The following is a 56,960-nucleotide window of genomic DNA, read 5'->3' as shown; positions in this document are numbered from 1 at the left end:
AGTCTACTTTATGTCGACGGAAGTATCCAGTGCGATTACCGGTGAGAACATCCCCGTGACGGCTGGTTTTGAGATTGGTACCGGCCAGCCAAAACAGGCTTGATCAAGACTGAGCCTAGGCGGTTGATTATCATTATTCGCCTGAGGTATTTAGACGTAAAAAGATCATGAACCAGTTCGGCCCATGATCTTTTAATTTTATTGATTTGACGAAGCTTGTGCCATCAGAGCCTACTTTTGCGCGGACTGTTGAGCAGCCATCTTCTTTTTGAGCTGCTTTAATTCTGATAAAATAGATGGCAATTAAACGATCGAAGTTGCTGAAAAAATCCTAACCAAGGGTGCCCTAACCTATATCCGTAGGCTTGCTCAGCATAATCAGCAGTTTTAATCGTTAATCTGATTGGGGGATGAATAAATGTATCAAAATGTGCTTTTTGATCTGGACGACACTCTGCTTGATTTTCAAGCTGGTCAGCAGGCCGGTATTACCAAGATTCTGCAGTCACAAGGCGTACAAGACATCGAACGAGGACTGGCAGCTTTCAAGCAGATCAATCAGCATGTTTGGCAGCAGATTGAACAGGGCGCTGATCGTCAGCCATTGTTTGATCAACGATTTAATGATTTATTTGCTCAGTTTGACAAGCAGGTTGACGGCCTGGCGCTGCAGCAATGGTATGCCAAAATGGAGGCTGCCAACTATCATACGATGCCAGACGCTCATGATATCTTGCAGCAGCTATCTAATAACGGTGTTCATATCTATGCCGCCAGCAACGGTGAGACTGGTATGCAACAACAACGTTTAAGAGGGGCCGGTCTCTTGAATTATTTTGATGCAGTGTTCATCTCAGAGGAGATAGGGGTCGCCAAACCAGATCCACGATTTTTTGAGCAGATTATAACCACTTGCCCAGCGTTGACTTGCAAAAATACCGTCATGGTTGGCGATAGCTGGCAATCTGACGTTAGAGGAGCGCAAAGTGCTGGCCTGGATTGTATCTGGATAACCCCAAACGATCAGGTCCCTTCAGCTAAATTCGATCATCAAATCAAGATCGCACACGACCTAAAGCAAGCTGTTCAGCTGATTCTTAAATAATCTCAATCAAAAAAGGCTCGCCGTTTCAGACGCGCCTTTTTTAGGTACTTTAGGTTGAAGAGTTATTTTGCCAACTGATCGACAAACTTGGCATGCGGCAGTCGTGCCAAAATTTGAGGCGTGGTCTTGAACTTGGCATCGACGCGGTCACCGCCAATGATGACCGCATCCAGTTCCTTGACGCTGCTGCCAATCAAGACCTGCCAATCATCGGGCAATCCAACGGGAGTAATGCTGCCAAATTCCATACAGGTCATGGCAATAACATCGTCCAAATTGGCAAATGATGGCTTGGTGGCATCCATGGCGTACTTGAGAACTGCTCCAGAATTAACCCGCTTGCCATAAGGAACCACGACAGCTGCATATCTAATCTGACCATCACGCTTGCCAACAAAGGCCAGACAGTTTAACTTCTGATTAATGTCGACGCCGTAAGCCTCACTGAGTTTTTTACCATCAGCATACTGGGGATCGATTTGGGCAACCTGGATTTTATCGGTCAGCTCATGGGACTTTAAAAATGAAAGCATTTTTGGTGCCACATATTCGGGATGACTTGCAACAGAAACAAATTCAAGCATAAAAATTCTCTTAAGCTAACTTGGCAATCAATTCACACAACTGATCGACATCGGCTTTTTTTGAGGCCCAGCTGGTAGCAAAACGGATAATGGTATGATTTTCATCATATTTTTCCCAGAAGCTGAACTCGGCATGCTGGGCCAGCTCCTGCATCTTTTGATTTTCAATCACAAAAAACGTCTGATTGGTTGGTGATGAGTAGTAAAGCTGATAGCCATTTTCTTTTAGGCATTGACGAATCTGATTGGCATAGTCGATAGCTTCTTTGGCAATCTTGACGTACAGATCGTCTTTAAACAGCTCATCGAATTGAATTCCTAAGAGTCGTCCCTTGGCCAGTAATGCACCATGCTGCTTGATAATGGTAAACAGATGCGGAATCAGCTTCGCATCCGGTATCACAACGGCTTCGCCAATCAAAGCTCCGCATTTGGTACCGCCAATGTAGAAGGCATCACACAGCTTAGCCAGATCAGCCATGGTTACATCGTTTTCTGGACAAGCCAGGGCGTAGGAAAGGCGCGCGCCATCGACATAAAGCTTCATGTCATATTGACGACAGACATCATGAATGGCTTGCAGTTCAGCTTTGGAATACAGCGTCCCGAATTCGGTTGGCTGCGACAGGTAAACCATCCCTGGCATAACCATGTGATCGTGGTTGGCATCGTTATGATAGTCAGCTGTATAGGCCACAATCTGATCAGCAGCAATCTTGCCTTCTTTGGCAGGAACCGTCAATATCTTGTGGCCACCAAATTCAATGGCACCAGCCTCATGCACGCTGATATGTCCCGTATCGGCGGCAATCACGCCTTGATAAGAAGCCAGCAATGCATCGATCATCACGGCATTGGTCTGCGTGCCGCCAATTAAGAACTCGACTTCAGCATTGGGTGCCTCACAAGCTTTGCAAATCCGTTCTTTAGCTGATAAGGAGATTTCGTCGAAACCATAGCCGGGCATCTTTTGCCAATTGGTATCAGCCAGTCGTTTTAAAATGTTAGGGTGAGCACCTTCCATATAATCAGAAGCAAATGAAATTTTTTCAGTCATTGAAGATTACCTCGCTTGGAATTTGATTTATGGATATCTTACGCTAAAATTAGCTATGACACAAACGACTGTTTAGCATGTTAAGTGTTGCAAATTGTCATATTAAATGAAGTGAAAAACGACTGATATCAATGATTGATCAAAAGAGAGGTCTATATTCATCATGGAAGCAATTAAGTGTGAAGCAGTAATCATGGCCGCCGAAAGAGGCAGTTTGACCGCGGCGGCCAGCGCGCTCGGATACACTCAATCGGGGATTACGCGCATGATCAACAGTTTGGAAAATGAATTGGGTTTTGCACTGTTCATACGTCAAAAAAGAGGCGTAAAACTCACTGAAAATGGCAAGATCATGCTGCCAAAACTGCGTAGTATCGTGCAGGCACAAAAACAGGCCAATGAATTGAGTGCCTCGATCCGTGGCGTTGTGCAGGGGACATTGACGATTGGCAGCTACTTCAGTGTTTCGGCAATCTGGATGCCAGCCATCTTAAAACAGTTTGAAGAACGTTTTCCAAAAATCAAAGTCAAGATGCTGGAGGGCGGTAATCAAGAAATTGCCCGCTGACTAAACGAAAAGGCGGTCGATCTTTGCTTTTGTGCGGCCCCAGATCCGAAGACTTCCTGTGACTGGCTGCCACTTTATCAAGATGAGATGGTAGTCTGGCTGCCCAAGGATCATCCAATGGCAAATCAGACAAGCTATCCGGTTGCAATGCTTAGTCAGGAAAAATTCATTCATACATTGCCCAATGAGGATACCGATCAGGATCGCTTGATTGTGGCTGAAAAGCTCCAACTCAATGAGCGCTACACGACGCGTGATGGCTTTACCACTTATAATATGGTTGAAGCGGGACTAGGCGTGAGCGTCAATCAACGGCTGATTTCGCAAAAGTGGCAAGGTGCAGTTGCAGAAGTGCCATTGCGACCGGCTCATTATGTGTCACTTGGTCTGGCTGCGCCAAGCTTTAAGGAATGCTCACCGTCTGCCCAGCGCTTTATTGATTGTGTGCAGGAGATGATGCCAGAACTGACAGTGGCTGATTCAAAAACGACTGGCAATTGATTGTCTGGTTTGTTAAAATATAAATAGTTTATTAAAGAAAAATTAAAAACCGCCATTAAATGCTGAATGGCGGTTTTATATGTGGAGGAATAGGATGCCAGGATTAGGAACCATCGTCAACGTAATTGCCATTGCACTTGCGGGAATCATTGGCTGTGTAGCAGGAGAAAGAATCTCGCCACGCTTTCAGGATATGCTGATGAAATCGGCCGCAATTGCCGTTTTGTTTTTAGGGCTGGGCGGCACCATGGCACAGATGCTGCAGTTTAAGAATGGCTCTTTTTCAACGCAAGGGACCATGATGATGATCGGCAGCCTGGCAATCGGTAGTCTGATCGGTGAGTGGCTGCGTATTGAGGATCGGTTTACCGAATTTGGCAACTGGCTCAAGCAAAAGACCGGCAACGCTAACGACCAGGGATTTATTGAAGCCTTCGTAACCGCGTCGCTGACCGTCTGCATTGGCGCGATGGCAATCGTAGGCGCGATTGAGGACGGCATTTTTGGCGACCACTCAATCCTTTTCGCTAAGGCAATTCTGGATTTTGTCATCGTCTTGATCATGGCCGCCTCGCTGGGCAAGGGTTGCGGATTTGCGGCAATTCCAGTCGGGATTTTGCAAGGGACCGTCACGTTGTTTAGCGAATTGCTCAAGCCCGTGATGACGACTGCAGTTATGAATAACATCTCATATGTTGGCTCGATTCTGATTTTCTGCGTCGGGGTCAACCTGTTTTGGGGCAATAAGATCCGAGTGGCCAATCTCTTGCCAGCGCTGATCGTTGGTGCCGTTTGGGTGATATTTTAACTTTAAACCGGCTTGATGAGCTGCTCATCAGTCGGTTTTTTTTGACTGTTGAGCATGTCTGATCAATTGCTTTAATGCCGGATTGAGATTATCGTTTCGATACAGTAAAAAAATTACCGGTTCAATTAAAACTTGGGCAGGAATCCAACGATTTTAATCGGGGGAGGAATGACCCCTTTATTAGTGCAGTAAGGCGCTATTTTCTTTTTAGAGGTGGTTTCCTCTGGCTGGCAATATAACGCTCTACAACCTCTTTACTCATGTTTCCCAGTTTCCCATGTAATAGCTACGTGACCACAAATGGCCGCCCCAGTACTGCCTTTGCTTGATTTCTGGATGATTACGCAGGAATATTCGCGCGCTGCCACCCTTCAGTGCCGTAACGATATTCGTTGCTGAATACTTGGGCTTAAAACTGATCAACATATGAATATGATCTGGCATCACTTCCATTTTTTTATCGTAATATCATGAAGATCGGCAATGTGCTTAGAATATCTTTCGTCTCGTTGACTAGTGCTGGCGTTGTAAATGTGGCATTCCGATATTTAGTAGTACAATGGAAAGTAGTAAAGGGGGTGAAATGACATGCCAAAAAAAGAAGATTTGCCATATATGATGGGACTAAAGCTACGCTTATACCCAAATTGGAAACAAGAAAAGATTTTGTGGAAGAATCTGAATGCTTCACGGTTCATTTATAACCAATTGTTAGCTAATAGTTGGACTGATAGTAAAATTATCAAAAACAAACTTGATAAGCGATACCCAATTCCAGAAGCATATTGGCGTTATGGCAAGAACGGTAAGGTAATTAAGAAGAGCCAAAAACGGCCGACTGGTCTAGCTCGTATTACTGCTCAACGATATCCTTGGCTTGGTGATGATGATCTTGATAGTGATATGTTCACCAATACCGAAGTTAATTACAAAGCTGCTTGGAATATGTTTCGGAAAGTACACACTGCCGGAAAACCAAAGTTTAAGCGAAAAAGCCGTCCTGTTCAGTCATATTCGACTTCCAATCATTATTCGAGTGTAACCGTAAAGAAACATGGGGGAACTCCCTCGCTTTATAATGGGTCAATCAAATTTTTAGATCATAACCATATCCAGCTACCGAAGTTAGGTTCTATTAAGGTGAAATTACACCGTTCATTACCAACTAATCGGTTGGTACGGATTGCCACTGTTACAATTAAGCACTACGCGACCGGGCAATGGACCGTTTCATTACTGCTTAAAAGTGATGAGTCGTTCCACCAAGCTTTACCCGATACCAATCAAGCAGTTGGTATTGATCTAAACACCGAAAACTTTCTTACTACCAGTGATCAAAAGCAGGTTGCAAATCCCCACTATTATCGTGCCATTAAAAAGCACTTGGCAAAACACCAACGGATTCTTTCCCGCCGGGCACGGCGTGCAAAAAAAGAGCATCGTCCTTTGTGGGCAAGCAAGAATTACCAGCAGGAGAAGCTGGTCGTTGCCAAAATCCATCAACGGATTCGTAATCGGCGCCTAAACTTTCTTCATGAAACCTCGACTGCACTAATCAAGAACCACGATTTGGTAGTTGCGGAAAACTTGAAGAGTAAAAATATGCTTAAAAATCATGCCCTGGCAATGAGTATCTCCGATGTTGGTTGGCGGACTTTTTTGGGTATGCTGGAATATAAGGCCCCGCTGTATGGGCGCACGTTTGTCGAAGCTAATCCAGCTTACACAACCCAAACTTGTTATGATTGCGGCTTCGTGATGGGCAGCAAAGGTACCAAACGATTGACTCTTCATGATCGTGAATGGACTTGTCCTAACTGCCATGTTCATCACATTCGTGATCACAATGCTGCTTTGAATATCTTAGCGAAGGGTCAACGCTTGCTAACCAGACCCGACCAAAATCTAGAAGTAATTTATTAGTTTTAGAAAGGGACGTTTGGAAACTTGCGCCCCTAGATTAAGCGTTAGCTTGATCTTAAATGGCCTAGTTATTGGCTGTAAGACATAGTGCCATCCGAAGATAATTTATTATCTGAGATGTTGCTACGCTGGCTTTATCTAGGCAAATTGTAGCTAGTAACTCATTCAGCGATGAACTGATGGGTGAAGTCTACAAGCCCCCGAATTTTATTCGGGGGTAGCTTGACGTCGCTTCATCTGCTGTGAAGGGGACGCTAATCCCAAGATCTTTATCCCACGCTTGGTTCAGCTCTACAAGGAAGAGCGTTTCCCAGTCGATAAGATCATTACGAAGTATCCATTCGAACAACTGGAGCAAGCTTGCGAAGACTCCAATGCGGGTAAGGTTATCAAGGCCGTTGTAACAATGGAGAAGTCATTTAGTTAACCCTCTAAAGAAAAAAAGCGTTCTGATTTGGCACGAAAATTCGGTTATGGCAGAACGCTTTATTTTTGGGGGATAATCAATAGTTCCATTGGGGCGGTCAATCTGCTTGCAGTTAGAATTTTGGCAAACGTTTCAGGGCTTTCTAGATGAGGGTTGCTGATCCATGAATTTATGCGATCAAATAACAGTCCAACCATGATTTCTTTAACATACCGAGTTGGAATTTGGTTGGTCGTGTATGCATGATAAAGGCGGGCGCGAAAAATGATCTCATCGCCCATAAGTGAACGCAGCCGTCTGCTAAAATGCGGGTCGCCATTTGGTGATAAGAGGACTTTGAAAAGAGCTCGTTCTTGATCAATAAAAGACAATACTTCATTAAATGCTTCATTAGTGAGGAGGTATTGATCGTTGCGAGGGACGCTGCTGCGATCAAACAGTGCATGATTTTTTTGTAGCCGTTCTTGAAGCTGTTTGATTAACTGACCTTCTAGTTTGTTCAGCAGATCGTACTTGTCTTCATAATGAAGATAAAAGGCTCGACGACTGATTAATGCTCTGTTAATCAGATCGACGACGCGAAGCTGGGCAAATGACTTTTGCTGCAGTTCGGCAATTAGGGCATGCTTAATTTTCTGCTCCGTTCTTAGCCATCGTAAATCATTCTTATTCATTGATATAACAGCTCCTAAAAGACTTTAATATACATTTAGTTTAATAATAGTAATTGTTTTAGTCGACAGTAATCTTAAAATAAGTTTATTGATAAGTCATAAAGGAGCCGATTAAAATGAAAACAAAGCCGAATCAAATTAAAATACACGTCTTGCATACTGGCCAGGTAATCGTTGATGAGGCCTTGCCATTTCATCATAAAGGCGATCTTCCCTGGGCATTTACGGGGATGTTTCGTTTAAAGAGTCATCGCATCACAGTTCCGGTTTCTGTCTATCTAATTGAACATCCCCATGGTTTGGTTTTAATTGATACTGGTTGGAATAAAGCGAACCGCGATCATCAATTAAAAAATCTTAGCTTTCAATGGCCAGTCAACAAGGCAGTGCTTCCATACGGTCAGTCAGTAGATGAACGGTTGAACAAGATGGGAATCCAACCCAGTGATCTGGACTATGTGTTGTTTAGTCATCTGCATTATCTCCCTCATGAATGGAAAAACGTGCCTTTAAAGACGTTTGAGCTGGCTGACAGTAATGATGGTGCTTGGAATCGTTCATTTGATCTTTTTGGCGATGGGACGATTAAAATGATTTGGGAACCAGGACACAGTGCCGGGCTATGTGCTGCCAAGCTTCAAGCTCCTGGACGTAAGGAATATGTAATGCTTGCTTCCGATGGCGGATATGCTGCCAAATCATGGATTGAGAATCTGACGCCAGGGGTAGTGATTGATCGAAAGGCGGCTCAGCGATCATTGAACTACCTGGCTGAAGTAGCTAAAGATCAATACTGTATTGAATGTATTGCCAATCACGATCCGGCTGTGCAACCTCACGAAATAGTTTTGCCGTATTGAGAAAATCCGGATAGCCAATAAATTTTTTATTAGTCAACACTTCAGCTTTTAATGGCGCCATTGATTAGAAAACTGATGTCCAGTGGTTCAACGGCATTGGTTAACGTCCCCAGTGAAACAAAGTCAACGCCGCAGCCCTGGTATTGGGCAATATTTGCTAGATCAATGCCGCCTGAAGCTTCAGTAAGAATTCCGGCTGGCACCAGTTTTTGCCATTGCTTGATGGTTGCTGGCTTTTGATTATCAAACATAATCACATCGGCATGGTGTTTGATAGCTTCCTGTAATTCACTGAGTGTTTCAACTTCAACCTCCACGCGTGTCATAGGTCCCACGCTCTGCTTGGCTAGATCGATTGCCTTGCCAACGCTGCCCGCCAATGCCAGATGATTGTCTTTTAACATAATCCCGTGCGTCAGTCCCATGCGATGATTAAAACCGCCACCAGCACGGACAGCTGCTTTTTCAAACATTCTTAGCCCAGGCATCGTCTTGCGCGTATCCACGATTTTGATGGTTGGATCAGCCAGCAGCTGGACGGCTTGAGCAGTTTTAGTGGCAATCCCGCTCATGTGCTGCAGCAGATTCAAAATAACCCGTTCACCGCTTAGTAAAACGGCAGCTGATCCTTTAACTCGTGCTAGCTCGGTCTTTTTAGCGACTTTTTCACCATCGCTGACCAACAACTCAACTTCAGCACCACCTAAAAGGTCATAGACGGCACTGATAACCTGTAGGCCGCAGACAATACCATCAGCTTTGGCAATAAACGTTCCTTCAATGACATGATCTGGTAGGGGAGCAAGACTGGCATCCCCAAATTCCAGATCTTCTTTTAAAAAAGCGGTCAGTTTTTGTTTTAGAAGAAAATCATTCAGCATGAGCGCCCTCATTCTTTCCTGGTTCTGGCAATGCCAAGACAGCCACCGAACCAATAATCAAAGAAATCATGAAAATCAAAAAGATCATATTGATGCTGACATGCTGATCGATCCAAATCCCAACCAGCAGCGGACCAACGACGGCACCAATCCGGCCCATTCCTTGCGCCATCCCCGTCATCGTACCACGAACGTCAGTCTCATACAGGGTTGGCGTCAAAGCGATGATGGCACCGTAAGCGCCGAGGTTGAAGAACGATAGGATGCAGCCGGCAATAACCGTCAAAGCGCTGCTCGAAACATTGCCAAACATGATCGCGCCTAGTGCCGTCCCCAACATGTAGATTGCGAAGACGTACTTAGTTTTGATTTTACCAGCCAGCCAAGCCGCCAGATAGTATCCTGGTAACTGGGCCACCACAATGATCGTTGTATAACCGAAACTTTCAATCACGCTGTTGCCTCGTGCCAGCATAATGCTTGGCAACCACATAAACATTCCATAATAGCTAAACATGACCATTAACCAGGCAATCCAAAGCAGAATGGTCTTGCCATGAAACGATTTCTTTAAGGCTTGGCCCAAACCAACCTGTTTTGTTTGAACATGACTGATTTCTTGAATATTACGACGCATCATAATAGCAAAGAATCCAGTCAGCGCGGTAACTAAAAGCAGACCCCGCCAGCCAATTTGCGTGCTGAACAAAAATGACAGGAATGAGGCAATCAACCAGCCAATTGCCCAAAAGCTGTCAGCCATAATCAGCATTTGTGAGCGCTTGTTGCCCTGGTACAAGTCAGAAATGTAAGTAGCAGCTACTGGCAGTTCGCCACCGAGTCCCATGCCAACAAAGAAACGAATTACCAAAAAGCTTTTAAAGCCAACCGCGGCCGCTAAGACCACATTTCCCAGTGAAAACATCAGCAGGGTAATGATCAGCGTGTTCTTGCGGCCAATTCGATCAGCCAGGTGACCAAAATAAAAGCCACCGCAGATCATCCCAATAGTGCTGACCGAACTGATCAATCCGGTCTGTGAATTGGCCAGCCCCCACGCTTTACGCACGATCGGCATGATAAATGACAGCAGACCTACGTCCAACGCGTCAAACATCCATGCCGTTGCAATGATTAAAAACGAAGCCAAGGCCGTTTTCTTGGCTGTTAAACTTTGATCCATTTTTCTGCTCCCTTAACCAAATTTTGTAAAAGTAAGAATTACCTTTATTTCGGTCAAGTTTAGTCCTTTATCGGTCAAATGCAAGCTAGAATTAATTATTTACTAACTAGGTAAACGTAACAGTTAGCGTTTACAAAACTGGTTTAATAATACTTTATAAAAGTAAAAACTACCTAAAATAATTTTGGTAATGGATACTCAGAAAACGATTTCGATGCCAAAAAATGACCATCAAACTAGAATTAAGATCAAAAAATGAGCATTTCAAAATTGGAAATGCTCGTTGGCGAATGATTATCAATTTAGTAAGATTAGATTAGTTAAGAAAGGGTGATGAAAATGAATCAATGGCAAGATGGCAAAATACGCTGTCCATGGGCCAATCCACAAAATCCACGTTATGTTCAGTACCATGATCAAAAGTGGGGCCGTCCAGTCAAAGATGACCATGAACTGTTTAAAATGCTGATTTTAGAGATCTTTCAAGCGGGACTTTCCTGGGAGATTGTTTTAAACAAAGAAGAAGGTTTTGCACATGCTTTTGCTGATTTTGACGTTAAAAAAATAGCGCAATTTACGCAAGCTGATCAGCAGCGGCTGCAAAACGATCCCAGCATCATTCGCCACCGCTTGAAGATCAATGCTGCCGTCAATAATGCGCAGGTTTTTATGCAGATTCAAAAAGAATGGGGCTCATTTGCTAAGTACTTATGGCACTGGACAGTTGGCAAGACGATTTATGAAACCGGCCAGACCCATTCACCACTGTCCGACATCGTGTCTAAAGATCTCAAAAAACGCGGCATGAAGTTTGTTGGCACCAAGACGGTCTATGCCTACCTGCAGGCAGTGGGCGTAGTTAACAGTCATGAACCGGGGTGCTTCTTATACCATGCGACTGAGCCAAATAGCAATGTTGCACATTCAATGCTGATGCTTTAGGTGATTATTGCAATTCAGCTGAACAATCATCTAGAATCAGGTTCGTGAAATCAAGCCTGGGTCAGTTTTTTAACCAGGTCTTCCCAGATCAGATCGCGATCAATTTGGTAAACATGGTGCATCAAAGGCCGTGATTGATTGAACGCATATTGATAGTGACCATCATGAAAAATATCATAACGCGGATTGCTTTCGATATAAGGGGTTGGTACCAAATGGCTGTGGGTAGCAGTATTTTGCCAACTGTGGGCATGACCACCCAGCCAGACGACAACAATACGATCAGTGGTTGACCTCTAGCAGCTATTTTGCCAAGGTTTTTCGCGCCAGCATGCACTGCTCACCGCGTGATTATCGTAAGCGCCTGCAGGTTTCTGGCAGTCAGGCAGATTGATTGAACTTTGTTTTGGACGTGTTATGCTAAAGGCAACAATCCAAATGAGGTGATACTATGACAGATTATCAAGCAGAATTGGATGAAACGCGGGCCAACAATCGGAATCTGTTCGGTGCGCTGGGTGATACCGGTAAAGGCTTTAATGCCATGCATAGTGGAGCCATTAAGGATGGTGCTCTGGATATTAAGACTAAAGAGCTGGAATCATTAGCCATTGCGATTGCCGTACGCTGTGAAGGCTGTATCGTTCAGCATACCAAGGCCTGTTTGAAGGCTGGTGCTACGCGTGATGAAATCGTTGAGACGATTGGTGTAGCTGTCATGATGGGTGGTGGCCCATCCACGGTATATGGTGGCAAGGCGTTGGAATGCTACGACCAGTTTGCCAAGGCCGCTGAATAAAATATAATTAAAAAGCATTTCTGCCAGCGACAGAAGTGCTTTTTTGAGTGATCAGGTCAAATAATTAGAGTTGATTGTATTCTTTGTCAGTTACTGGTTCAAGCCATTCGTTGCTAGTATCAACGCCAGGAATCTCAAATGCCAGGTGGCTGAACCATTGATCCTTCTTAGCCCCATGCCAGTGCTTGACACCGGCTGGAATTTCAACAATATCGCCAGGGTGCAGACTTTGAGCAGGTTTGCCGGCTTCTTGATACCAACCTTCACCATCAACACAGATCAGTACCTGACCGCCACCGCTCTTGGCATGGTGAACGTGCCAATTATTGCGACAGCCCGGTTTAAACGTCACATTGCTGATGGTCAGTGGATCGTTTGGCTTAGTCAGGACCTTGAGGTAAGACTGGCCACTAAAGTACTTGGCATAAGCATCGTTAGGCTCACCCAAGCCAAAGAAGCCACCATGTGAAGCCGCTTCATCACCATCTGCGTAGACTTCTTTAGCCATGTTGAAGGCTGCCCATGCATTTGGCCAACCAGCATAAAAGGCCAGGTGAGTCAGCAATTCAGCCATTTCGGTCTTACTAACGCCATTTTTCTTAGCGGTTGCCAGATGATATTTCAGTGAGTTGTCAGTAATACCTTTGCCGATCAAGGCACTGACCGTTGCAATACTGCGCAGTTTGAGTGAAAGCAAGGATTCACGGTCCCAAACCTCACCAAAAAGAATGTCATCATTTAAATGGGCAAATTCAGGAGCGAATTCGCCTAAAGCATCATGTCCTGCAGTTTGTTTCATAGTTTGCCTCCAAAAACAGGGAAAAACCTGTCATTGCCATAATCTTTAATGTGTTCAACCTGTTTTAATGTATCCATATCTGCTGCATCGATTTCAAAATCAACTGCGGCATTTTGTGCCATATGTTCTGGGTTGGCCGTCTTAGGCAATGGCAGCATGCCCAGCTGCAGATCATAGCGAATGCAGAGTTGGGCGACAGAAACGCCGTACTTTTGGGCCATCGCTACCAGCACCGAATTCTTTAAAACGGCACCATGCGCAATTGGTGAGTAGGCCTCAACCAGGATGTCATTTCGCTGACAAAAGTCGATCAAATCAAACGGTGTGTTGGCAATATGGGCCAAAATCTGGTCAACAGCAGGTTTAACATCGGCATGATCCAAAATATTTTGCAGGTCATGCTGATTGAAGTTGGAAACCCCAATTGCCCGCAATTTACCAGCCTTATAGGCATCTTCCAGTGCCCGATAAGCTTCAAGATTGCCTTTTTCATAGCGGTTATCGGACTGGTTGACCACTTTCCATGGCTGTGGACTGTGAATGATCATCAAATCAATGTAATCCAGGCCTAATTTGGTCAGTGACTCATCAATTGCCTTGGCAGCTGAGTCATAGTCTTTTAACTCGGCTGCTAGTTTGGTCGTGACAAAGATAGCTTGACGATCCTTGCCCGATTCGCGCAGGCCCAGCCCAACCTCGGTTTCGTTGCCATAGGCTTGAGCCGTATCAATGTGTCGATAGCCCAGCTTAATAGCTTCTTTAACGGCTTCGGTAGCGGTCTGACCTTCAATCAGCCAAGTGCCCAGTGCTAATTTGGGGATCTTGACCCCGTTGTTTATTACATAATCTTCATTCAGAATGCTCATTTTTCTCCTCCTGTTCATCAGTTGATGGCGCAGTCCCCATACCAGGGATCTCATCCAATGCCAAACCGGATACCGGATCGGAATGATAGACTGCTTTTTCAGTACCGGCAGCAATTGCCGTCCGATAATACCAGTCTTTGTAATCGAGCTCTTTTAGATAAAAGTTTAGCTGCTCGATCTGATCTAAGACATGCTGGCGCTGATCCTTGATGATTGAATAGCGCTGCTCCAGCGTTGCATCACCATCTGCGCACAGATCAACATATTCTTTGATCTTGCGAATTGGCATACCAGTTCCTTTAAGGCAGTTTAAAATCCGTAGCCAGGGGAAATCGGCATCCTCAAAAACGCGAATGCCGTTGACCCGCTTGACGTTTGGCAAGAGCCCCTCTTTATCGTAATAGCGAAGCGTGGAAGGTGCCACGCCCATCATCTGGGCAACTTGAGAAATTGTATAAGACATTTCATCCCTCCAATCCAGCAGTTGATGCTTTAATTCTAGTCCTTAAAGTTAACTTTAAGTCAATGGTTGATTGCTAAATTTTATATTGATCGATCATCTTTTTTAGCTCGCTGACATACAAACGTTTTAACGTGACCAGTTCTTCTACGATTAGATAATGGACGAGGTAGCCTAGCTCCTGTGGATTGTAAAAGCCTTTTCGTTTTTAATCAATTCCATGGTTTCATAATGACTTTTCAAGGGATTGATCTTAGCCGGCTTGACATCAACAAACGGTTTGAGATTGCCAAAAACGAGGCAGATGCAATTTTACCAGCATTTTATTCGTCAGATTCCAATGACTAGAATTAAACAATTTTAGACTGAAAATAATTAAAAATATGATATTTATATCATTATATTTTAATGATAAATATTAAAAAGGATTTGAGTATGTTTGCTCAAATCCTTTTTTGTAATCTAATAAAGTTCGTTTTTAGCCAATTAGCCTTGCGTTGGCATCATATCGTTGATGTTGCTGTGGCGATAGCCGTAACCAAAGTAGAGTACCATCCCAATAGCAAACCAGATACCAGCCCCGATCCAGGTTTCCTTAGACAAAAACGACATCATAAACAGGCAGGCAAACCCGGAAAGCAGCGGTAATACTGGATACAGCGGTACCTTAAAGCCGCCGTCATTTAAGATATCTTCACGCTTGCGCAGCGGAATGATCCCAAACGAAACCATGGTAAACGCCAGCAGCGTCCCAATGTTAACCAGGTTGGTCAGCCTATCCAGTGATACGAAGCCGCCCATTACCGCAATCAAAACCGCAACGGCCCACAAAGCTATTTTTGGCGTATGCGACTTTTTATCCAGCTGGCGCAAGGAAGTTGGCAAAAGGCCATCGCGACTCAGTGAGTAAATCAGACGTGACGAGGCGTAGATTGCCGTAAACATGCAGGTGGCCATCCCAATCAAAGCACCGATTGAAAGCAACGAGGCCAACCAGCCTTGACGAACGGACTGTAGCGCAAAGGCGACTGGGTTGGCAACATCCAAGTGCTTGTAGTTGACCATTCCCGTCAAAACGATTGAGACACCCATGTAGAGAACCGTTGCTATCAGCAGTGTACCAATGATTCCAATCGGCATTGTCTTTTGCGGGTTCTTGACCTCAGCCGCGGAACTTGAGATGCAGTCAAAACCCAAAAAGGCAAAGAAGACGGTCGTGGCACCTTTGAATGCACCATGAGCACCATATGGCAAGAATGGGTGATAGTTAGCCCTTTTAACAAAGAATACGCCAATGATGATAAAGGCCACAATAATCAAAAGCTTGATAATGATGGCAATATTGTTAACCCGTACCGATTCGTGCATCCCGTATGACAGCAGCCAGGTAATTAAAAGAACGCTTAAAATCGCGGTCAGGTTGATATAGGTGCCCTTGGCCGGATCAAATGGACCAGCGAGAGCTCTGGGGATGTTAATGCCACAACTGGCCAGCAGCGAGTTGAAGTAGGCTGCCCAACCTGTCGAGACGCAGGCTACTGCCAATAAATATTCCAAGACCAGGGCCCAACCCATGATCCAACCGATAAATTCACCATAGATAATGTTGCCGTATGAATAGGCACTACCGGCAACCGGAATTGCTGATGAAAACTCAGCATAGCACATTCCGGCCAACCCACACACAATAGCAGCGGCCAAAAAAGAAAGCGAGACACCGGGCCCAGCATCATTGGCTGCTACAGTACCAGGCAGGATGAAGATCCCACTGCCAATAACGGCACCGATTCCCATTGCCATCAGATCTTTAGCGTTCATGGTCTTGGGCATCTGGCCGTCTGTTTTCATATACCGTGACAGACTTTCTTTGCGAAACAGATTCATAATATCAACCACCTTTGGATTAAGAAAAAACGATTATTTTAAATGATATTTTGATTTTTGTTTGTGATATTGAAATACATAATAGTCGCATAAACATTAAAAATCAATTATAAAAGCAAAGAAATTATTCATCTAAATTATTAAAGAAATGAAGGCTGAAATCGATTGCAACTTTAGATAAGAAATAAGGTAATTAGTTTTCAAGCTGTATTGCATTTATCTAGTTTTACAGCTTTTTCATTGAATGTATGACGGATCTGTCATACCATGATAGATATTTATTGATGAAAATTAGAGGATAAGAGTGAATAAATGTTAAGCGTGGTGAGGTTTTGGGCATTATTGGACAAAATGGGGCCGGCAAGTCAACTACTTTTAAGATGATCATGAATTTTTTAAAGCCAGATCAGGGTACCATTACCATTACTAGCCAGCCACTGGATGAAAAATCTTTGGATCAGATTGGTTTTTTGCCCGAGGAACGGGGCCTTTATCTAGATATGACGATCAAGGAACAAGTACTTTACTTTGCAAGTCTGCATGGGTTTGATCTAAAAATTGCGGCTGCCGATCTACTGTTATGGATGAATCGATTATCAGTAAAGGGAAATGAGAAATCACGAATTAAAAATCTGTCGAAGTGTAGTCACAGTTAATCACGGCCATCGTCCGCGTCTGGTGATTTTGGATGAGCCTTTTTCAGGATTGGACCCGGTTAACGTGGAACTGCTGATTGAAACGGTCAAAAAACTAAAAGCAGCTGGTACGGCAATCATTTTTTCCTCACATAACATGAAAAACGTTGCTGAAGTCTCGGATCAGTTGTTGATGCTTGTTAATGGGAATCAGCGACTGTATGGACCGATTTCAGATCACGTTTTGGTAAAACCAAGATCTACCTGGAAGGCGTCTTTGATAATCTTTTAATTGAGGAATTGCCAGGGATGATGGTCATTGATGATGATTATCCCGGCAAAGTAATTACGTTTGATTCTGAACTGCATGTTAAGCAGGCAATTGATCAAACCGAGCATCTTCCATCATTACGTGGATATCGTCTTTTACCAGCAACATTGGATGATATTTTTCTCTTAACGATTAAAGGGGAGGTAGACAGCCATGAGTAGAGTGCTTTCCGTTGCCAGAATGGTATTTAAAAAGAAGTCGCTGTCGCCTGCTTATTATTGGATGATTATTGCCCCAATCGTGGTCGCGATCATTGGATTTGGTTTCGTCAAATACATGCAACAGCAAAGCAAGGCTAAACGCCCGGTAATAGCAGTTGTTGCCGACAACAATATCAAAAAGTCCTAACATCTAAAAATCAACCGCATGAGGCTGTATTTAAATTGCAGCCCCAGGCAACCGATGATAAAGATAATAGGGATGCATCCAATTAAAAACCTCAAGTGAGTTTCGGCTCACCTGAGGTTTTTTTAATTTTTACATCACCGCAATAATCCCTAAGAAGATGCAGACTACGATAAACAGGGCGGCAATCAGTTTGGCAATCCACTTCCACCAAACCGTAAATGGGATCCGGCATAATGCCAAGGCCCCAACCAGCATCCCCGCGGTTGGCGTAACGGCAGTAATCAAACCGGTCGCAGCCTGGTAGGCGGTTACAACAACGCTGCCGTCAACCTTGGCAAAGTGAGCCAGTGACCCCATGATGCCCATGGTTGCCGCTGCCAGACCGGAACTGGATGGGATCAGGAAAGATAAAATCACAAAGAAGATAAAGGCCAGAATTGCAAAGGCAGCTTTTGGCATGCCGCTTAAGCCAACTTCGCCCCAGTGCAGAATTGTCCCCGTAATCATCCCTTCGTTCATGATCACTTGAATCCCGCGAGCTACGGCAACGATAATGGCAACGCTTAATAAATCGCTCATACCCTTCATGAAGGCGTCAATGAAGTCTTGTTCCTTAATGTGGGCCACAAACATAACTACCACGGACATAAATAAGAATAAGAGCGTAATTTCGTTAAAGTACCAGCTGCCCAGCGGTGCCATGTCTTGACCGATCAATACGCCCAATACCGGCACGCTGACCAGCCAATCATTGAAATCATTAAAGAACGTCCATTTGGCATTGATGCTGGTCCATGGCACCAGACCGATAATCATAATCAAAAAAGTAATTGCAAAGATCCACAAGACGCGTTTTTGGACTTTGGTCAAAGGCGTTGGCGCTTCGCTACGGTCAGCAACGTTAAAGTATTCCATGTCAGCTTTGCGTTGATTGTAGACCAGTGACTTGGTTGGATCTTTTTTGATTTTATCGGTATAGTGCAGAATAAAGAAGATTGTCATCACCGTGACGATAACCAGCAAGATGATCCGTGATCCCAGTCCTTCACCAGGGGAGATCTTGATCATAGCTGAAGCAACACCGGTCGAGAAGGGGTTGACCGTTGAAGCCAGATCCTCAACCCGCGTGCCTAGCAATATCACACCAGCTGCCACCAGTGAATCATACCCAACGGCCATCATAACCGGTACCAGCAGCGGGAAAAAGGCGATTGTTTCTTCACCCATACCGTAAGTCGAGCCGCCAAGCGCAAAGATAATCGTTAAAATTACGATCATTCGTTTTTCATGACCCTTGGAGTTGTGAACGACGGCCCGGATACCATCATTTAAGGCGCCGGTTTGGTTAACGACGCCCAAGAATCCACCAATCACGAGAATGAAAAGGGCGATCCCGATTGCGCCGGTTGTTGCCTTATTGCCGATCATCCCCGTGACGGGTGCCATAAAGACGTCCCAGATTCCTTGGTAGTGATGGGCAACCGTGTGATACGTGCCGCTGATCAGATTGCCGGCACTGTCGCTTTTATATGTCCCTGCCGGAATGATCCATGTCAAAACTGCCATCAAGGCAATCAGTAAAAATAGGATCGTAAACGCGGAAGGGAGCTTGTGCTTTTTCTTAGTAGGGGTTGGCTGTTGTTGCATAAGCAGGTTCCTTTCTATGGTTGAGCGAAAAATTCTTCAGCTAGCTGCTGGTAGAATTTGATTGATTGATGATAAACGTCTAAATCAACACATTCATTGCTCTGGTGTTGCGTATTGTTGCCGGGACCAATCAAGGCAATGGCAAAGTCACCCTTAGCATGCAAGAACTCAGAGCCATCACTGGCACCAGCCTGGCCCTTGGGTTCAATTGGTCCATCAAACAGTTCATCGTGAACATGTTCAATCATCTTGATCAACGGGGCATCCTTGTCTCCAGGCATTGCGTCTTCAGGGAAGCTGTATTCAATAGTCAGATCATAGCCCGGCTTTTGATTCAGTTGATCAACCAAGCCATTGAGTGCGTCAAAGACGACTTGGTTTGGATATTCGGGAATCGTTCGAATATTGCCTTTCATAACTGCTTTGGCAGGTACGCTGTTAATCTGTTCGCCACCATTAAAGACGCTTTGTACATGGGTGAGAGGCCCCAGCACGGGATTGACCTTGTCGAATTTAGCCATCAGCGGCTTAACCTGAACGGCAAAGTCAATCAGATGGTCGATGGCGTTGATGCCTTTTTGTGGCTGGGAGCTGTGTGCACCTTTGCCCTTGGAGGTAACAATGTAATCGATAATGCCTTTAGACGTGTAGCCGATTTCGTGCATATCGTTACCCGGCTCAGCAATTACCAATCCAGCCAGATTGTCGGCATAGCCTAGCTTGGTTAATTGAGCGGCACCATATTCGCCGGTTTCTTCACCAACCGTACACAGCAGACGAATCTTGCCAGGAACGTGATGGTTTTCCAACATATCCAACATGGCGGCAATTAAAGCTGCCAAGCCACTCTTCATGTCAGAAGCACCGCGCCCATAAAGCATATTGTCTTTAATCGTGGCTTTAAACGGATCCGAGTTCCATTGACTAAGATCACCTGGGGCGACGACGTCTTCATGGCCGCTAAAGCCCAGCATGCGCTCACCTTCACCAATTGTAACGATCAGATTGTCGCGATCTGGTGCATAGCTTACGCGCTCAATCTTGACGCCTTGGTCTTCGTAAGGCTTAAACAGGGATTCAATGTAGTCAGCCACGGCGGCCTCATGATCATTAACCGATTTGATGCTGATCAAATGTGATAATATATCAATTTCTTGTTGCTTATTCATATTATGCACCTCTTGTTGAATTATTTGTTAATAAAATCTTAATAGATAATCATTTTTATGTCAATATAATGAATAAAAATAAATATATAACTTTAATTGAATGTTTTTATGCGAATTTTTCTGATTTAAATTCAAATAATATTATTGTTTAATATTCATAATAATGCATTAATAAACATGAATTAAGGGTTTTTACGTATTAAAAACCCGACCACATCTAGATGAAGTCGGGTTAAAGATTTATCGTTTTAACAATCGCACCACGTTGGCAACGGTTCTGGTCATATTCTCAGGTCCCTTAGCCAGTGCGGACTGTCGATCACTGGCACCTTGCATAATGCTGAAAAAGGCAGTAAAGCCATCCGGATACAGCTTTTCGATACCGTTGCCAAGATAACCAGCAAACGAGATGACTGGCTTATGATGCTTTTTGCCTAACTGCGCTACGCCAAAAGGAGCTTTACCAAAGTGAGTTTGAAAGTCTGTGCCGCCTTCGCCCGTAAAAATATAGTTGGCCTGCTGCACCTTAGCTTCTAAATTAGTAAGTTTGATGACAAGCTCAATGCCGCGTTGCATCTTGCCATCAGCAAATGCCATCAATCCGGCACCTAATCCCCCGGCAGCCCCAGCTCCAGGTTGATTTTCAACATCTTTCCCCAGATCGCGCTTGACGATTTGAGCAAAATGATGCAAATTCTGGTCCAGTCTTTTGATCATGGCAGAATCAGCGCCTTTTTGCCGGCCAAAGACATATGAAGCCCCTTGTGGACCAGTCAGAGGATTTGTCACATCACTGGCTAAGATGATCTTAACTTGTTTTAGCCGCGGATCTAATTCGCTGACATCAATCCTGGCAAGATCTTTTAATGCGCCGCCTCCAACCGGCAGTTCCTGACCACTGCTATCCAAAAGGTGCGCGCCCAATGCTTGTGCCATCCCCGCACCGGCATCATTGGTACTGGAACCGCCCAGCCCAATGATGATGCAGTCGATGTCCTGACCAAGCGCATCCTTAATCAATTCGCCGGTGCCATAGGTCGTTGTCAGCCACGGGTTGCGCTGATCAATCGGTACCATTTCCAAACCGCTGGCCATTGCCATTTCAATTACGGCGGTTCTTGAATCACCTAGGATGCCGTAAGTAGCAGCAGTTGATTTGCCTAGTGATCCAGTGACCGTCAGATGTCTAAAAGTACCATGCGTTGCACTGACTAAAGCATCAGTTGTTCCTTCACCGCCATCAGCCAAGGGAATGCTGATGATGCTGGCATTTGGATCGGCCTGCTTGATGCCGAAAGCCATTGCTTCACAAACCTGGCGCGATGTCATGCTTTCTTTAAATGAATCTGGTGCCAAAAGATAAGTGGTCATGCTAAATACTCCTTATTAAATATTTTGCTTTCTGAAGATTCTTCAGAATTGTTTCATTTTAATCCTATATCAGACCAAGTACGATCCACGTATGATAATAAAAAACGAGAAGGAGTGAGATAATGCTTAGTCTTGATCATTTAAGCCAGATTATAACGCAACTTTGGCCATCAATCAGCTTTGTTGGCAAGGATGACGACGGCGGTCTGGGATGCAGACATGATGATTACGATTGATGCTGATCTGCAAGATGATCCCGAAATGATTGAGCAATATAAAAATGGCTGTGAGATCGTCTACGGGGTGCGCGGTGATCGCCAGACTGACTCTTGATTCAAGCGCAACACTGCTGAGGGCTTCTATAAATTGATGAATCAGATGGGTGTGACCATGATTCCCGACAGTGCTGATTTTCGGCTGATGAGCAATCAGGCAGTACATGCTTTATTGAAGTACTCGGAACGCAATTTGTTCTTACGCGGTTTGGTTCCACAATTGGGTTTTCAGACAGGGAAGGTATACTACTGTATCAGGCTGGTCTTCATTGATGCCTTCACTTTGGTTTATCGGCGGTGCCCAGCGCTCACAGCTTTCGACTCAGTATCATGCCCGGCCGACATATTTAAAACCGGGTCAGATTGTTTCACAGCAGATTAAGCTTAACGGTGAGGGACAATATTTGTCAGTTCAGATTCATCAAGACAGCTCGCTGAAGGTTTCGCTGTATGATCAGCAGAATGGTCAGACCTGGTATTTAAAGCGACGTGGCGTTTATATCGACTATTTCGATCCTTAAAAGCAGGCAACTATCAGATCAGGGTTGCCAATCAGACCAGTCAAAAACAGCCGATTGCAATCTTGAAGACCGATCATTACCAAATGGCAGGTACGTCTTTAATCAGTCCAATAACTAAAAAACGCCGAATCAACATAGGATGCTGAAGCGACGTTTTTGGTTATGATATAATATTTTGGTCTAAGAACATTGGCAGTGCTTCGCTACAAAGGAAGTGATGCCAATGAAGGAGTTAAAACAATGAGGGCGACACTTCCCAACATTATGAAAGGGATTCAAAGTGTCAAACCGACATCAAGATGGCGTCGATCTGAAAGGGCTTGCTGCGGTTCTACATGAACTGCACGGCCTGCCGATCGGTGTTCAGTATGCAGCTCTAGCAGTGGTGGTAATTATTGTGATTGCCTCTCTGATTGCTGGCTGCTGGATGGTCAGTCATTTTCACGTCTGACCAAAAGAAAAACCATCTTTATGAGTGGCAGCTCTAAGATGGTGAAGTAGTTTTATCTGTAAATAAAGCGAAACACTGTCGATTTTCAAGGACATGGGCTAACGTGTTCCAGCACGTTAGCCTTTTTGTTTACGGTATAATTATAACTGGTTTTAAAATGTTTTGCAATTTCAGCTAAAAGAAGATGATCATAGCTGGCTTGCTAGCTGAAAGCACCAGCTATACCCAGCTTTATCAGCATATGTCAATTTATGCTATCTATAGTTGAACATAATACAACAGCCCCGCCCAGTAGATTACTGAGTAGGGCTGATTTTTTAAAAGGGGAGTAACAGGGGATGCAATCGATATTTGCAGCACAATATCCAAACGTCGTCAAATAATTAGTCTTCAAACGATTGGATGCAGACCAGCTGATCGTTTGAGATGTGCTCATTCAATGCATTGGCCAGCTCACCGGAAATCGCACCAGCGGCAGCCTGCTGCTGAACGTAGCTGTGCTCATCTTGAAAGGCCTTGATGGCCAGCGTACGCAAGATATTGGTATCCATCTCGCCACGAGAATGGAAACGATCCAGTGTCTGCTGCCGATTCAGATACATCCGCCGTACCATGGCAACCTCATGCACGTTGTCTGGTGTCTGTACCTCATCTAAAAACTCGTTAACGTCGGTCATGGTCATGCTAAAGATTGATTCTAGACGGTCAAAATACTGTTGCCGAACCGCTTTGGACTTATCTTGCAAAGCCTTGTTGCTATATAGCTTTTGCATTTCGTTAAACGTTTGGGGATGGTGTTTATGCAACTTGTAACTCAGTCGTTTCCATTTCAGCCGGTAGTGCCAGATTCGCAAAAAGGCAAATAGGCCATGCTGACTGTGCATTAAGGCATCGCGGCCAATCATTCGGTCATAGACCTGCTCTTCTTTAGCAGTTACGACACCATTTTCACGCAGCTCAGCCAACGTCTGCATTTCAACACCCCGTGCCTGACTGGCCAAACGATCATAGACATTGCGGTTGATCTTAAACGTCAGCGTCATCTGACTGCTTAGCTGATCAATCACCAGGGCCTGTTCTTTTTTATGATCAGGCGACTCACTGAGCTCATCGATTGCATATTGAACGGTATGAATCAGCTGATCTTGGAACTCATCGTTAGTGTAGTTCTTGGTTTTGGCCGGTAAGAGACGCGGGAAGGCCAGCGTTCCAACCGTCAGACTGATCAGGATCACAATCGCTGCCAGCAGGATCAATTGATTACGGGTTGCCAGCTGCGCGCTTTCTGTCAGAACGGGGATAGAAAATGCCATCGCCAGCGTAATCGTACCGTGAACTCCACCTAAAGCCAGCAAGAGACTGTCGCGGTTAATGTTGTCTGAATGATGCATATCAACCAGCTTGAAGCGCGCCCATAGATAGCGAATCAGCCCTAGAGTCAGGTATAGTCCCAACCCCAGCAAGGCCAGCTTAAGGATGGTTGCGGCTAGCGTCTGGCTGACGACTTCTGGCAGCATTACCCCCAAAAGGACAAAAACAAATCCATTCAACAGGCTCGCGATGATGCTCCAAAGGGTTATCGTGGCATTTTGAACCCGTGAGGAAGTCAATCGCAGCTGATCATACAGGATACTATGGACGATTCCAGCGGCTACGACTGCCAGGATTCCAGACAGGTGTATTTCCTCAGCCAGCCAGTAGACGGCAAATGGAGTCATGACGTTAATCGGGATGACAATTGAGCCAATATCAACGTGGGTTCGCATCAGTGTGGTTCTTAAAGCAATCAGCATCCAGCCCATCAAAGCGCCAAAAAGAATTCCGCCAAAAAAGACGTATAGGAAAACTAAAACGCCATGGCCAATTGAAAACTCACCTGAAGTCAGTGTGCTGGTTGCCAGACTGAACAAAACCAGCCCTGAAGCATCATTGAACAGTGACTCGTATTCCAGGGTCTCGTTGACGTTTTTAGGCATCTCAACATTGTTTGTCAATGACTTAACCGCCACGGCATCAGTCGGTGTGATGATAGCTGCCAGCATAAATGCCAAAGCATAAGTGAAATGCTGCGGCAGAGCCAGTTTTAAGCCGCCACCAACCAAGATTACCGTTACAATAGCCAACCCTACCGCCATTGATAAAATCTGGCGCACGTTTTGAGCAAGTTGGCGAAAAGATACGTTTTGGCCATCATTGAACATCAATGGGGCAATTATCAACAGCATAAATAGCTCCGGCTTTAAGACAATTGCATGCGTATCAATCGGTAAAATGCTCAGCATGATTCCAGCTAGTATCTGATAAATCGCTAATGGCAGAATCGGCCAGAGCAAATGAACAATGTTGGCTGCTACGACGGTGATTAAAAGTAAGCCAACAATATAGACAGTGGTCATAAGATTCCTCCCAAATCATTTTATTTAATTATAACTGATAAACGGTTGGCAATAATAGGGCAATCCTTGCTATTATCCCGTAAATTTATTAACGATAATTTATATTATGTAAAAACTCTCCTGTTTAGGTCAGCATTGATTAGCAGCCAGTAAATTCATTTTTATTTGCTGATTGATAAACCGTTTTGCATTTCGATATTATGCTTTTTTACAGCCAAAATAACAGTAGCCATAAGGTTCAAAATTTTTGACTACTAAAAATATTCAGCCCTTTATGCGTGAATTTGATATTGATCATGGTATAATACTTGAAGTTTTAAAAGACCGATTAGATTGAAATCAAGTAAAGAAGGGATCTACGTGACGCTTACCGGAGCAGATTGGCAGCTTTTGGAATCAATCATCGTTGTCTTGCCAAAGAAGAAAATCAAAAAAGTGTGTAAGCATACCGACGCAACTAAGAAAGCCATTAAGCAGGTACGCAAAGGCCAGTCTTTTGTAAGAGAATGGGATCCAAAAGTGGCCTTTCAGACTTTGCAGTATCTTGAAAAGCATGTTTACAAAAAAGACCTGGCCAAAATGAATCAACACCGCTTGATCTGCAATTACCACGTGATGATCAACGATTTGAATCGGGCAATCTTTGATGAAAACTATCGCGGGCAGTACCCGCCATTAACCCGGAAATCACGCATTCAGATTGAGCGTAATCCATTGGTTCAACCAGGAAAGGGCTATCGCAATATTATCGATTACTATCTAGACGATGGGCTGATGGTAGCACCCAGATATGCCAAGCTTCATGAGGCTACGATTGGCGAGGTTTTGGATGAGATGGCAATCATGGGCCAATACAGCATTTAAGTTCTAAGCAGATCTAAAAACTTATCATTGTCAATATAAAAGCGTCTGGCAGGATACGCCAGACGCTTTTTTAGCTTTTAAAAAGGGATGGCTGATCGAAACGCGCCATCAGATCAGGCAAACGATGAACCAGTTTTTGCCGCGTGGTTAGATCATAAAAATAACTGGTTTGTGCATGCGCGTCGACTGTTTCTCGATAATGAGTATAAACGTCATGTCCGGGAAGCTGGTTCATTTCGACTTGCTTTAAAATTTTAGAGGACAGGCTAAATGCCTCTTGATCACTATCGTCGAACGGGGATGCCTGCCAAAGACTCACCGCAGCATTGATAAAGCGTGAAGTCGGTGTCCTTTGTGAGGGCAGGGGAGCCTTGGAACTGCGAATCGCCATCATTACTTCAGCATCACTGGCCTTTGGATCGATTCCTAGATAACTGGTTAGTTTTTGACGCTGCTTTGCGTAGCGGGGACTATTGGTCAAGACCCCCAACGGCAAGGCTTGAAGCGTCAAATGATATTGCGTGGGTTCAATCAGATAGGTGCCTGTATCGTCATTTAAGAGCCAGTGGAAGGGATGAACGATGTCATCGTCATGCCAGATTACGCCATTTAACGCAACTGAGTCCAATTCCGCAGCGATTTCAGCAACTGACGCGTGCATGCCCAGCAGCCAGCCAATCATGTCTTGGGGCGACAGATTTAGACAATGCACTTGGGGATGATCATAATAAAGCTGCGGACCAGGAAAATAAAGCTCGGCTATCCAAAGCCCCGCTGAATTTAAGCCATCGCCAATTAAATAATGACCATTGATTTCTCGCATGCCCCCCAAAATAGCATAATCATTAGTAAAAGAATTGAATTTAGGCAGGCTCTGCCAATGATAATCAATTGGCAGATAACCTTGCTGCCAAGGTGTGGAACGAAGCGGAAAATCCATCGTGCGGCCTAAAAAACGGTGCTGCTGTCTGGTTGTAAAGCTGATTGCCGTGCACATGCTATCAACGCCTTTTCATGAATTTCAACGTCATTTTAGCATTAATGGCTTGGTATCACTAGTCAACTAACAGACAATCGTTCAATTAGTTGAAAACACTTTGCTATTTTGTATAATTAAGCTAGAGATGCAGGCCATCCACTTAAAGATAGCCAATTACATAATATATCAAAGGAGGAAAATTATGACAACTCACAAATTGATCCGGCTCACTGCAGCGGTTTTATTAGCTGCCACGGTGTCAAGCGGGACGTTTGCCACGACAGCAGAATGGTCGCAAACGGTCCAAGCTGCTGCTCAGAATATTAAATTGAATGAAAAACAGGCCGTTGCTAAATTCAAACAAAAGTATGCCAAGGCTAAAATTAGCGAAATCAGTCTAGAAAAACATCTGAATCACTACCAGTACGAGATTTCCGGATTTGATTCGCAAAAAGAATACTCAGCTAAGATCGATGCACAGACTGGCAAATTGTCAGCTGCCAAAACCGAAAAGCTTGATGCAGATGATCATGAAACAGCCATTAAGCTTAATCAGGTCATCAGCCGCCAAAAAGCTAATCAATTAGCTGAAAAAGCCGCTAAATCCGGTCAAGGCCGTGAATGGACGCTGGAAACCGATGATGGTCAAACGATCTGGCAAGTTGACGTGGTTGACGGTCATCAAAAAACCGAAGTTAAAATCAATGCTGTCAACAAAAAGGTGATCAGTGTCGAGACCGATGATTAGCTAAAAAATGCTCGTCAAGCTGTTTAAAACTTGGCGGGTATTTTTATCTCCCTGTTTTTCGAAAGTAGCATTAAAATTTTAGTTTTAATGCGTTTGCTTTTTTTAAATATTCTTATTACCTATGCCAATTATTTTAAGGAGTTTCTATGACTAAGATTGATATCGTTCACCCTCAGGATTTGGCTGCTATTTTAAGAATTGAACGGCTCGGTTTTAATGAAGCTGAAGCTGGTACTGCCGAGCAATACCAAGCCCGCATCAATCAACTGGCCGATACGTTTTTAGTTGCTCGTGATGAATATGATCGGATCGCTGGCTTTATTGTTGGTCCGGCTGTTGACCAGCAGTTTGAATACATTGAGGATTGGATGTATGAAGCTGATGTCCAAAATCGCCAGCAGCCTGGTGGCAACCAAACGATTCAAACGATTGCTGTTGATCCCGTATATCACGGTCAAGGCATCGGCTCGCAGCTGCTGAGTGCGTTTGAAGATCTGGCCATTCAAAATCAGCGTCACCATATTGCTTTGACTTGTTTGATTGATCGCGTACCGTTTTATGAAAAAAATGGCTATGTTAATCGCGGTATCGCTGCTTCTGAGCATGCTGACGAAATCTGGTACAAAATATGACCAAACTGCTGTAAAATGATTAGCATCCCTGAATTGCTAAACCAATCGATTCAGACCTTAATTTTTCAAACGGTTTCATTTTCAACTTGTCACTAATCAAAATGAAACTTAAAATTATAAGCAACAATTCGCTTTGGGAGTGATTTTGATGATCAAAGACGGTTTTATTCCATTTGGACCTTACCGAACGTATTACCGGATTGTCGGTGAACCCAGTGACAAAGCGCCATTATTGCTGCTGCATGGCGGACCCGGATCAACGCACAACTATTTTGAGTCATTGGATGAACTGGCTAAGCATGATCAGCGTCAATTAATCATGTATGATCAGATTGGCTGCGGTCTTTCTTCAATGCCAGATGATCCGCGCGTCTATAATGCTAAAACCTGGCTGCGTGAATTGAAGAATCTGCGCGACCGGCTGCATCTGGACCGTATCCACCTGCTTGGTCAATCCTGGGGCGGGATGCTGGCAATTATGTATCTTTGTGATGAGATGCCTGCTGGAATCAAGAGCCTGATTCTTTCCAGTACCCTTTCCGATGCCCAATTATGGGGTCGCGAGCAACATCGCCTGATCAGTTTTATGAGTAAAGCAGATCAAGACGTTATTGCTAAAGCCGAGGCTGCTGACGATTTTACCGGTGATGCCTATCAACGAGTCAACGCCAGATTTATGGAGCTGCATGCAGCTGCAGAGCCGGATGAGAATGCGCCAGAGTATCTATGGCGCGAGAAAAACGTTGGTGAGCTGGCCTATCAGACTGCCTGGGGCCCCAATGAATTTACCCCGACCGGCAATCTAAAAGACTATGACTATACCGAAAAACTGCGGAATCTGTACGTACCAACACTGATTACCAATGGTACCAACGATCTATGTACACCACTAGTTGCCAAGACAATGTATGATGCCCTGCCTAACGCCAAATGGCATATGTTTGACGGAACGCGGCATATGTCGTTCGTCGAAAAGCCGCTGGAATATCAGGCTGTCTTGCAAGACTGGCTGAATCAGCACGATTAATTATTATTTAAAAACGCCCTGGTTGCCAGATTGACAAGCAGAGCGTTTTTAGGTTGTTTAGATTGCAGTGTGACGATTCGTCTGCATTAATTGTTATGCATAAAGTCGCAGTAATAGTCGCAGTGCATGGTATTGGGGACTTGATCCCATTTAACCGGATACCCCGCCCCATGCGCACAAAAGACTGAATCCGGTGTATTTTTAAGATCGGCAGTTGGAACATAGTTAGCCTGTTCGATGAAATTTTCAGCATTATGACACGGTCGGTAGCCATCCACTAAACATTCCAGCTGACCTTGACCATGCGTATAGCTGCGCAGTGCCGTTGCATAGTCGCGCAGCTGGGCAACCGGGACCAGTCCTGTCAGTACAGTCCTGCCAATCAACTGGCCAGATTGATTGGTTTGGTCAATTGGATCAACCTTGCCATGCATGCGCTGCAGATCATTAAGTGCACGGCCAACTTGTTTGTCAGGCACCGTAAGTCGGAAACGATACCAGGGCTCCAACAGTAGGCACTGATTTTGCGCCTTTAGCATCATTAATCCCTGACGCAATGCTCGACTGGCGGCCTGACGAAAATCGCCGCCCTCGGTATGCTTGACATGTGCACGACCGCCAACCAGTGTTACTTTGACATCAATCAGGGGTGCGCCGATCAAGACACCCCTAGGACTGGATTGTTCCAGACTGGTGATGATTTGATGCTGCCAATTTTTATTCAGCACGTTTACGCTGCAATCGCTGGCATATTGCATCCCTGTACCGCGTTTTAACGGCTCCAATTTCAGATGAGCCTCGGCATAGTGACGTAAGGGCTCAAAATGTCCGACGCCCTCGATTGGTGCCGTGATGGTCTCACGATATAAAATCCCGCCTTCAACAAAGTCAACGTCCAATCCGAAGCGCTCCGCTAACTGTTGCTGAAGGATCTCCAATTGGACGGTTCCCATGATCTGGACCTGGATTTCTTGCAGCTGTTCATTCCAGACTACGTGCAGCTGCGGATCCTCATCGGCCAGTGTCTGCATGGCCTTAAGACACCGATGAACGTCATTTTCCTTTAGATCAATCGCATAGCTTAAAACCGGTTGCATGATCGTCTGTGTATCGTCTTGCAAGCTGCCCAGACCTTGTCCTGGATAGGTAGCAGTCAGACCAGCAATTGCACAAGTCTGCCCGGCTTTGACGCTGTTGACAATGTTAAACCGTCCGCCATTATATATGCGCAGCTGATTGGCCTTTTGATCGGGCAACAGCTCGGTTTTTGCTTTGAGCATGCCGCCCATTACTCGTACCCAGGTCAAGCGTTCACCACGATCGTCATGTGAAATCTTAAAGACGCGGGCAGCAAACTCATCACCAAACGCTTTTGACTGGGTCCATTTGGCAATCGCGACCAATAAGGCATCGATTCCCTGCAGCTTTAGTGCTGAACCAAAACAGCATGGGAAAAGCCTGCGTTGCTGGATCATTGCTTGGATGTGCGAATCGCTTAAGCGTCCCTGGTCCAGATACTCTAAAAGTGCATCATCATCTTGCATGGCCAGTTCTTCATAGTCCAGCTTATCAAGCGAAAGCAAATTGCCATCAAAGTCAGTTAACGCAAAGCATCCTGGTGACAGCTCTTTTTGCAGTTGTTTTAGAATCGTTTTGCCATCTGCGGTATCGGCATCCATTTTATTAACAAAAACAAACGTGGGAATCTTATTTTTGGCTAGCAGCTGCCACAGCGTCTTGGTATAGCCCTTGATGCCATCGGTAGCCGAAATCACCAGAATCGCATAGTCCAAAACGTGCAGAACCTGCTCTGTTTGGCTGGCAAAATCAACGTGCCCCGGCGTATCCAAAAGCGTAATCAATGTATCGTCATACTCAAGGTGGGCCTGATGCGAAAAAATCGTAATCCCCCTTTTTTTTTCGAGCTGATCAGAGTCTAAAAAAGCATCTCCATTGTCGACACGCCCTAGTTTGCGAATCGTGCCTGTCTGATAGAGCAGTGCTTCAGAAAGCGTGGTTTTACCAGCGTCAACATGGGCAATCATCCCAATGGTAATTTCTTTGGTCAATTCAATTCTCCTTTAAGGCAGCGTATTGCCGGCCGCCAGATAGACATCGTACCATTCTTGAGCCGTTAGAGTAACATCACTGCCTTTTGCACTGTCTAAAATATGCTGTGGATTCATCGTGCCCAGCAGTACCTGCATCTTAGCGGGATGTCTGAGAATCCAGGCAACCGCAATCGCATTTTTGGAAACGTGATACTTATCAGCCAGCTGCTTTAAGACCACGTTTAATTCATGAAACTCTTCGTTATCAATAAAGGTTCCCGCAAACGTACCATATTGAAATGGTGACCAGGTCTGAATCGTCATGTGCTTGCAACGTAGATATTCCAAGAGACCACCATCGTGACTGATCGAAGCCGGATCGGTCATATTGGTATGTAGACCAAAGTCGATCATCCCGGTATGCATAATGGAAAACTGTAACTGATCGATCAACAGGTGCTGGCTGCAAACTTGCTGCAAAAGTTCAATCTGTTGGGGATTAAAGTTGGAAACGCCAAAGTGACGCACCTTGCCGGCCTGTTGCAGCTCATCAAAGGCGGCGGCAATCTGATCAGGTTCCATCAAAGGATCCGGACGGTGAATCAAAAATGAGTCCAGATAGTCAATGCCCATCCGTTGTAAAATACCATCCACTGACTTGATCAAATGCTTTTTGGATGAGTCGTAGCGCGTGATCTGACCGGTTTCATCAGCGTAGAGGCCACCTTTGGACTGAATAAAGAAATCCGATCGCTTCAGGCCACTTTGCTTTAAGGCTTGGCCAAAGTGAATCTCAGATGAGCCACGCCCCAGTTTAGGATCACGACCATAAATATCAGCCGAATCGATGAAATTGATTCCTGCTTCGTGTGCTGCCAGTAATGCCTTGGTGCAGTCCTCGACCGGTAAAGTTCCCATCCGCATGATGCCCAAGGCAACGTTTGCGGCTTCCCAATTGGTTTGACCGATTTTAATCGTTTGCATAAATAAGCGCCTTCTTAAAAATATTGTTGAATTCAGTATAACCTAAAATCGGCTGTCTGTGCGGGCATCACCGTCATTTTAAAAGCGCTGTCAATCAAGTGAAAATAAAAAGACAGGCTTTGGTACCCATCTTTTGTAAGCGATCTTCAATTATGTGACTGATCTGGCAGATCGTAAGTAAAGCCCTCACCTGCCACGCTATCAACGTCAAACGTGGTAATGAAGGCATGTGGGTCAATCTCGTTGATTAACCGTTTTAGAGTAACGACTTCTTCAGAGGCCACAACGCAATAGATGGCCTGTCCTGGACGATGTGAATACGCGCCTTCACTGTTTAAAAGCGTCACGCCGCGCTCTAATTGCCACATGATCTGATTGCTGATCTCCTCAGTTTGACTGGAGATAATAATAAAGCCTTGAGCTGGATAAGAGCCGACTTGAGTGAAGTTGACGACCTTGGAAAAGACATATGATGCTAAAAGCGTGTACATCATCTTTCTAATGTCAATATAGGAAAGCGACGCGGTTAAAACGATCGCATCACATATCAAAAGCGAGCGACCCATGGGAACGCCACGATGCCTTTCAAACATTCGCGCTACTACGTCTGAGCCACCGGTGGTTCCATCAAAGCGATAAACGATCCCGGAGCCAAAACCACCGATCAGTCCGGCCAGCACCCCGGAAATAAAGAGATCATGATGAATGTTTAAGGTAAACGGGACTCGCTGCCAGATCCAAATCCATATCGAAAGCCAGATCGTTCCATAAACTGTATAAATTAAGGCGCGGCGTCCCAGCAGCCGATAGCCGACCAAAATCAGTGGAATGTTGATACAAAGGGTTGAAATTGAAGGGTCGACGTGGAAAAGATGATAGATAATCAGCGAAATCCCAGTAACCCCACCTTCTGCCAGTCGATTGGCAATGTTGATCTTAACAAAGCCCAGTGCATAGATTCCACAGCCAATCGTAATCATCAACAGATCAAGCAGCCCCACTCTTGTTGCCGATGCCTGCTTGCGCATTGCATCACCCACCTTTCCGATAATCAAGCCATGCGATTCATTGTTTGGGTATTGATAACTAAATTCTAGACGTAAATAGGTTGTTTAGTCAAATTACCCCGTTCTAAAATGAAACGCGTATAATGGGGTCATCTGATAATGGGGGTTATGAGATGATGATCAATCAAAAAAGACTGAAAAAGTGGTGCGTCATTTGGGGAATCTTACTGGGGATGGTGCTGACTAGTCTTTCGGCTTCAGCAGCCATTAAACCAGCCACGTTTATCTTTCATGATCGGACCGGCAGTCTGCAAGCTGAAATGCCACTGATCACGGCTGCGCAAAAAAGCAACGTTAAAGTCAGCGTGTTGCATGCCAGGGTTAACAAACAAGGAAAAGTCAAATTAAGCGGTCAGTTAAAGCAAGGTACTGTACCCATCGTGGCCGTTAAGTTTGCCAAACAAGAAGGTAATTATCAAAAAACGGCGACCTGGTCATATCAGGTCATTAAAAAATCCCAAGCCAAGTGGCATTTTAAAGCGATGAACCTGGTTGGCATTGGGACTGGCAATATGGGAATAATGAACTGTCTGGTAAAATACGGTGGTTCAAATCAAATGCCAACCCTCGTCAAACAGGTTGCAATTGCCGGACCGTTTAACGGCACGCATATTCAGCCTAATGCTGGCTCAAAGCTGGCTAAAAATGGTCGGCCGTATCATATGAACATGCTCTATCATGAGCTGCTCAGCCTTAAAAAAGCCTATCCTCAAACCAGCCGCGTCTTAAATATTTATGGCAATCAAGGGCACTATTCAGATGGCATGGTTGCCAATAATTCATCGCGTGCTTTGAAATATTTAGTCACGCCACGGGCCAAATCTTATCAAGAGCAAGTAGTCAACGGTCTGACAGCCAGTCATAAACAATTGACGCGTAATCCGCAAGTGCAAAAAGCCGTCGTTAAATTCTTATGGCATAAATAAAAGCGTTGGATCAAGTCTCAAGGGCTGATTCAGCGCTTTTTAATTATTATATTCAGGCAAAGTGTGGTATTTGGTCAAGATTCCATAATTTAGTCAGTGGTTTGGTTAGTTGCTGAATCGGCAACTGTAAGAATCTGAAAATACTTATCAAGATAGGACTTGTGACTCACCGTCATGATGAGATTACGCAGCATGTGCTTTTGTTCGGTATCTTCATGGCCCACGACTGCTAATTGATCCTGCAGTCCAAACACATAGCGGATTACGTTTTCTAATTCTTCACAAAAATAGTCGTAAGCCGTTTGTGTATCATAGCTTTGATGCTGGATTTGAATAGCCAGTTTCAAGTTGTCCAGTTGCAAGACGTTTTTAGCCACGGCAATAAACATTAATTCTGCCAGCTGATCTTGATGATAGAGCTTTTTTTGCGGCCGCGAGATCAAACCATGCTTAACGTAATTACTGATCATAGAGCTGGTCAGTGTGACATCCCCCAAAGGAGCCAGGCACTGATTGATATAGTCAGCGGCCTGTTTGAGGTAAAGGCCGACTTGGGGAAGCTCTTGGTAGCGTGGCATGTTAAAATCACCCAGATCGGCAGCCAATTGTCGTTCTTTATCAGTCATGTGAATTCCCTTCTTATTTCAATCAAAAACATTATAGCTCAGGATTGGATTTCGGACTAATAGTATCTAAAATTATTTTTACGGTTTTTAAAAAACTTGACGTTGAAAATTGAATCAACTAAACTTCAAGTAAAGAGTTTTTGAAAAACCGGTAATGTAATTGAGGTAACTATCAATGAAAAAGATCGTAGTTGACTCCGGCGCCAATCTGCTGGAAAAATCAATCAAAAACGTTGCATGCGTTAATGTTCCGCTTACCCTGACAATTGAAGATCATATCTGGTCTGATGATGAAGCCCTTGACCTGCCTGCTTTTACAGCGGCTCTGCATCAAACGAGTCAGCCGGCTACTTCTTCATGCCCTAATCTGGCCCAGTGGCTGGCCGCCTATGGAGATGCTGATGAAATCTACGTCTTGACGATTACTGGCAAAATGTCGGGCAGCTATAACACCGCTCAGCAGGCCGCGGCAATTTATCTTGAAGCTCATCCTAGTGCTAGGGTTCATGTTTTTGACTCGCTTTCGGCTGGACCGGCAATGCATTTGATGGCCGAAAAACTGGCCGAGCTGATCAATAGTGGTCAGTCATTTGAGCGGGTCGTGATGTCCTTAAATGAATTTAGATCGCAAGTTGAGTTGATCTTTGCGCTGGGCTCACTGGATAATCTGGCGGCAAACGGTCGAATCAGCCCCGTCTTGGCTAAGGTCGCGCACTTGATGAATCTGCGCGTGATCGGTACGGCTGATCAGGGTAGCTTCAAAATGCTGACCAAGGCACGTGGCCCAAAGAAATGCTTTCAGGCTTTGATTACTCAGATGGAACAAAAAGGCTATCAAGGTGGCGCGGTTAGAATCGATCACGTACAAAATCAAGAGGCTGCCGAACGGTTCCGACAGCTGCTGTTGGCTGAGTATCCCAACGCTAGCGTAGTAATTGGCAAATGCCGTGGACTGTGCACTTTTTATGCCGAGCAAGGCGGTCTGATGATTGGCTTTGTCAAGGGTTATGAACAGCAATAATCATCTTTTTTTGCTTAAATCTGTATCCTATCAACAGTAAAAGATATTTTACTTAGTGTCTAAAAACCACTATGCTAGAAGAAATTCAAATTGGGAGACTTAAAAATGCACGGATTTCTTTTTAAAAAGTGGCGGTGGCTGCTGCTGGCGATTTTAGGATTGGCGATAATTGGCAGTGGAATTTTCTGGTGGCAGCGAGCCCAGGCAGCTCAACAGTTTATTCAATCCAAGACGCCAACCTTCTTTTTTCATGGTTATGGCAGCAGCCGCCATGCTGAAGAACATATGGCTAACACGGCAAAACGAGCTGGAGCGACCAATACGATTATCTGGGCAAATGTCGACCGCGCTGGCAAGGTTACTTTTCATGGTCAGATCAAGGCCAACGCCATTAATCCGATTATTGAGGTCAACTATGAAAACCCGCGGGAAACCAACTATCATACTGACGGTCAGTGGGCCTTCAATGTTTTGAGCGCGGCCAAGCAAAAATGGGGTTTTAAAAAGATGAATCTGGTTGGTCATTCAATGGGCAATATGGACATTATGTACTGCCTCTTGGATCATCCCCACAGCAAACAGCTGCCTAAACTGCAAAAACAGGTTGACATTGCCGGACACTTCAATGGCTTGAATGGCGAGGACGAGGCATCGTCAAAATTGGCTGCGGATGGCAAGCCAACCGTGACCAATCGTTTCTATCGTGAGCTGACCAAGCTGCGAACGACGTATCCAACTGGCGTCAAGATCTTAAATATCTATGGCAATCTGCAGGATGGCTCCCATTCTGACGGCACGGTCCCCAACAACTCATCCAAATCGCTGCGTTACTTGGTGTCGCCAATTGCCCAATCGTATACCGAGCATGAAATTAAAGGTTCTCGGGCTCAGCACAGCAAATTACACAGCAACTCACAGGTTGATTCTCTGCTGATCAATTTCTTATGGGGAAAATAATACAATAAAAAAACAGTGTTGTCTTATGTCTTACAACGCTGTTTTTTATTGGTCTAGTTTAATCAAAATTCTCAAATCAGATAATTAATCCCTTAATAGTTAAAATAACGTAATTGCGGAGCTGCAGAACGCTACGCTGTTGCCAGTGCAAGGTTGCGATGATTTGATTGATGGCGTGCAGAATACTGATGAATACGTTCAGCTTTCAGGTGCCTACAAGTCATTGGCCGTTGATCTTTCTAAAATGTGCAATGATCTGCGTCTGCTGGGATCGGGTCCGCAAAACGGTCTAGGTGAACTGAACCTGCCACAGCGTCAAGCAGGTTCTTCAATTATGCCAGGTAAGGTCAACCCGGTTATTCCTGAATTCGTAACCCAGACTGCCTACCAGGTAATCGGTCATGACGCGACCATCACTATGGCTGCTGAAGCTGGGCAGTTGGAACTCAACGCCTTTGAGCCGGTTATGTTCTTTGATCTGTTTGATGATGCCCGCTTGTTAAATGGTGCCTTGCAGACGCTTAACGAGAACTGCTTGATTGGAATTACCGTAAACGTGGAACGCTGTCGGCAGATGGTTGAATCTTCCGCGGAAGCCGCCACTGCCCTTTCCCCGCTTTTAGGTTATGAAACCGTCAGTCATTTGGTTAAAAAAGCCTTAAAAGAACAGCGTCCGGTTCGTGAACTGGTTGGTGATCGTCTAACAACGGCTGAATTGGATCAAGCCTTGGCGCCAACCGCGTTCTTTGTTAAATAAGTTGTTTAATGAAAAACAGGCTCAGCAGCAACGCTGGGCCTGTTTGATTTAGTGATCACTATATATTGAAGATGGACTGAACTTCGCGTAATACGCCGTCATGATCGTTATCATAACTGGTGACGCGGTTGGCAAGCTTTAAAATATCAGGACTGGCATTTTTCATGGCTACGCCCAGACCGGCTTCTTGCAGCATTTGACGGTCGTTTGATGAATCGCCAAATGCTACGACACTCTTTAGCCGATCATGATCGTCATTGATAATCAGCTCTTTTAATCCAGCAGCTTTATTAACGCCTAATGGTAAGACATCCATACAGCCAAAACCGCTATAGGTCGCATAAACGGGATATCGTCTGATCATGTCTTGCGCAAAACCGCGGATCTGGTCTGGCGTGACTTGATCGTTCAACCAGATGGGATTAACATTATAGATCTTATCCTCAACCTGACTTAGATCATCAACGAAATCGATATTGATGCCAAACGGCCAGGCTTTTAGATCAGAAATCCTGGTGCCCCAGGTATGGTTCCAACCAGTCAGCAAAATTACGTCAGGCGCGACTGGCAATGCGTTGACAGCCTTGATCAGCTCATTGACCTGCGACTTGGAGTGCGTTTTTTCAAAAACAACCTTCCCCTGTTTAACGATCAGTGCGCCATTGATTGAGATAAACGTGTCAATCAATGGACAAGGCGCAAAACACTTCTTTAAAAATCGATAGCTGTCACCACTAGCCACGACCCAAGAAACGTTCTGCTGCTGTAGCTTACTTAACGTCATATTCAAAGCGACGGAATTTAGCTGATGCTGATTGTCAAGCATGGTACCATCGACATCAGTTGCGATATAGCGATACATGACGATCTCCTTTTCCAATTTGGTTGAGAATAGTTTAATATCCCGATTAGTAGCGGCGCTTGCGCAGACCTAAGAAACCAAAACTCAGCATCCCCATCAGCATTCCCAGAATCGTCATGCCAAAACCATTGCGATTGCCGGTCTGTGGCAGGAGCCGTTCCAGAATCGATGGCTCAGCAGTCGTAATGGCGTTAGAGGTGCTTAAAAGCTGGCTGTTGCCGTGCTTAGCCTGACTGACCTTTGTTGGCTCACTGGTTGCCTTGACCGTAACGTCTTTAAGGCTATTCTGCTTTTGTGACTTGCTGGTTGACGTCTTGGTGCTGGAATTGGCGTCTTGCGAAGATGATGTCTGGGTCGTATCCTTGGCAACGGCTTCAATCGCCATCAGCAGATTGGCTTTCTCTAAGGCATCTTGCGCTTTGTCCAAGGCATCGACGGCATCGTTTAATTCTTTCTCCGCATTGCTCAGGTTTCCTTTTTGCGTTTCAACGTCTTTATTGGCATTGGCTAAAGCCGTCTGCGTTTCGTTGACCTTTTGTAGTGCCGATGGAATCAGTCCGTAGATATGTAAGACTCCATAGTTGTCCATTGCAACGCCAACGTATTCAGTGTTGGTGCTCAAAAGCATTCTGGCATGACTGTTTTGCGAGTGAGCATCGTTAAACAGCATGTCCCAAATTGAGACCGTGGTAGCCTGCTTTAAATCGCCCATGGTCTTAATAAGCGTGGAAGCAATATTGGGATTCTTTTCTGAAATTATGCCAATATTTTCCCAGCTAGCCTTAACCTTATCGCTGGTGCCATTATACCGGTATTCAACGTTATCAAAAATCTTATCAAGATTATGAGCTTTATTAAGAGCAATCAACGGCTCCTGCTCAGCCGGTTTGGCAGTTTTGTTTTTGGCTTCAATTTCTTTGTTTTGAGCAATGATTTCCTGTAATTTAACACTAGTGTTCCAATTTTCGTTATTATAGGCGTAATTAACGATATCTAATGCCTGGGCCAGCGTCATATCGTTGTAAATCCAAGCAGTCAGCCCAAATTTAGCCCGAATCTGATTGATCAAAGCGGCCACATAATTGTTGATCTCGCTTTGCTGAGCCAGCGTAAGTTTGGTTGGATCAAGCGTCATGCTTTCATCATCCAGTGTTGGTACAACGGTTAAGGCATCCTTGAGACTAGGATCCATTTCGTATTTCTGCGTTGCTTGATTGAAATGCCAGTTTTCGGTAACGTTGTCCTCGCCAATCTGATTCTTAACATTGGCTGATGCATCAGATGATGAATTGTCAAACATGCTTAAATTGGCATTTTTGATGTCAATCGTACTGCCGTTTAAAGTGGCTGCCTGTTCAGCACTGGACGGCATTTGTGATTGAGCTGCCGCACTGGCAATAGCATAATTGCTCTGCGCGGCATTAGCCGCACTGGCCGCGCTGTTTTGAACTGCTGAAGCCGAATTAACAGCTGCTGAAGCCGAGACCACGGCGGCAGAAGCTGAATTGACTCTTTGCTGAGCTTGAGAAACGGCGGCCTGCGCGCTGGCAACGGTACATTGCGCATCGGTGGTTGAAACCGTAGTATTCGGATTAGCCGTCATAATTTGCGCAGTTGAATTGTTGACGGTGTCGGCATGGGCTTCCTGCCAGCCACCTCCAAAAACAGCCGCGCCAGCGATCACCCCTGCCGTTAAGACTGATTGTTTTAAATGTTGATTCTCCATCTTAGATTACTCCCTTATCAAACAAGTTGGTGGTCAAACCAATTTCAACATTTACTTTACCGATTTCCGTATTTTATGTCAAACCATGCTCAAAACTTAGCAAGAATCTTTCTGGCAAATCTGATACTATATAATAGTAGAAACAAATAGAAAAGAGGAAACAAATGGAAGCCGATAAGTATTTGAAACTGATCGATGAGGAACTGTCGCGGCTCCCAGATTACGTTAATGAATACCGCCTTGGAACCAATCATGCCATTACGACGACTTATCAGTATCTGACTGAGATTCGCCGGTTCATGGACTGGCTGCGCGCCAGCGGCCTGGTTGACGCCAAGTCTAACCAAGAAATTCCCACCACGGTTTTGGAACACTTGCGTCGTGATGATATCATGCTCTACATTGATCATCTACGTCACACCACCAATGCGCAGGGACGTGTCAACTCCCCTACTTCGATCAACCGCTCCATCAATGCCTTACGCAGTCTGTTTAAGTTTTTGACGGTGACGGCTGATAACAATGATGGGGAGCCTTACTTTGAGCGCAACGTAATGTTAAAAATCAGTTCACTCAATGATACCAAAACCTTGAACTATCGTGCTCACGCTTTGGCCGCGCATATGTATCGTGGTCAGATGAAGTTTGACTTCATTGATTTTATCGAAAACCGCTACCCACAGATTTGTGACAAGCGTTCGTTGCCGGCCTATCGACGTAACAAGGAACGCGATATCGCCATCGTAGCCTTGATTTTGGGAACCGGAATCCGCGTTTCTGAGACTGCCAATGTTAACGTTAATGACATTAACTGGCAGCAGCAGATGCTTGATGTCACGCGCAAAGGTGGTCAAAAAGACAGCGTGCCGATTGCTCCATGGGCAGTCAAATATGTTCAAGATTACCGTGATCTGCGAGCTCAGCGCTATGGGGCCACTAAAAAGGATCAAGCCTTCTTTTTGACGGTTTACCAAGGAAAAACGCGGCGAATCACGGCCAATGCCATTGAACGAATGGTTAAAAAATATTCAACCGCATTCGGCCATCCCTTGACCCCGCATAAACTGCGCCACACTTTGGCCTCGGAGCTGTATGACGTAACCAAGGATCAGGTTTTGGTCTCTCAGCAATTAGGACAAAAAGGCACCTCAGCTACCGACCTCTATACGCACGTTGATCAGAAAGAACAAAAAGCAGCGCTAAGAGAAATCAGCGAGCAGGCAAACCAAGCTCCACAAAGTTAATTAAGTAAGCTTCTGTCTGGCCATGGCTAGGCAGAATTTTTATTATCAGTAACTTTACATAATATATAGAACGTAATATTTCGCCGAGATACCTATTTTATTCAGTGGGTACATAATTTAGACGTGAAGATGGCTGCCTCACCATTCCTTAAAATCCCGCAGTCGGATTGTAGCCATCTGTTAGTGATTAAAGTTGGTCCCCCAAAATTACAAATTTGCAACTTATTCTTGCTTGGACGCGTTTAAGACAGTTAGCCAAAGGACTCGCGAAACGCTCATCCAATAATCGCCGCTCAGCCACATTCAAACGACCAACTACCCGCGCAGATTAATTTCAGTGCGTCTGAGAGCCAAATTCTGCATTTGCCCTGTTTTGGGCTGATTTTTAGTGTTAAAACGATAATTGTAAGATACTTTTGATAAAAGAATCTTACACCAAACTGCTATAAATGCCGTTAAATCAAGGTTTTTAATCAGCAGAAAAACGTGTAAGACTGTTATATGATTATTTTGAAAAATCGGCTTGTTGATTTTTAGCTGTTAATCAGGCAGATTTAAGAGCAGACAGTCGGTCAACTCAGTATAATTAACGTCTACGATATTATGTAAATAAATATCGGCTTTTAATTTTCATGGCTTTCTTGTATTATTAAAACCATTAATCAAACAAGGATGTGAGATTTTGAAGAATATCGTGATTATTGCAACTGGTGGTACGATTGCCGGCAGTGGTGAAGCTGGCCGGACTACTGAATATCGGGCAGGAACGGTAGCGGTGGCTGATATCTTAAAGAGCGTCCCTCAACTGGGAAAATTGGCCAATATTGAAATGCTGTCCTTAATGAGCGTTGATTCTAATGAAATGGACGAGCAAAAATGGATCCGGCTGCGTGATGTCATCAATCAGCAGGCCGCGCGCGATGATGTGGATGGCATTGTGGTCACGCATGGTACCGATACGATTGAAGAAACCTCCTACTTCTTAAATCTAACGGTGAACACGGCTAAGCCCGTTGTTTTAACGGGGGCAATGCGGCCAGCCACTGCTACCAGTGCGGATGGTCCGTTCAACATTTATCAAGCGGTCGCGCTGGCAGCTGATGATCAGGCTTATGACTGTGGCGTGGTCTGCCTGTTTTCCAGCACGATCTACTCGGCTCGTGATATTTCCAAGATCAACAACTATAAAATTGATGCCTTTAGCAGTCTGAATGATCATGCGGCATTAGGCTACATGCGTGACGCTGAGGCCTTTATCACCAGTCGCCCCGTATCTCGCCACACGATTCATTCTAAATTCTCGCAAAGCGACTACTCAATGCTGCCTAAAGTTGGCGTGGCAGTCTACTATGCTGGTGCGCCGGCTGATGCTTTAAAACGACTGGCGCAAGACTGTGATGGGCTCGTAGTGATTGGGACCGGCAGTGGCAACTATTCCCATGCCTGGCGGGAAAAGCTGGATGAGTTGGCTGAACAAGGCGTAGTCATTGTTCGTAGTTCGCGAGTGTCAAATTCAATCGTTTTTGATGAGCCGATTTTTGATCCGCTTGATCACTTTATCGGGGTCAATACCCTCACCTCTTATAAAGCAAGAATCCTGCTGATGCTTTGTCTGACCCAGACTAAAGATATCGCCAAGATTCGGCAGGCCTTTTCTAAGTACTAAAAAAAAGCGAACCCTAATCTCAATGCCCCTAAAATAATGGGATTGTGAGTAGGATTCGCTTTTATTTTTACCTTTTATATATTATGTAAAACATTTAAAAGATATTCTATAGCTGTGTTTTCTGGCTTAGCTGTCGACTAGAGCCTAGCGGCGTTTTTCATCTTTGAGGCTGCGCAGGTAGGTGGCATCCTGGCCAATCTCTAGACATCCCAAATAGGTGCCATCTTCACGGCGAACGGCAATGTATTGCAGATGAATGAAACGCTCGCCATGCAGGTTGAACCAGAATTCTTCGCGATCACTGATTCCTGCATGAAAACTGGTTAAAATCTTTTTTAACCTTAGGCTGGGCCTTAGGAGGATGACAATTATAGACGGACCGTCCGATTACGCTTTTAGCGCGGGGAAAGATGCGATCGGGAATATCTGAATACCAGCGTACTTGATCAGCCGCGTCGACAAAGGTCAGATCAACCGGGAGCAGTTTAAAGATCGCGATCAATTCTTCTGGACTTAGCTGCCCAGTTGCCAGGTCAATTCTGGCTTGCGGATCAACGGGCAGCGTCATTGTTGAAGTCCCCTGCTCACTTGGCTGAGTGGTTCGATTGACTTGCGCGTCAGTGGTAGCCAGTTGTTTGGCAATTTGATTAAACTGCTGACCCAGAGTGGAGTTGGTGGGCTTGTTTGCCGCGTCAGCAAGTTCCTGCTTGGTCGGCTGCCAATTGATTGGCGTTGAGATCAGCGTATAGCCGATTGCGTCCTCATCTTCTCTGACACGGGCCCAGTCAGCAGGTGTGGCAACCTCAGCCAACATGGGCAGCATGATGTCTTCTTCTTTAACGATCATGGCCAATACTTCCTGAGCGGCTTGTTCTACGGCAGCCTCAATGGCGTATTTATCAGGCAGTGGCTGCTGATTGACCAGCTGGTTGGCCTTTTTAATATATCCGCGAATGTCGTCATCAACGCCCCACATAACCTTAGGCGGTGCCGTAATGCCATATTTATCCATTAATGGAAACAGAGTATTTTCCTTGCGCGCATAATGCCGGTCGATGGTCAGCAGATCTTTTAGAGCATGCCGCATTCGTTGGAGATACTCATTGTCACTGCCGTCCTGCTGCCACTTTTTAAGACAGGGCAGCAGCTCGTCGTTGATCAAAGACTCAATAATCTTGTTTTCCAGTTTCAGCGTGTAGACGGGATGCCCAGGAGTTTCAAAAGCAGCATTCGGTTTGCCTGGCGTGATGGCATCCTTAAACAGTGCCACATGTACGTTGCATAATTTTTGAATCTCACGCGGATCCAAACCATTGGCGATCAGCTGTCTTTCAGCTGCCGTAATCTCAGCTACGTCAACATTGGCAAACTCTTGATCAAACAATTGTTGGGCCTGCTTAAAGTCGCCACCATTGCTTAAAAACGTCAGAATCTTAACCAGCTGCTGCTGACGCTGATGGAGATTACGCTGTTCAGTCATGGTTAATCACTTCATACCCATGTCGTTTAAAAGTGTCGATTACAAGGTGCTTATCAATATTCATCGCTAGACAGCCCCGATTGATATTGACGAAACGGCCAACAGTATCAAGCATCCCTGGAATTTTGATTTTATCAAAGCCGGCTTCGACCATAATAGCGACAAAATCAGGATCCTGTTGGGCAAGATCATATACTGGCTGGCTAAAATCAACGGTTTTGCTGGTCATGCAGGCTTCCTCCAATCCCTAACTGACGGCGTGCTTTCGATGACATTCTGGCAATGCTCCAGACTGGATACCAGACCAGCTGAACGCGAGCATCACGAATGGCTGGCACTTTTTTAGCGGCCCTTTCGATGTCATTTTGTAGAAAACTGCTTAAGGGACAGCCAGGTGTCGTTAAACTCATCTTGATACTGCAGCAGCCTTGGTCATCAACCTCAATTTCATATATTAAGCCGAGGTCAACGATGCTGACGCTAAGCTCAGGGTCAATTACAGCGGTTAACGCATCCCATACTTGTTGCTCAATTGGGGTCATTTCATCCCTCCTAATCCATTTCTTCGCGCTTTATTTTAGCATGGCTTGCTGACTTCCTGATTAATTTTTTACCACTCAAGTTCAGTCCTGATCGAACGCTTATTGACGATTTAGCTCGTTTCTCAATAATGCGCAGTGACTGGATTCAATGAACAACAATTTAAAATGATATAAAAAAGTCGGTTTGAAGATCACATGATTTCCAAACCGACTTTACCTTTATCTATGACTTGTTTAGACGCCAAGTTCCTTCAAAGAGTTTCTTGGCTAGCTCATCAGCACTAATGTTGCCATTGTTTTCCTCAAAGCCGCGGAATGGACGCAAGGCTTGAATGGCACCATCTTGGTATTTATGAGCCTGATGCAGTGCGTAGTCAACCAACGAATCATTTTTAATCTTTTCAACTAATTGACCGCTTGGCGTGGTTTCAGGATGGTTGATCCGATATTCCAGATCATCCAGAATTTCTTGATATTCAGGACCTGTTTGAATTAAAAAAATCTCATCCAGCCGCTCTTCGTCTTAAATTTGGAATCGGTACCATAATCGTTAATTAAAATATTCGGCTTGATTAAAACTATTCTAATTTATTCGTTGATTATTAATGAAAAGTTTATAAAAGATACCAGTAGATATAAACGTCGAATGTTTGTAGATGTACGAAACAAAAGGCCAGTCGCCATTTAGTGGCAGCTGACTCTCATAAAGCTATTTTTTAATCAGGTGGTGAGCGATTAAATATTCATGGGCAACAGCGCTGGCTTTTTGATGCTGAACCGTTACTTGATAGTTCATTTCCTGCATGTCTTTTTCGCTGATCTTGCCAGCCAACTTGTTCAAACTTTTAACGACCTGGGGATGCTTTTTGGCAAACGAGGCCTTCATCAAAGGTGCTCCCTGATAAGGCGGGAAGAAATGCTGATCATCTTTAAGCACCTTGAGATGGTACTGTCGCACTTGCGGATCTGTCGTATAACCATCGACCAGATTGACACGACCAGCAGCAATTGCCTGGTAACGCAGCGCGGGCTCCATCGTCTTTACCTGTTTGAAGTCTAGGTTATACGCCGTTTTTAGACCTAGATAGCCGTCTTTTTGATTGGCAAAGTCAGGATCAAAGCCGGCTGTGATCTGATCGTTGATTTTAGTCAAATCGCTGAGCTTGGTAAGCTGATGTTCCTTGGCAAAATCAGCGCTGACGGCCAGATCGTAGCCATTTTGATACTTCATCGGCTTCAGATACGTTAGGTTGTATTCCTGCTTCAACAGACGTCGCGCCCGTTGGTATGTCTTAACCGGATCACGTGGCGTCGCTCGTTGATCATGAACCAGCGACTGTAAAACGGTTCCGGTAAACTCAGGATAGATATCGATCTGATCATTGCGCAGCGCACGGAATAAAAAGCTGGTACCGCCAAAGTTAGCCTTTAACTCGACCTTGGCATGCGGATCGTCATTTACAATCAGATCTTTGTACATGTGGATTAAAATATCAGGTTCGCTTCCTAGTTTACCAGCAATCACGATTGGCTCTGATTCGCTTTGAATGCTGCTCCAGGCTCGCCAACCGCCAAACCCCACCAAAGCAAGCACGGCCACGATGATTCCCTGCTTGAGATGTTTTTTGGAAGCACCGACATATTTTAGCAGTGCCGACATCAAAAGCGCCAACATTGCCGAAAGCCCTGCTCCAATAATCAGGTAGGCGTTGTTGTTTTGATTGATTCCCAGCATAATGTAGGTCCCCAGCCCACCAGCACCAATTAAAGCGGCTAGGGTTGCCGTCCCGATAATCATGACCAAGGAGATGCGAATTCCGGATAAGATCACGGGCAGCGCCATGGGCAATTCCAGTCGCGTCAGTTTTTTCCAACGCGAAAGGCCAAATGCCGTCGCGGCTTCTTCAAGATTTGGATCAACGCTGCGCAGGCCAGAATAGGTATTTTGATAGATCGGCATAATACCGTAGACAACCAGAGCAATTAAGGCTGGAAAGCTGCCGATCCCAACCAGCGGAATCAGCAGTCCTAGCAGTGCCAAACTGGGAATCGTCTGCATCACTCCGGCCAGCTGCAAAACGATCTCGCCGGCATGTCGACTGTTTTTCAGCAACACTGCCAATGGAATCGCAATCAGCATGGCAATCACCAACGCCCAAAACGATAACGAAAGATGTTCCCACAGTGCCTGCTCAATCTGACTTTTTTGCGTTGCGATCGTATTAAGCAATTCAGTCATCTTATCGCTCCTCTCTTTGTCCTAAATAATGCAGCAGATCAGTTGTCTGAATTCTAAAACCCTGCCCCTGGTATTGAAAGCAAAGCCAGCCAACCGCGTCAGGCGTAAGACTTGCCAGTTCTGCTACCGTAGCGACGGCGGCAGATTGATCAGCAACTGGCGCTTTTTGTACTAGTTTTGACGATAAGAGCGCGGTCATGGTGCCCAATCTTGGCCGCGCAGTTGCAAAAAAGTCGGTGACAAACTGATTGGCTGGCTGTTCCAAAATCTCATTTGGCGTGCCAACCTGCTGCAGTTGACCATCATTGATCACGGCAATCCGATCGCCTAACCGCAGTGCCTCTTGCATGTCATGGGTAACAAAAACAACAGTTGTCTTTGACTGGCGATGCAGCTTTAACAACAAGTCCTGCTGTTGAGTACGTAAAACCGGATCAAGCGCGCTGAACGATTCATCCATTAAGATAAGCTGGGGCTGAGTGGCCATTGAGCGGGCGATGGCTACGCGCTGCTGCTGACCACCCGAAAGCTCATCGGGATGCCGATCGATAAAATCACTAGCTGGCAGGCCAACTTGATCAAGCAGCTCCATCGAACGTTTACGCCGATCTTTTTTATTGACGCCCTGCTGCTCAAGCTGAATGGCAATATTTTCACCAACCGTTAGATTAGGAAACAGACTGCTGCTCTGCAATACGTATCCCATATGCAGACGCAGCTCGCGCAAGTCATAGTCTTTGACGCGCTTTTCATCCAGATAGACGTTGCCAGTAGTTGGCGCTGTCAGCCGGTTGATCATTCTAAGCAGCGTGGTCTTGCCGCTGCCGCTGGGGCCAACCAGGACAAACAGCTCGCCATTATTGATCGTCAGCGTGATGTCTTTTAAGATGACGTTTTGACCATATCTCATGCCCACGTTTTCGTATTTAATCAATCTAATCACCGTATTCTCTGTTTGTTGTAACCATTAAAGTTTCTTTTTGCATTCTAAGCCAATCCGCTCTAAAATATACATTTTTACCTACGATTTAAAAAATTTCAGCCTTTAGTAGGTAAAAGCCAGGTCGACTGAATATACATTTACCTACTTTCGGCCCTAAAGCAGCGAATCGTAGGTAAACTTAAGGTCCCTGTAAGCTAAAACCTGATTTTCTTCACAAAGTCAGGCCCGAAATCGTGAAGTATTGCACTCATAATCATGCTGACGACAGGCCCGTTTTTAATGTTAGATACGCTTGAAATCAAAACAGCGCCGAATCGAACTTGATTCCGCGCTGTTTTTACTATTCGGCTGGCAGCTTTTGATACGCGACCCGCCTGATTACTTCAGCCTGCTCCGGATACTCAGCCAGCAGCTGTTCCTGGGTAAACAGTTCAAAGTCATGATAGTCAAAGCCGGGCGCCACGGCACAGCTGACCAGCCCAAACGATGAAGCATCCAAGACCTCCGAGCCAAAAATCGTTCCCGCTGGCACTCGGAACTGCAGCTGTTCACCCCGTTCAATATTACGGCCTAAATGTACAGCCTCATAGGTACCATCCGGATAAAAACAGTGGACGACAATTGATGAGCCATCATGGAAATACCATAGTTCATCATGAAGCAGCCGGTGCAGATGCGATGGCGAGCCCCCGTCCAAAATAAAATAGATTGAAGTGTACTCGTAACGGCTGGCCAGGGACGTAGCGTCATAATGCGTCTTGGCACTGTGATAAACTTGACGATACCAACCACCTTCTGGATGTGGCGTCAGGTTGAGCTTTTCAATATATTCGTCTTTAGTCGGCATGGCATAGACCTCACTTTTTTCTTTCATTGTAACAAAGTTCGGTCTTTTAAGCGGACTGATTGCAAAAAATTATTAAGCCTGCTTTATCGGCGCCTTAAAAAGATCGTTTAGGGCCTCAGACATGGTTGGATGCGTAAAAATCATGTCACGCAGCGTTTCGTATGGCAGATCCGTCTTCATCGGCAGCGCAATCAAGTTGATCGTTTCATGGGCCTCAGCAGCATAAAGCGTCGCGCCCAGAATCCGATGCGTATCACGCTCAACGATTGCCTTGTAGACTCCCCGCTGATCCTCCAGCACGCGCGCCTTAGGAATGGCCTTGACCGGCAGTTTGAAGACCAGATAATCCTTACCGGCAGCCTGGGCCTGGCGCTCGTTGATTCCTACGTTTGCCAGCGGCGGCGTCAAAAACGATGCGGTCGGCACGACATTACGATCAGCAGTCGTCCGCTTGCCTTGGCCAAACAGCTGGTCTTTAACGATCCGAAAGTCGTCAAGCGAGATGTAGGTAAACATTGGCCCGCCATTGACGTCGCCTAAAGCCCAGACATCTGGCACCGTGGTTCGCAACCGATCATCAACTTGAATGGCATTGCGCTCGGTCAGGGCAATATCGGTGTTTTCCAGTCCCAGTCCATCGATATTGGGACGTCGCCCGGCAGCCACCAGCACGGCATCAAACTCGGTCTGCCATTTTTGGCCGTTTTGGTGATAGGTCAATAAGACTTGCTGGCCATCATCTGCCGCGCTGGTTAATTCAGCATTCAGCTCAATCTTGATCCCAAGGCTGACAAGATCAGTCGTTACTTCAGCCGCGATGTCTGCGTCTTCGCGTCCCAAAAGCTGAGCATGGTGGTCAAGGATGGTTACTTCGCTGCCAAAGGAATTAAACATTTCGGCAAATTCCAGTCCAATATAGCCACCCCCAATAATTGCCAGGCGGGCCGGCTTTTTGGCAAGTTCCATGGCTTCTTTGGAACTGACGATCCGCTCGCTGGGAGTCAGCCCTGGAACTTTTGGCCAGACCGGCGTGGCACCAGTATTGATAAAGATGCGCTCGGCGGCAGCCTGTCGCACAGTCCCATCAGCCATAGCGACTTTTAGTTCATGGTTGCTGACAAAACTGGCCTGGCCATTCCAAACCGTTGCCAGTGGCTCATCAGCAACCATGTGATAGTTCTTGTTCCGCAGCTGTTTAGTCATCGTGCCTCGTTTGGCAACCGCATCAGCAAACTCAAGATGACGCTGACCATTGATAATCATATTTTTGGACGGCAGACAGCCAACGTTAATGCAGGTGCCGCCATACATCTGATCTGAACGCTCAATCAGCAGCACTTCTTCATCATGCTGCGCCAAGAACTTAGCCAGTGTCTTACCAGCCTTACCAAAGCCAATTACCACATTTTTAAATTTTTCCATTGCCGATCATCCTTTCGCCAATTCAAAATAATTGATGTTTTTGCTTACTATAAATAAGTGAATATCAAAAAGCAATCAATCTGCTCAAAAATGACCAAAAAAAGATGCCGGACCAGACTCTTATTAAAGAGTGGCTCAGCACCATTTTAAGATAACCAATTAATTAAGATTAAGCTGCTTTAACCAGGCATTCATCTGCGCGTCATTGTTTAAAACGGCTCCTGGCAAAACTTGAACAGCAGCATTATTTTCCTTAACGGTTCGTTCCAGATAGCTTTGCGCGCGATCAAAACCAGAACTGCCGGAAGTTGCAAATCCCACCAGTTGCTTGCCACTGAGCGGTAGATGATCAATCAGATCGGCAATCAGACGCGGCGGAATCCCCCACCAGATTGGAAAGCCAATCAAGACCGTATCATAACTGCTAATGTCAGGCAGGTCATCTTTAATCGCAACACGGCTGGCATGCTGATGCTGCTCAATTGACGTGCGTGATTGGGGATCATGCCAGTCCAGATCGGCTACTGAATATGGCTTTGCAGCGTGAATCTCAAATAAATCCGCCCCCAGCTTTTGTGCAACTTTTTCCGCGCGCTGCTTGGTTGTATTGGTAGCCGAAAAGTAAAATACTATCACTTTAGCCAAAATAATCACTCCTTTTATTTTGCTTACTTTTAGTATATTCCTAAGCGTCAAGACTTTAAAATGTTTATTTGATATGCTAGTATGCTTTTTTTGCATGGTATCAGTAACCATCCATGTGCAGCAGTCTCAAAAGAAAGCGTTGGCTTGTGTACAAATCGCTTAACCGCCAGCCGAATCCTGATTTTTTAACCATTAATCATCTAACCAGCTTGACTAATCCTTCTTATTAGAAATGTAATTAAATTCACTATTAAGACATTTTTTAACATTTGCTCAAAAATAGTTCAAATATTCTCGCTATACTTTAGTCATAGTCGAAATAGCAATGACAAGGAGGTTTAATCTATGTACTCTAACTTATCTAAAGGTTTGATGGCTACTCCATTAGCTGCCGTTTTACCACAGACAGGTAATACCGTGAGCACGATTTTTGCCGCTGCCATTGGTATTTTGATGACGATCCTGGCCATAACGCTGATTGTGGTTGAGATCAAGAAGCGATCCTCTTAATCTTTAAAAAAGGAGGATCATCATGAAATTCAGCCCGGCATTGATCATTGCCATTACGGTATTTGCGCTCAGTATTTTGGCAGTCGGTCGCATCTTAATTGGCTTGATTGTATCAAATCTGCATCAGATCAACAGCCTTGATCGACAGCAGATCAGCCAAAAGCCAACCGATCACCGTTTCTCTGTGATAATTCCCGCGTTTAACGAAGAAAAGTTTATTCGTCGGGGCGTTGAGTCAGTCTTAAAGCAGACTTACCCTAATTTTGAGGTGATCGCGGTTGATGATGGCTCCAGTGATAAAAGACAGGGATGATTTTGGATCGATTAGCCAGACAACATCCTAAGCTGTGTGTCATCCATCAACATAATCAAGGCAAGTCGGTTGCAATCAATCATGCTTTAAAAAAATTTGCGACTGGTGATCTGATCATGGTACTTGATGCCGATTCTTATTTGACGCCAACCGCATTGACAAATATGGCCTTGCGTTTTGATGATCCCAGACTATTGGGAGCCAGTGCGAACGTTCGCATTACGCACCCCCAGAATCTATTGGAATACGTCCAAAAAGTCGAATATCTGCTTGGTTATCGGCTAAAGGGATCTGAGGAGCTTTTGGGAATTGAGTATATCATTGGCAGTATTGGCTCAACTTTTCGCAAGTCAGCCATGCTGGAAGTCGGTGGTTATGACACCGATTCGATCACTGAAGACATCGATTTTACGATGAAGATGATCGATCATTTTGGCAACAGCAATCGGCAATTTGGCTATGCCGATGACGTTATCGCCCATACTCCGCCAGTCAGCCGCTTTTCTCAGTTGCTCAAACAACGCTATCGGTGGAAACAAGGTCGTTTTAAGGCTTTGTTTAAGCATCGCCGCGTAATTTTTAATCGCGATGCCAAGTACACTTTCTCACTCGCCTTTTGGAAACTGCCAAAAGTTTTCTTTGAAGAGTTTTTAATGCTGATTGATCCACTGCTGCTGCTTTGGATTATCGGGATTATCCATCACTTTGCCGATTTCTCAACGATCTTCGCTATTTTGGGCCTCTACTATCTCTTTGCAATGGCAACATTCATACCAGAAGAGCTTAAATTCTGGGAACGGATCCGACTGATGATGGTCGCGCCGCTAGCCTACCTGATTCTATACGTGATCAATATCGTTGACTGGATCTCACTGATGCGCTGCCTATTCAACATGAAGCGCATTGCTAACAATGAAGATAAAACGGCTAAATGGCAGCACGTTGATCGTTAAAAACGACTGACAAGCCAATAAAAGCCTCAAGTTCTGAATTTAATCAGAGCTTGAGGCTTTTTTCACGTTTAATTTTTTTGATGACGCTGAATCGCCTTAACGATTTCAACAATCAAAACCATCAAAAGGCCAGCTCCAATTACGATACCCCATTGAGCAAGATCCAATTCCGTAGTATGGAAAATCGGATTTAAAATTGGAATGAAGATCGTACCGGCTAAAAGCAGCGTTGAACTTAGGATTGCCCAGTTAAAGTAGCGATTCTTAAATTCCCCCGTCTTAAAGATCGTTCCTTGCAACGACTTACAGTTGCAGGCGTGCAGCAACTGAATCAATCCTAAGGTAATGTAAGCCATCGTCAGTGCATCGGCATGAATCAGCGCGGCTCCTTGATGAACGGGGTATAAAATGCCTAATGCATAAACGCCCAATGTCAGCAGCCCCTCCAAGATTCCTTGGTAGATAATATTAAAGCCGACGCCATGAGCCAAAAAGCTGCCTTGATTGCCCCGCGGCTGATGTTTCATAACATCGCCTTCAGCAGGTTCGACCCCTAACGCAATAGCAGGGAATGTATCAGTTACCAGATTGATCCATAAAATTTGCACCGGTGCCAGAATTGACCAGTTCATGATCGTCATGATTAAAAGCGTCAAGACTTCGCCAAGGTTAGCTGAAAGCAGATACTGGATCGCTTTTTGAATATTGGCAAAGACTTTGCGCCCTTCCTTGACCGCGGCAATGATCGTAGCAAAATTATCATCAGCTAATACGACGTCAGCTGCGTTTTTAGAAACCTCGGTCCCGGTAATTCCCATACCGACGCCGATATCAGCAGTCTTTAGAGCTGGGGCATCATTCACGCCATCACCAGTCATGGCAACGACCTTGTCATGCGACTGCCAAGCTTTGACAATCCGAACCTTATGCTCAGGCGCAACTCGTGCATAAACCGAGTACTGTGCTACCTGATCCTTTAATTCCTGATCACTGAGCGCGTTAAGTTCCTGACCAGTAATCGCACCAGCTTCATCACCAGGATCAATGATTCCCAGACGTTCAGCAATTGCCCGCGCCGTTGTCTTATGATCACCGGTAATCATTAATGGTCGAATCCCAGCCTCCTTAGCCTCTTGAATAGCAGCCTTGACTTCAGGACGCGGTGGATCAATCATCCCTGACAGCCCAATAAAGATCAGTGATTGTTCAACCAACGCCGGATCAGTACTTTGACATTCTTTTTCAGTCAGTGGCCGGTATGCATAGCCAAGCACCCGCAATGCCTGTTTAGCTAAATGGTGATTGGTTTTAAGAATGCGTTCACGATCGTCATCGGTCAGTTCTCGCACCTGTTCGCCATCCAAAATGCGATCTGCCCGTGTCAGCAGTTCATCGACCGCCCCTTTTAGGTAGAGCGTCGGCTGCTTATCATTAACGGCTACTGACATCAATTTACGTTCCGAATCGAATGGCCATGAATTAAGGCGTGGATAGCGCTGCCTAAACTCATCGATATCAAGCCCTTTATCGATATAAAATTGCCACAGCGCCGTTTCGGTCAGATCGCCCAATAATTCTTTTTGACTGCCCCGCTCAGCATCATTAGCCAGAATCATTGCCTTGGTCAACGGCGAGTCAGCATCAACTTTAAAATCAGGTGCAGCCGTAACTTGACCGTTCAGCATCAGCTGTTCGATTGTCATCTGATTCTTGGTCAGGGTTCCAGTTTTATCGGAAGCGATGATTTCAGTAGCGCCTAGCGTTTCAACGGCCTGCAGCTTACGAATCAGCGCGTGCCGCTTAGCCATCGCTTGGGTCCCTAAAGCCAGCGTAATGGTAACGATGGCTGGTAGCCCTTCCGGAATTGCTGCAACGGCCAGCGAGATGGCGGTCAGCAGCATATCCAGCGGCGACTCGCGCTTAGTCAGCATTCCTAGCGCGAAAATAATGACGGCGATTGCCAAAACCAGCACACTAAGAATTTTGCTGAGATGGGTAATGTTGCGCTGCAATGGCGTTACGGTCTGTTCGGCACTGTTCAGCATCTGGGCGATCTTGCCAACTTCGGTATCCTTGCCAGTAGCAACTACGACTGCCTCGGCTGTGCCCGCCGTCATACTGGTATTCATAAAGCCCATGTTATGCTGATCCCCTAGAGCAGCCGATTCGGCATCAATTACCGCCTCATCTTTGGTTACGGCAACTGATTCGCCAGTCAGCGCTGCTTCTTCGACTTTGACGTTTTGCGTCTTTAAGAAGCGAACGTCAGCGGGAATAATGTCCCCAGCTTCCAAAAGAATCACGTCGCCAACGACCAGCTCCTTACTGGAAAGCTGGGCAATCTGGCCATCTCGTCTGACTCGAGTGGTTGGTGTGCTCATTTTTTGCAGCGCATCAATGGCATTCTCGGCCTTAGTTTCCTGAAAGACTCCAAATGCAGCATTTAAAATAACGACTAATAAGATAATAATCGTATCCGAAAGTTCACCAGCAAATGCTGCGACAATTGCCGCGACCATTAAAATCAAAATCATCAGATCTTTAAACTGAGCGATGATTCTTTGCCAAAGCGTAACCTTTTTTCCTTGCGGCAATTTATTGGGACCATTTTTCTGCAGCCGCTCCATGGCCTCAGTTGTCAGCAGCCCTTGTGGCGTTGCCTTAAGTCGTTCCAAAACCTGCAAGGTGGTTTGACGATAAAATTGGTCCTTCATAGACGTTAAACCCCTCTCTGTATTTGATACTTCTTTTTTACAACAACTATTACAACACAAGCATAACATTTACCAAATTAATATGGTAGGGGTTACATTAGCAGATTTAGCAAAAAAGCATAACGAAATATTTCAAAAATCTCACAGCCGGTTGTCAAAAAAGAAGCACCCTTATAAAATTAAACAAAAACGAAAATGAGGATGTTCCATTGACTAAACCTAAGATTGCATTCATCTGCACGCACAATTCATGCCGTAGTCAAATTGCCGAAGCATTAGGCAAACACCTGGCAGGCAATGTTTTTGAAAGTTATTCAGCAGGTACGCAGATTAAAGATCAAATCAATCCAGATGCCGTCCGCTTGATGAAAAAAATTTATGGCATTGATATGGAAGCATCAGGACAATATAACAAGACGTTTAACGCACTGCCAGTCGTTGACGGTGTCGTTACCATGGGCTGCGGTGTAAAATGTCCCTATCTGCCGGCTAAATGGCGGGTTGATTGGGGGCTAAACGATCCAACTGGCCAAGCTGACGATGAGTTTATTAAAGTTATCAATCAAATTGAAAAAAATATTTTGATGCTCAAAGATAAGATTGAGCAAGGCGTTAACTACCCATAACGCCCTAATTCAAAATCAATTTTTACAAACGTCTTGACTAAGCTGCTTGGCTATAATGCCCTCTAAGTATACAGATGAAATAGAAAATTCATCTTATATTTGGAGGGCATTTAAAATTGGCTAG

The 56,960-nt window shown here is 45.1% G+C and carries 58 protein-coding genes and 3 pseudogenes (1 of these 61 running past the window's edge); 29 read left to right on the top strand and 32 right to left on the bottom strand.

Going from position 1 to position 56,960, the window contains the following annotated elements; translation table 11 throughout:
• Nucleotides 1-103 carry the final stretch of an SDR family NAD(P)-dependent oxidoreductase gene (locus QOS03_RS03980; protein WP_283575421.1) on the top strand. 644 nt of this gene lie to the left of the window's left edge, so 103 of the gene's 747 nt are visible here — the last part of the coding sequence; its start codon lies beyond the left edge, outside the window; the stop codon is at nt 101-103.
• Between the two features lie 315 nt (nt 104-418).
• Nucleotides 419-1,105, top strand: a complete 687-nt coding sequence (locus tag QOS03_RS03975; RefSeq protein ID WP_283575420.1) for a YjjG family noncanonical pyrimidine nucleotidase — start codon at nt 419-421, stop codon at nt 1,103-1,105.
• A gap of 62 nt (nt 1,106-1,167) precedes the next feature.
• Here the strand turns inward: QOS03_RS03975 and QOS03_RS03970 are convergent, their stop codons facing one another.
• Both QOS03_RS03970 and QOS03_RS03965 read right to left on the bottom strand, forming a co-directional pair.
• On the bottom strand, nt 1,168-1,689 hold the full coding sequence (locus QOS03_RS03970) for a YbaK/EbsC family protein (RefSeq protein ID WP_283575419.1): 522 nt from the start codon (nt 1,687-1,689) through the stop codon (nt 1,168-1,170).
• 10 nt (nt 1,690-1,699) lie between these two features.
• Nucleotides 1,700-2,746, bottom strand: a complete 1,047-nt coding sequence (locus QOS03_RS03965; protein ID WP_283575418.1) for a threonine aldolase family protein — start codon at nt 2,744-2,746, stop codon at nt 1,700-1,702.
• A gap of 163 nt (nt 2,747-2,909) precedes the next feature.
• Here QOS03_RS03965 and QOS03_RS09650 point away from each other — a divergent pair.
• Nucleotides 2,910-3,815: pseudogene (locus tag QOS03_RS09650) on the top strand (LysR family transcriptional regulator).
• Between the two features lie 94 nt (nt 3,816-3,909).
• On the top strand, nt 3,910-4,623 hold the full coding sequence (locus QOS03_RS03950; RefSeq protein WP_283575416.1) for a DUF554 domain-containing protein: 714 nt from the start codon (nt 3,910-3,912) through the stop codon (nt 4,621-4,623).
• Between the two features lie 196 nt (nt 4,624-4,819).
• Here the strand turns inward: QOS03_RS03950 and tnpA are convergent.
• Nucleotides 4,820-5,176: pseudogene (gene tnpA, locus QOS03_RS03945) on the bottom strand (IS200/IS605 family transposase); the annotation flags it as partial.
• 35 nt (nt 5,177-5,211) lie between these two features.
• Here tnpA and QOS03_RS03940 point away from each other — a divergent pair.
• Nucleotides 5,212-6,546, top strand: coding sequence for an RNA-guided endonuclease InsQ/TnpB family protein (locus QOS03_RS03940; protein ID WP_283575415.1), 1,335 nt, complete (start codon nt 5,212-5,214; stop codon nt 6,544-6,546).
• Nucleotides 6,547-7,032: 486 nt separating this feature from the next.
• Here the strand turns inward: QOS03_RS03940 and QOS03_RS03935 are convergent, their stop codons facing one another.
• The gene (locus QOS03_RS03935; RefSeq protein ID WP_283575414.1) at nt 7,033-7,647 is read right to left on the bottom strand and encodes a TetR/AcrR family transcriptional regulator; all 615 of its coding nucleotides are present in this window, start codon (nt 7,645-7,647) and stop codon (nt 7,033-7,035) included.
• A 116-nt stretch (nt 7,648-7,763) separates the two neighbouring features.
• Here QOS03_RS03935 and QOS03_RS03930 point away from each other — a divergent pair, with 116 nt between their 5' ends.
• Nucleotides 7,764-8,507: an MBL fold metallo-hydrolase gene (locus QOS03_RS03930; RefSeq protein WP_283575413.1), complete on the top strand. Its 744-nt coding sequence runs from the start codon at nt 7,764-7,766 to the stop codon at nt 8,505-8,507.
• A 41-nt stretch (nt 8,508-8,548) separates the two neighbouring features.
• Here QOS03_RS03930 and nadC read toward each other — a convergent pair whose 3' ends face one another.
• Both nadC and QOS03_RS03920 read right to left on the bottom strand, forming a co-directional pair.
• Nucleotides 8,549-9,388, bottom strand: coding sequence for a carboxylating nicotinate-nucleotide diphosphorylase (gene nadC / locus QOS03_RS03925; RefSeq protein ID WP_283575412.1), 840 nt, complete (start codon nt 9,386-9,388; stop codon nt 8,549-8,551).
• Nucleotides 9,378-10,571, bottom strand: coding sequence for an MFS transporter (locus tag QOS03_RS03920; RefSeq protein ID WP_283575411.1), 1,194 nt, complete (start codon nt 10,569-10,571; stop codon nt 9,378-9,380). The genes nadC and QOS03_RS03920 overlap by 11 nt, the downstream gene beginning before the upstream one ends.
• A gap of 339 nt (nt 10,572-10,910) precedes the next feature.
• On the opposite strand from QOS03_RS03920, the gene QOS03_RS03915 reads away from it, so the two are divergent.
• A complete protein-coding gene (locus tag QOS03_RS03915) occupies nt 10,911-11,513 on the top strand; it encodes a DNA-3-methyladenine glycosylase I (protein WP_283575410.1) in 603 nt (200 codons plus the stop codon).
• A 451-nt stretch (nt 11,514-11,964) separates the two neighbouring features.
• A complete protein-coding gene (locus QOS03_RS03910; RefSeq protein ID WP_270361338.1) occupies nt 11,965-12,312 on the top strand; it encodes a carboxymuconolactone decarboxylase family protein in 348 nt (115 codons plus the stop codon).
• 64 nt (nt 12,313-12,376) lie between these two features.
• On the opposite strand, the gene QOS03_RS03905 is transcribed toward QOS03_RS03910, so the two are convergent.
• The 4 genes from QOS03_RS03905 to QOS03_RS03890 form a co-directional block, all read right to left on the bottom strand.
• Entirely contained in the window at nt 12,377-13,111 is a 735-nt protein-coding gene (locus QOS03_RS03905) for a carboxymuconolactone decarboxylase family protein (RefSeq protein WP_283575409.1), read from the bottom strand.
• Entirely contained in the window at nt 13,108-13,977 is an 870-nt protein-coding gene (locus QOS03_RS03900) for an aldo/keto reductase (RefSeq protein WP_283575408.1), read from the bottom strand. Before QOS03_RS03900 ends, QOS03_RS03905 begins: the two co-directional genes overlap by 4 nt.
• Nucleotides 13,961-14,440, bottom strand: coding sequence for a MerR family transcriptional regulator (locus tag QOS03_RS03895; protein WP_283575407.1), 480 nt, complete (start codon nt 14,438-14,440; stop codon nt 13,961-13,963). Before QOS03_RS03895 ends, QOS03_RS03900 begins: the two co-directional genes overlap by 17 nt.
• Before the next feature lie 483 nt (nt 14,441-14,923).
• Nucleotides 14,924-16,321 (bottom strand): APC family permease, encoded by a 1,398-nt coding sequence (locus QOS03_RS03890; protein WP_283575406.1) that lies wholly within the window; start codon nt 16,319-16,321, stop codon nt 14,924-14,926.
• Nucleotides 16,322-16,629: 308 nt separating this feature from the next.
• Here QOS03_RS03890 and QOS03_RS03885 point away from each other — a divergent pair, with 308 nt between their 5' ends.
• From QOS03_RS03885 to QOS03_RS03870, 4 genes are read left to right on the top strand one after another with little or no spacing between them, the layout of a single operon-like run.
• A complete protein-coding gene (locus QOS03_RS03885) occupies nt 16,630-16,977 on the top strand; it encodes an ATP-binding cassette domain-containing protein (RefSeq protein WP_283575436.1) in 348 nt (115 codons plus the stop codon).
• Nucleotides 16,931-17,248, top strand: coding sequence for an AAA family ATPase (locus QOS03_RS03880; protein ID WP_283575405.1), 318 nt, complete (start codon nt 16,931-16,933; stop codon nt 17,246-17,248). Before QOS03_RS03885 ends, QOS03_RS03880 begins: the two co-directional genes overlap by 47 nt.
• Before the next feature lie 17 nt (nt 17,249-17,265).
• The gene (locus QOS03_RS03875; protein WP_283575404.1) at nt 17,266-17,448 is read left to right on the top strand and encodes a hypothetical protein; all 183 of its coding nucleotides are present in this window, start codon (nt 17,266-17,268) and stop codon (nt 17,446-17,448) included.
• Nucleotides 17,441-17,635 carry a hypothetical protein gene (locus tag QOS03_RS03870; protein WP_283575403.1) on the top strand — a complete coding sequence of 65 codons (195 nt, stop codon included), beginning with the start codon at nt 17,441-17,443 and terminating at the stop codon, nt 17,633-17,635. Before QOS03_RS03875 ends, QOS03_RS03870 begins: the two co-directional genes overlap by 8 nt.
• Before the next feature lie 129 nt (nt 17,636-17,764).
• Here QOS03_RS03870 and QOS03_RS03865 read toward each other — a convergent pair whose 3' ends face one another.
• The 3 genes from QOS03_RS03865 to QOS03_RS03855 all read right to left on the bottom strand — a co-directional run bounded on the left by QOS03_RS03865 (nt 17,765) and on the right by QOS03_RS03855 (nt 21,822).
• On the bottom strand, nt 17,765-19,282 hold the full coding sequence (locus tag QOS03_RS03865; protein ID WP_283575402.1) for a YfcC family protein: 1,518 nt from the start codon (nt 19,280-19,282) through the stop codon (nt 17,765-17,767).
• A gap of 14 nt (nt 19,283-19,296) precedes the next feature.
• The gene (locus QOS03_RS03860; RefSeq protein ID WP_283575401.1) at nt 19,297-20,451 is read right to left on the bottom strand and encodes an ArgE/DapE family deacylase; all 1,155 of its coding nucleotides are present in this window, start codon (nt 20,449-20,451) and stop codon (nt 19,297-19,299) included.
• Between the two features lie 240 nt (nt 20,452-20,691).
• Entirely contained in the window at nt 20,692-21,822 is a 1,131-nt protein-coding gene (locus QOS03_RS03855) for a glycerate kinase family protein (protein ID WP_283575400.1), read from the bottom strand.
• Between the two features lie 156 nt (nt 21,823-21,978).
• On the opposite strand from QOS03_RS03855, the pseudogene QOS03_RS03850 reads away from it, so the two are divergent.
• The 3 genes and pseudogenes from QOS03_RS03850 to QOS03_RS03840 form a co-directional block, all read left to right on the top strand.
• Nucleotides 21,979-22,347 (top strand): annotated as a pseudogene (locus QOS03_RS03850) (glycosyltransferase); the annotation flags it as partial.
• 19 nt (nt 22,348-22,366) lie between these two features.
• Complete coding sequence (locus QOS03_RS09670) at nt 22,367-22,618, top strand: hypothetical protein (protein WP_283575437.1); 252 nt, start codon at nt 22,367-22,369, stop codon at nt 22,616-22,618.
• A 280-nt stretch (nt 22,619-22,898) separates the two neighbouring features.
• A complete protein-coding gene (locus QOS03_RS03840) occupies nt 22,899-23,069 on the top strand; it encodes a hypothetical protein (protein WP_160248891.1) in 171 nt (56 codons plus the stop codon).
• A 383-nt stretch (nt 23,070-23,452) separates the two neighbouring features.
• On the opposite strand, the gene QOS03_RS03835 is transcribed toward QOS03_RS03840, so the two are convergent.
• A complete protein-coding gene (locus QOS03_RS03835; protein ID WP_283575399.1) occupies nt 23,453-25,465 on the bottom strand; it encodes a cation:proton antiporter in 2,013 nt (670 codons plus the stop codon).
• Between the two features lie 360 nt (nt 25,466-25,825).
• On the opposite strand from QOS03_RS03835, the gene QOS03_RS03830 reads away from it, so the two are divergent.
• Nucleotides 25,826-26,329 carry a hypothetical protein gene (locus QOS03_RS03830; RefSeq protein WP_283575398.1) on the top strand — a complete coding sequence of 168 codons (504 nt, stop codon included), beginning with the start codon at nt 25,826-25,828 and terminating at the stop codon, nt 26,327-26,329.
• Nucleotides 26,330-26,399: 70 nt separating this feature from the next.
• Here QOS03_RS03830 and QOS03_RS03825 read toward each other — a convergent pair whose 3' ends face one another.
• Entirely contained in the window at nt 26,400-27,326 is a 927-nt protein-coding gene (locus QOS03_RS03825) for a linear amide C-N hydrolase (RefSeq protein ID WP_283575397.1), read from the bottom strand.
• Nucleotides 27,327-27,510: 184 nt separating this feature from the next.
• Here QOS03_RS03825 and QOS03_RS03820 point away from each other — a divergent pair, with 184 nt between their 5' ends.
• The 3 genes from QOS03_RS03820 (at nt 27,511) to pepI (ending at nt 29,715) form a co-directional block, all read left to right on the top strand.
• A complete protein-coding gene (locus tag QOS03_RS03820; protein WP_283575396.1) occupies nt 27,511-28,056 on the top strand; it encodes a PepSY domain-containing protein in 546 nt (181 codons plus the stop codon).
• Between the two features lie 146 nt (nt 28,057-28,202).
• Nucleotides 28,203-28,688: a GNAT family N-acetyltransferase gene (locus QOS03_RS03815; RefSeq protein ID WP_283575395.1), complete on the top strand. Its 486-nt coding sequence runs from the start codon at nt 28,203-28,205 to the stop codon at nt 28,686-28,688.
• A gap of 145 nt (nt 28,689-28,833) precedes the next feature.
• Nucleotides 28,834-29,715, top strand: coding sequence for a proline iminopeptidase (gene pepI / locus QOS03_RS03810; RefSeq protein ID WP_283575394.1), 882 nt, complete (start codon nt 28,834-28,836; stop codon nt 29,713-29,715).
• A gap of 86 nt (nt 29,716-29,801) precedes the next feature.
• On the opposite strand, the gene QOS03_RS03805 is transcribed toward pepI, so the two are convergent.
• The 3 genes from QOS03_RS03805 to QOS03_RS03795 all read right to left on the bottom strand — a co-directional run bounded on the left by QOS03_RS03805 (nt 29,802) and on the right by QOS03_RS03795 (nt 33,778).
• Nucleotides 29,802-31,784 (bottom strand): elongation factor G, encoded by a 1,983-nt coding sequence (locus QOS03_RS03805; protein WP_283575393.1) that lies wholly within the window; start codon nt 31,782-31,784, stop codon nt 29,802-29,804.
• A 12-nt stretch (nt 31,785-31,796) separates the two neighbouring features.
• A complete protein-coding gene (locus QOS03_RS03800; protein ID WP_283575392.1) occupies nt 31,797-32,750 on the bottom strand; it encodes an aldo/keto reductase in 954 nt (317 codons plus the stop codon).
• Nucleotides 32,751-32,896: 146 nt separating this feature from the next.
• Nucleotides 32,897-33,778 carry a YitT family protein gene (locus tag QOS03_RS03795; RefSeq protein ID WP_283575391.1) on the bottom strand — a complete coding sequence of 294 codons (882 nt, stop codon included), beginning with the start codon at nt 33,776-33,778 and terminating at the stop codon, nt 32,897-32,899.
• 152 nt (nt 33,779-33,930) lie between these two features.
• Between QOS03_RS03795 and QOS03_RS03790 the strand changes: the two genes are divergently transcribed.
• A complete protein-coding gene (locus tag QOS03_RS03790; RefSeq protein WP_283575390.1) occupies nt 33,931-34,743 on the top strand; it encodes an alpha/beta hydrolase in 813 nt (270 codons plus the stop codon).
• Nucleotides 34,744-34,832: 89 nt separating this feature from the next.
• Here the strand turns inward: QOS03_RS03790 and QOS03_RS03785 are convergent, their stop codons facing one another.
• Nucleotides 34,833-35,369 (bottom strand): DUF1836 domain-containing protein, encoded by a 537-nt coding sequence (locus QOS03_RS03785; protein WP_283575389.1) that lies wholly within the window; start codon nt 35,367-35,369, stop codon nt 34,833-34,835.
• Between the two features lie 175 nt (nt 35,370-35,544).
• On the opposite strand from QOS03_RS03785, the gene QOS03_RS03780 reads away from it, so the two are divergent.
• The 3 genes from QOS03_RS03780 to QOS03_RS03770 all read left to right on the top strand — a co-directional run bounded on the left by QOS03_RS03780 (nt 35,545) and on the right by QOS03_RS03770 (nt 38,104).
• Complete coding sequence (locus tag QOS03_RS03780; protein ID WP_283575388.1) at nt 35,545-36,390, top strand: DegV family protein; 846 nt, start codon at nt 35,545-35,547, stop codon at nt 36,388-36,390.
• A 105-nt stretch (nt 36,391-36,495) separates the two neighbouring features.
• A complete protein-coding gene (locus QOS03_RS03775; protein ID WP_283575387.1) occupies nt 36,496-37,347 on the top strand; it encodes an alpha/beta hydrolase in 852 nt (283 codons plus the stop codon).
• 112 nt (nt 37,348-37,459) lie between these two features.
• The gene (locus QOS03_RS03770; protein WP_326520884.1) at nt 37,460-38,104 is read left to right on the top strand and encodes a lyase family protein; all 645 of its coding nucleotides are present in this window, start codon (nt 37,460-37,462) and stop codon (nt 38,102-38,104) included.
• 58 nt (nt 38,105-38,162) lie between these two features.
• Here the strand turns inward: QOS03_RS03770 and QOS03_RS03765 are convergent, their stop codons facing one another.
• Together QOS03_RS03765 and QOS03_RS03760 are read right to left on the bottom strand one after the other, a co-directional pair.
• The gene (locus QOS03_RS03765; RefSeq protein WP_283575386.1) at nt 38,163-38,966 is read right to left on the bottom strand and encodes an HAD-IIB family hydrolase; all 804 of its coding nucleotides are present in this window, start codon (nt 38,964-38,966) and stop codon (nt 38,163-38,165) included.
• 46 nt (nt 38,967-39,012) lie between these two features.
• Nucleotides 39,013-40,692, bottom strand: a complete 1,680-nt coding sequence (locus tag QOS03_RS03760) for an LPXTG cell wall anchor domain-containing protein (protein ID WP_283575385.1) — start codon at nt 40,690-40,692, stop codon at nt 39,013-39,015.
• A gap of 164 nt (nt 40,693-40,856) precedes the next feature.
• Here QOS03_RS03760 and xerS point away from each other — a divergent pair, with 164 nt between their 5' ends.
• A complete protein-coding gene (gene xerS / locus QOS03_RS03755; protein ID WP_169461747.1) occupies nt 40,857-41,936 on the top strand; it encodes a tyrosine recombinase XerS in 1,080 nt (359 codons plus the stop codon).
• 682 nt (nt 41,937-42,618) lie between these two features.
• Nucleotides 42,619-43,602, top strand: a complete 984-nt coding sequence (locus QOS03_RS03750; RefSeq protein WP_283575384.1) for an asparaginase — start codon at nt 42,619-42,621, stop codon at nt 43,600-43,602.
• A 144-nt stretch (nt 43,603-43,746) separates the two neighbouring features.
• Here QOS03_RS03750 and QOS03_RS09665 read toward each other — a convergent pair whose 3' ends face one another.
• From QOS03_RS09665 to QOS03_RS03705, 10 genes are all read right to left on the bottom strand, one after another.
• The gene (locus tag QOS03_RS09665; protein ID WP_408612069.1) at nt 43,747-43,908 is read right to left on the bottom strand and encodes a hypothetical protein; all 162 of its coding nucleotides are present in this window, start codon (nt 43,906-43,908) and stop codon (nt 43,747-43,749) included.
• The gene (locus tag QOS03_RS03745; protein ID WP_408612068.1) at nt 43,901-45,082 is read right to left on the bottom strand and encodes a DUF438 domain-containing protein; all 1,182 of its coding nucleotides are present in this window, start codon (nt 45,080-45,082) and stop codon (nt 43,901-43,903) included. Before QOS03_RS03745 ends, QOS03_RS09665 begins: the two co-directional genes overlap by 8 nt.
• Complete coding sequence (locus tag QOS03_RS03740; RefSeq protein WP_169461744.1) at nt 45,075-45,311, bottom strand: DUF1858 domain-containing protein; 237 nt, start codon at nt 45,309-45,311, stop codon at nt 45,075-45,077. The genes QOS03_RS03745 and QOS03_RS03740 overlap by 8 nt, the downstream gene beginning before the upstream one ends.
• Complete coding sequence (locus QOS03_RS03735; RefSeq protein ID WP_272208973.1) at nt 45,292-45,624, bottom strand: metal-sulfur cluster assembly factor; 333 nt, start codon at nt 45,622-45,624, stop codon at nt 45,292-45,294. The genes QOS03_RS03740 and QOS03_RS03735 overlap by 20 nt, the downstream gene beginning before the upstream one ends.
• A gap of 223 nt (nt 45,625-45,847) precedes the next feature.
• A complete protein-coding gene (locus tag QOS03_RS03730; protein ID WP_283575383.1) occupies nt 45,848-46,006 on the bottom strand; it encodes a hypothetical protein in 159 nt (52 codons plus the stop codon).
• Between the two features lie 327 nt (nt 46,007-46,333).
• A complete protein-coding gene (locus tag QOS03_RS03725) occupies nt 46,334-47,863 on the bottom strand; it encodes an ABC transporter permease/substrate-binding protein (RefSeq protein WP_283575382.1) in 1,530 nt (509 codons plus the stop codon).
• A 1-nt stretch (nt 47,864) separates the two neighbouring features.
• The gene (locus QOS03_RS03720) at nt 47,865-48,797 is read right to left on the bottom strand and encodes an ATP-binding cassette domain-containing protein (protein ID WP_283575381.1); all 933 of its coding nucleotides are present in this window, start codon (nt 48,795-48,797) and stop codon (nt 47,865-47,867) included.
• Nucleotides 48,798-49,146: 349 nt separating this feature from the next.
• Complete coding sequence (locus QOS03_RS03715; protein WP_283575434.1) at nt 49,147-49,653, bottom strand: cupin domain-containing protein; 507 nt, start codon at nt 49,651-49,653, stop codon at nt 49,147-49,149.
• A 72-nt stretch (nt 49,654-49,725) separates the two neighbouring features.
• Nucleotides 49,726-51,075 (bottom strand): FAD-dependent oxidoreductase, encoded by a 1,350-nt coding sequence (locus QOS03_RS03710; RefSeq protein ID WP_283575380.1) that lies wholly within the window; start codon nt 51,073-51,075, stop codon nt 49,726-49,728.
• Between the two features lie 159 nt (nt 51,076-51,234).
• Entirely contained in the window at nt 51,235-51,720 is a 486-nt protein-coding gene (locus QOS03_RS03705; RefSeq protein WP_283575379.1) for a flavodoxin, read from the bottom strand.
• Between the two features lie 345 nt (nt 51,721-52,065).
• Between QOS03_RS03705 and QOS03_RS03700 the strand changes: the two genes are divergently transcribed.
• The 3 genes from QOS03_RS03700 to QOS03_RS03690 are packed head-to-tail and all read left to right on the top strand — an operon-like array spanning nt 52,066 to nt 53,496.
• Nucleotides 52,066-52,230, top strand: a complete 165-nt coding sequence (locus tag QOS03_RS03700; protein ID WP_080890476.1) for an LPXTG cell wall anchor domain-containing protein — start codon at nt 52,066-52,068, stop codon at nt 52,228-52,230.
• A gap of 22 nt (nt 52,231-52,252) precedes the next feature.
• Nucleotides 52,253-52,543, top strand: coding sequence for a glycosyltransferase family 2 protein (locus QOS03_RS03695; RefSeq protein WP_283575378.1), 291 nt, complete (start codon nt 52,253-52,255; stop codon nt 52,541-52,543).
• Nucleotides 52,540-53,496, top strand: a complete 957-nt coding sequence (locus tag QOS03_RS03690) for a glycosyltransferase (protein WP_283575377.1) — start codon at nt 52,540-52,542, stop codon at nt 53,494-53,496. The genes QOS03_RS03695 and QOS03_RS03690 overlap by 4 nt, the downstream gene beginning before the upstream one ends.
• Before the next feature lie 68 nt (nt 53,497-53,564).
• Here QOS03_RS03690 and QOS03_RS03685 read toward each other — a convergent pair whose 3' ends face one another.
• A complete protein-coding gene (locus tag QOS03_RS03685; protein ID WP_283575376.1) occupies nt 53,565-56,210 on the bottom strand; it encodes a cation-translocating P-type ATPase in 2,646 nt (881 codons plus the stop codon).
• 209 nt (nt 56,211-56,419) lie between these two features.
• On the opposite strand from QOS03_RS03685, the gene QOS03_RS03680 reads away from it, so the two are divergent.
• Nucleotides 56,420-56,836, top strand: coding sequence for an arsenate reductase ArsC (locus tag QOS03_RS03680; RefSeq protein ID WP_283575375.1), 417 nt, complete (start codon nt 56,420-56,422; stop codon nt 56,834-56,836).
• Nucleotides 56,837-56,960: the final 124 nt, after the last annotated feature.

Origin of the sequence: Limosilactobacillus pulli, from assembly GCF_947381555.1 — a bacterium.
Taxonomy (GTDB): domain Bacteria; phylum Bacillota; class Bacilli; order Lactobacillales; family Lactobacillaceae; genus Limosilactobacillus; species Limosilactobacillus pulli.
This window is presented reverse-complemented; position numbering and strand designations above follow the sequence as displayed.

Excerpts from the sequence above, each read along its gene's own strand:
- QOS03_RS03975 (WP_283575420.1), top strand. The coding sequence starts at position 419 with ATGTATCAAAATGTGCTTTTTGATCTGGACGACACTCTGCTTGATTTT.
- QOS03_RS03970 (WP_283575419.1), bottom strand. The coding sequence starts at position 1,689 with ATGCTTGAATTTGTTTCTGTTGCAAGTCATCCCGAATATGTGGCACCA.
- QOS03_RS03965 (WP_283575418.1), bottom strand. The coding sequence starts at position 2,746 with ATGACTGAAAAAATTTCATTTGCTTCTGATTATATGGAAGGTGCTCAC.
- QOS03_RS03950 (WP_283575416.1), top strand. The coding sequence starts at position 3,910 with ATGCCAGGATTAGGAACCATCGTCAACGTAATTGCCATTGCACTTGCG.
- QOS03_RS03940 (WP_283575415.1), top strand. The coding sequence starts at position 5,212 with ATGCCAAAAAAAGAAGATTTGCCATATATGATGGGACTAAAGCTACGC.
- QOS03_RS03935 (WP_283575414.1), bottom strand. The coding sequence starts at position 7,647 with ATGAATAAGAATGATTTACGATGGCTAAGAACGGAGCAGAAAATTAAG.
- QOS03_RS03930 (WP_283575413.1), top strand. The coding sequence starts at position 7,764 with ATGAAAACAAAGCCGAATCAAATTAAAATACACGTCTTGCATACTGGC.
- nadC (WP_283575412.1), bottom strand. The coding sequence starts at position 9,388 with ATGCTGAATGATTTTCTTCTAAAACAAAAACTGACCGCTTTTTTAAAA.
- QOS03_RS03920 (WP_283575411.1), bottom strand. The coding sequence starts at position 10,571 with ATGGATCAAAGTTTAACAGCCAAGAAAACGGCCTTGGCTTCGTTTTTA.
- QOS03_RS03915 (WP_283575410.1), top strand. The coding sequence starts at position 10,911 with ATGAATCAATGGCAAGATGGCAAAATACGCTGTCCATGGGCCAATCCA.
- QOS03_RS03910 (WP_270361338.1), top strand. The coding sequence starts at position 11,965 with ATGACAGATTATCAAGCAGAATTGGATGAAACGCGGGCCAACAATCGG.
- QOS03_RS03905 (WP_283575409.1), bottom strand. The coding sequence starts at position 13,111 with ATGAAACAAACTGCAGGACATGATGCTTTAGGCGAATTCGCTCCTGAA.
- QOS03_RS03900 (WP_283575408.1), bottom strand. The coding sequence starts at position 13,977 with ATGAGCATTCTGAATGAAGATTATGTAATAAACAACGGGGTCAAGATC.
- QOS03_RS03895 (WP_283575407.1), bottom strand. The coding sequence starts at position 14,440 with ATGTCTTATACAATTTCTCAAGTTGCCCAGATGATGGGCGTGGCACCT.
- QOS03_RS03890 (WP_283575406.1), bottom strand. The coding sequence starts at position 16,321 with ATGAATCTGTTTCGCAAAGAAAGTCTGTCACGGTATATGAAAACAGAC.
- QOS03_RS03880 (WP_283575405.1), top strand. The coding sequence starts at position 16,931 with ATGAGAAATCACGAATTAAAAATCTGTCGAAGTGTAGTCACAGTTAAT.
- QOS03_RS03875 (WP_283575404.1), top strand. The coding sequence starts at position 17,266 with ATGATGGTCATTGATGATGATTATCCCGGCAAAGTAATTACGTTTGAT.
- QOS03_RS03870 (WP_283575403.1), top strand. The coding sequence starts at position 17,441 with ATGAGTAGAGTGCTTTCCGTTGCCAGAATGGTATTTAAAAAGAAGTCG.
- QOS03_RS03865 (WP_283575402.1), bottom strand. The coding sequence starts at position 19,282 with ATGCAACAACAGCCAACCCCTACTAAGAAAAAGCACAAGCTCCCTTCC.
- QOS03_RS03860 (WP_283575401.1), bottom strand. The coding sequence starts at position 20,451 with ATGAATAAGCAACAAGAAATTGATATATTATCACATTTGATCAGCATC.
- QOS03_RS03855 (WP_283575400.1), bottom strand. The coding sequence starts at position 21,822 with ATGACCACTTATCTTTTGGCACCAGATTCATTTAAAGAAAGCATGACA.
- QOS03_RS03835 (WP_283575399.1), bottom strand. The coding sequence starts at position 25,465 with ATGACCACTGTCTATATTGTTGGCTTACTTTTAATCACCGTCGTAGCA.
- QOS03_RS03825 (WP_283575397.1), bottom strand. The coding sequence starts at position 27,326 with ATGTGCACGGCAATCAGCTTTACAACCAGACAGCAGCACCGTTTTTTA.
- QOS03_RS03820 (WP_283575396.1), top strand. The coding sequence starts at position 27,511 with ATGACAACTCACAAATTGATCCGGCTCACTGCAGCGGTTTTATTAGCT.
- QOS03_RS03815 (WP_283575395.1), top strand. The coding sequence starts at position 28,203 with ATGACTAAGATTGATATCGTTCACCCTCAGGATTTGGCTGCTATTTTA.
- QOS03_RS03800 (WP_283575392.1), bottom strand. The coding sequence starts at position 32,750 with ATGCAAACGATTAAAATCGGTCAAACCAATTGGGAAGCCGCAAACGTT.
- QOS03_RS03795 (WP_283575391.1), bottom strand. The coding sequence starts at position 33,778 with ATGCGCAAGCAGGCATCGGCAACAAGAGTGGGGCTGCTTGATCTGTTG.
- QOS03_RS03790 (WP_283575390.1), top strand. The coding sequence starts at position 33,931 with ATGATGATCAATCAAAAAAGACTGAAAAAGTGGTGCGTCATTTGGGGA.
- QOS03_RS03785 (WP_283575389.1), bottom strand. The coding sequence starts at position 35,369 with ATGACTGATAAAGAACGACAATTGGCTGCCGATCTGGGTGATTTTAAC.
- QOS03_RS03780 (WP_283575388.1), top strand. The coding sequence starts at position 35,545 with ATGAAAAAGATCGTAGTTGACTCCGGCGCCAATCTGCTGGAAAAATCA.
- QOS03_RS03775 (WP_283575387.1), top strand. The coding sequence starts at position 36,496 with ATGCACGGATTTCTTTTTAAAAAGTGGCGGTGGCTGCTGCTGGCGATT.
- QOS03_RS03765 (WP_283575386.1), bottom strand. The coding sequence starts at position 38,966 with ATGTATCGCTATATCGCAACTGATGTCGATGGTACCATGCTTGACAAT.
- QOS03_RS03760 (WP_283575385.1), bottom strand. The coding sequence starts at position 40,692 with ATGGAGAATCAACATTTAAAACAATCAGTCTTAACGGCAGGGGTGATC.
- xerS (WP_169461747.1), top strand. The coding sequence starts at position 40,857 with ATGGAAGCCGATAAGTATTTGAAACTGATCGATGAGGAACTGTCGCGG.
- QOS03_RS03745 (WP_408612068.1), bottom strand. The coding sequence starts at position 45,082 with ATGACTGAACAGCGTAATCTCCATCAGCGTCAGCAGCAGCTGGTTAAG.
- QOS03_RS03740 (WP_169461744.1), bottom strand. The coding sequence starts at position 45,311 with ATGACCAGCAAAACCGTTGATTTTAGCCAGCCAGTATATGATCTTGCC.
- QOS03_RS03735 (WP_272208973.1), bottom strand. The coding sequence starts at position 45,624 with ATGACCCCAATTGAGCAACAAGTATGGGATGCGTTAACCGCTGTAATT.
- QOS03_RS03725 (WP_283575382.1), bottom strand. The coding sequence starts at position 47,863 with ATGACTGAATTGCTTAATACGATCGCAACGCAAAAAAGTCAGATTGAG.
- QOS03_RS03715 (WP_283575434.1), bottom strand. The coding sequence starts at position 49,653 with ATGCCGACTAAAGACGAATATATTGAAAAGCTCAACCTGACGCCACAT.
- QOS03_RS03710 (WP_283575380.1), bottom strand. The coding sequence starts at position 51,075 with ATGGAAAAATTTAAAAATGTGGTAATTGGCTTTGGTAAGGCTGGTAAG.
- QOS03_RS03700 (WP_080890476.1), top strand. The coding sequence starts at position 52,066 with ATGTACTCTAACTTATCTAAAGGTTTGATGGCTACTCCATTAGCTGCC.
- QOS03_RS03695 (WP_283575378.1), top strand. The coding sequence starts at position 52,253 with ATGAAATTCAGCCCGGCATTGATCATTGCCATTACGGTATTTGCGCTC.
- QOS03_RS03690 (WP_283575377.1), top strand. The coding sequence starts at position 52,540 with ATGATTTTGGATCGATTAGCCAGACAACATCCTAAGCTGTGTGTCATC.
- QOS03_RS03685 (WP_283575376.1), bottom strand. The coding sequence starts at position 56,210 with ATGAAGGACCAATTTTATCGTCAAACCACCTTGCAGGTTTTGGAACGA.